Below are 57,671 nucleotides of genomic sequence, written 5' to 3'. Positions count from 1 at the left end.
AGGATATATTGATAAGTTTTTTGGAGGTGTAGGGCTAAGGAGAGGAAGAACACATCCTGATAAAATATTCTCTGGAGACGCACTTGATTTCTGGAGGGTTTTAGTAGCCGATAAAGAAAACAAAAGATTATTGCTATTTGCTGAAATGCGTGTTCCTGGAGAAGCATGGCTAGAGTTTGATATAGATGACAACAACATACTATATCAAACTGCAACATTTAGACCTAAAGGTATTTGGGGAAGAATCTATTGGTACTTGATGATTCCATTTCATTATTTCATTTTCGGAGGAATGATAAGACGAATAGGGTATTCAAATTAAAAAAATAAGATAAAAAGCATATTTCATCGACAAAAAACACTTTTTCCCGTTTTTTTTATATATTTTTACTAAAAACTGCATGAGAAAAATTATACTTTATATTTTCTTGGCTATTGTAGTTTTAGGATGTAATTCCAAAACCACAAATGATACCGAATTAGACAATTTGGTAAAGGCGTTGGTGGGTGAATTTTCAAATACCAAACAAGTAGAAGAAGACCCAACTTTTAAGCATATCAAAATGACCAATATTAGAATATGGGAAGACCGCCTGGGATATTGGGTATATAGTGAACAATTTGACGCAAATGACGTATCAAATATTTATGGACAAAGAATAGTAAACTATGAACGAGTAGACTCAACTAAGTTTAAAAGTACAAGTTATAGACTCTCTAATGCCAAAGCCTATAGATCTGGTTGGAAAGATAAAAAAATGTTCAATAGATTAACCATAGATAGTCTTGAAATTAGAGAAGGATGCCAAGTATACTTCAAGAAAAATACTTCTACAATTTATTCTGGAAAAACCAATAAAAGTACTTGCTCAAGTAGCTTTAATCGTATAGACTACATCACTTCAGATTTTGTTGTGAGCAAGGATAAAATTTCTATTTGGACCAGAGGTTATAACGAAGAAGGCAAACAAGTATGGGGCAAAATAACCGGCCCATTTAAATACCAAAGAATCTCCAAAAAATAACTTGACTAGCCTGTAAAATCTGCCAAAGTTTTATTTTCTAACACCTTAAGAGTATTGTCCCTTACTTCAATCATTAAACTATGTACAGCACATTTATCCTCATCTGGGCAATCATCGCACTTCTCATAGAAATTAAGACTAACACAAGGAAGCATAGCTATAGGACCTTCTAACACCCTAATAATTGAAGCCATTACTATATCCTTAGGTTCACGAATCAAATAGTACCCCCCACCTTTTCCTTTTTTAGATCCTAAAAAGCCGTTTTTTCGTAGTGTTAATAATATACTTTCCAGAAATTTCTGAGATATATTTTCACTTTGAGCTATTTCTGATATTTGAACGGGATGTTCGCACTTTTTTTTGGCGATGTAGGTAAGTGCTTTTAGCCCATATTTTGTTTTTTTTGAGAGCATACAATATCTATTTGGCAGGGAGAAAGACCTCTGCCATCATACACCTTGCACTTCCTCCTCCTAAAGTTTCAATAGTGGTAAGATCGCTATGAAGAATTGCACAATGCTTCTCAATTTTGTGTATTTGGTCTTTGGTCAAACTATTAAATGCTGCCGATGACATTACAAGATAGCGCTTATCTCCCGAACCTGCAACTTGCAGCATATTTCCAGCAAAATTATTAACTTGATCTTCTGTAATTGCAATAATTTCTTTACCATCTTCTTTAAGATGTTTCACAACATTTTTACGCTCTTTCTTATCATCGATACAATCTAAACAAATTACTGCAAAAGTCTCACCTATCCCCATCATTACATTGGTATGGTAAATAGCTAATCTTTTCTCTTCTACAGTTTGATAAGCCGTAAAAATAACTGGAGTATACTCAAAATCTTCACAAAACTCGATCAGTAATTCTTCATCTGCTCGTGGAGACAAAGCACAATATGCTTTCCTGTTTGCTCTATCTAACACCAAACTACCAGTACCTTCTAAAAACACTTCTTCTTCCTCTGCACCGGTATAATCTACAACATTCTTGATCTCGAAACCAGAATTCTCAATAGTTTCTAAAACCTCTGGTCTTCTTTCTCTCCTTCTATTAATAGCAAACATAGGGTATAAACCAATATCGCCATTCTCATGAAACGAAACCCAATTGTTAGGAAAAATAGAATCGGGAGTATCATTTTTTGGCTCATCATTGATAACTATTACCTTTACTCCAACTGCCTCCAAAGCCTTAACAAACTGATCAAACTCCTGTTGCGCTTTCTTATTCGCATCATTAGCACTAATATTACCATCTTCCTGATAATAATTATTTACAGCGGTTTGTTCATTCATCCTGAATTGTACCGGACGAATCATTACAATTGTATTTGTTATTTGTTTCATTCTGTTTTATTCTATGTTCCCAAAACGTTATTTAAACACCTATACTATATCTCTAAAAATAATCTTAACTCCTAATTTAATCCCTAATTAAAGGCATTGTTGAACAACGCAGTAGTCCTTCTTGCTTCGATATTTCAGCATAAGGAACCTCTTCTACTGCTATATTGCAACTTCTTAACCAAGTGTTTAATCGTGTAAAGTTTCTTTCAGAAATTACTACATCTTCTGCTATTGAGAAAATATTTGAGTTCATATGGTACATCTCTTTTTTATCTATATGGAATAAGTTATCCATTCCAAAAAAATCAACTAGATATTCATAATCAAGCGGATCTCTAAATCCTTCTTTATGAATTATTGCCTTGTTAATACCCACTGGTTGAAAACAACAATCCAGATGCAAAGCGTTATCTCTAGGATCCTTCATCGACTTATTTAAATCAAACTCTTTTACTGTTTTATTTGGAAAAAGAGATTTGATATAATCTACTCCTTTCATATTTGTTCGTGCCACAATACAATCTGAATAGTCTTCACCTTTATATGTTCCAATAAATATGTGATCGTTATGTATCATGATATCTCCTCCTTCGAAGTGAATATCTTCTGAAGGAGCTTTATACACTTTATTTTCCTCAATTTGATCGATCACATACTGTATTGCCTTTATCTCTTTTTCGCGGTCTGGTAAAATATTAGATTTAATAAACTTATCTTCTATTACCAAAGCTATGTCTCTTGCAAAAATCTGGTTGTAATCTTTAATGATTTCTGGCCTGAAAACTTTTACATCGTATTTTTTAAAAATCTTGGCCACAGCATCCATTTCAGAAACCATATCATGTTCTGTAGGATATGTCCCCGCCTTAATATGCTCGATAGATTTAGGATCATAAGCATCTTCAAGTTTAGGTACCGGTCCATTGCTCTCTGCTGTTCCAAGAACTACAGCTCTTAACCTAGATGTTTCGTTTTGTATATTTAAATTCAAAAAACAAGTTTTTAAGTGTAACAAAATGTTATTGAGTAGTTACGCAAATATATAAATAGACAATTTGATCATCCTCATTTTGTTAAGAAAAAAACATATACTTTTTATGAAATTCTCAGTAAACACTTCGTTTACTATTTTTTTAATAAAAAAAGGGTGCGATATAACTCGACACCCTCCCAGTTTTATATAACTTATTTTCCGTCATTATCTCTCAGAAACAGTTTTAAAAGCTCTGTGATTTTCTCCAACATAAATCTGCCTTGGTCTACCTATTGGTTCCTTTCGTAGACGCATCTCTCTCCATTGAGCAATCCATCCTGGTAATCGACCTAAAGCAAACATTACTGTAAACATTTCTGTAGGTATACCTAATGCTCTATAAATAATTCCAGAGTAAAAGTCTACATTTGGATATAACTTTCTCTGCACGAAATATTCATCTTTAAGAGCAACATCGGCCAATCCTTTAGCAATATCCAATACAGGATCTTCTATACCAAGATCTCCTAGTACTTCTTCTGCAGACTTTTTTATAATCTTTGCTCTTGGATCAAAATTCTTATATACTCTATGCCCGAATCCCATTAGACGGAAAGGATCATTTTTATCTTTTGCCTTAGCAATATATTTTGCAGTATCTCCTCCATCTGCTTTTATAGCTTCCAACATTTCTATTACTGCTTGATTGGCACCACCATGAAGAGGACCCCAAAGCGCAGAAATTCCTGCAGATAGAGAGGCGAACAAACCAGCATGAGAAGAACCAACAATTCTTACTGTAGAGGTAGAACAGTTTTGCTCATGATCAGCATGTAAAATTAATAGTTTATCTAATGCATCAATTACTAATTTGTTTGACTCATATGCCTGATTAGGTTTTGCAAACATCATTTTGTGTAGATTCTCAACATACCCAAGAGAATTGTCTCCATAATCTAACGGAAGGCTTTTTCTCTTTCTCATGGTCCAAGCTGCTAATACAGGAAATTTAGCCAGTATCTTTACAATCGCTCCATACATTTCTTCTTCAGAATCTACATCGACAGAACCAGGGTTAAATGCGATCAAAGCACTTGTTAAAGATGATAATACTCCCATTGGGTGTGCACTTTTTGGGAACCCATCAAGGATCTTTTTCATATCCTCATCTACCTGAGACTCTTCCTTGATATCTTTATCAAATTTCTCTAGTTGCTCAGCAGTTGGCAGCTCTCCAAAAATCAACAAATAAGCTACTTCAAGAAAATCTGCTTTTTCTGCCAATTCTTCGATAGAATACCCTCTATATCTTAAGATTCCTTTTTCTCCATCTAAGAATGTTATTGCACTCTCGCAGCTACCCGTATTTTTATATCCCGGATCTATAGTGGTTACACCACCTGTTGCTCCTCTAAGTGTCTTTATATCTATTCCTAACTCATTTTCTGTTCCTTCAACAATAGGGAACTCATATTTATTACCGTCGATTTCTAACGTAGCTATTTTTGACATATGATTATTTAGAATTTTGCTATTACATTAAGGGCAGCTAAATTACGAAATATAGTGTTAATATATTATTAATCGTTACATGATTTTTAGCTCATTTGAGGATTTCCAAAATTATTCGCAAAAAAAAGAGCTTTCTGTTTAGAAAGCCCTTTTTTATTACAAAAATTATAATGTTAGCGTTTAACTTTGAAAGCCTTTTCTTTTGGATAATAAGCAACACTTCCTAATTCTTCTTCGATACGTAGTAATTGGTTGTATTTTGCCATTCTATCACTTCTAGAAGCAGAACCTGTTTTAATTTGACCTGTATTTAAAGCAACGGCCAAATCTGCAATAGTGTTATCCTCAGTCTCTCCAGAACGATGAGACATTACAGAAGTATAACCCGCATTGTGAGCCATATTAACTGCAGCAATAGTTTCGGTAAGCGTTCCTATTTGATTTACTTTAATCAGAATAGAATTTGCGGTATCATTTTCGATTCCTCTTGACAGTCTTTCTACATTGGTTACAAACAAGTCATCTCCTACCAGTTGTACTTTATCTCCAACTTTTTCGGTTAAATATTTCCATCCTTCCCAATCATTCTCGTCCATTCCATCTTCAATAGAAATAATAGGGTATTTTGACACTAGTTCTGCCAAATAATCTGCTTGCTCTTCACTTGTTCTAATAACTCCTGTATCTCCTTCAAATTTGGTGTAGTCATATTTTCCATCTACATAAAATTCTGCCGAAGCACAATCTAGAGCCACCATGATTTCATCACCAAACTTATAACCTGCTTTCTCTACAGCAAGTGCAATAGAATCTAATGCATCTTCTGTTCCGTCTAATGTTGGTGCAAAACCTCCTTCATCACCAACAGCTGTACTTAAACCACGATCATGAAGCACTTTCTTTAAGTTGTGGAAAATCTCGGTTCCCATTTGCATTGCCTGAGTAAAGCTTTCGGCTTTTACCGGCATAACCATAAACTCTTGAAAAGCAATTGGAGCATCACTATGCGATCCTCCGTTAATGATATTCATCATAGGAACCGGAAGCGTATTTGCACTTACTCCTCCTACGTAACGATATAATGGCAAGTTCAATTCATTTGCTGCTGCCTTTGCTGCCGCCAAAGACACCCCAAGAATTGCATTTGCTCCTAACTTCGATTTATTAGGCGTTCCATCTAACTCAATCATTCTTTGATCTAATAAATTTTGATCAAAAACAGAATACCCTAATAATTCTTCAGCTATTATTGAATTAACATTTTCTACAGCTTTAAGCACCCCTTTGCCCATGTAATCTTTTCCTCCGTCTCTCAACTCAACAGCTTCGTGTTCTCCTGTTGATGCTCCCGAAGGAACCGCTGCTCTACCTAAAACTCCATTTTCAGTAATTACATCAACTTCTACCGTTGGATTACCTCTGGAATCTAAGATCTGTCTTGCGTGAATATTAATAATTACACTCATTGTTTTTTATTTTGTTGGATAATTTTAATTGTTCGCAATATACAAAACCGACAAGTTCTAACCCCTTCAAAAAAGTCTTAATTTAATAGGGAATTCGCAATATATAAGGTAAGTTATCAACTATAACGTTATAGATGAAGACCTTACCTAAATTGGTCTAAAACCTTTATTACTTATGAAATTTAAGCGGTTACTTTTGTCTTTTTGATATTTCCGATAAACTCATCAAACAAATAAATAGAATCATTTGGTCCGGGACTCGCTTCTGGATGATATTGTACAGAAAAACAGTTCTTGTTTTTCATTCTAATACCAGCAACTGTGTTATCATTAAGATGCACATGAGTAATTTCTACATTAGCATTCTTTTCTGCCTCTTCTCTATTAATCGCGAAACCATGATTTTGCGAAGTAATTTCTCCTTTTCCGGTTAGCAAATTCTTTACAGGGTGGTTAATTCCTCTGTGTCCGTTATGCATTTTATAGGTACTAATTCCATTAGCCAATGCAATAACCTGGTGCCCAAGACATATCCCAAATAGTGGTAAATCTCTATCTAATATTTCCTTTGCAGTATTAATAGCATCTTCTAAAGGTTCTGGATCCCCAGGACCATTAGACAAAAAGTAACCATCAGGCCCCCATTCGCTCATTTCAGCAAAACTCGCGTTGTACGGAAATATCTTAATATATGCATCCCTTTGTGATAAGTTTCTTAAGATGTTTCTCTTAATCCCCAAATCAAGTGCTGAGATTTTGTAGGTAGCATCAGGATTACCAAAGAAATACGGCTCTTTTGTAGAAACTTGAGATGCCAATTCTAATCCGTTCATATCTGGCACCTCTGCCAACTGCTGTTTTAATTCATCTATTTTATCAACTTCTGTAGAAATTACAGCATTCATGGCCCCATTATCTCTTATATAACTCACCAATGCTCTGGTATCTACATCTGAAATTGCTAGCAAGTTATTCTGCTCCAAAAAGTCCTGAAGAGATCTATCTGCTTTGACTCTGGAGTAATCGTAACTAAAATTTTTAACTATAAGCCCTGCTATTTTAATAGAATCAGATTCAACTTCTTCATCGTTTGTTCCATAATTACCAATGTGAGCATTGGTTGCAACCATTAACTGTCCATAATAAGAAGGATCCGTAAAAATTTCCTGATATCCGGTTGTACCTGTGTTAAAACACACCTCTCCGAATGCACTACCCTCTCTCCCTACAGCTTTGCCATAAAAGATTGTACCGTCTGCTAATAAAAGAATTGCTTTTTTTCGAGCTTGATATTTCATCTGTTACTACTATATTTTTTAATGGTTACCATCATTAGGTTTGTATTCACAACAACAAAATTCTGGCATTATTAATTTTCACTCTTCTTTAAGGTGAAGAAAACCTTGTCAAAATTATTCAAAAAAAAAGGATAAACGTTAAACGCCTATCCTTTTGTTATTATGTGTTATTCACATCTGTCATTTATTCCTCTTCAGAGTTAGTAGTTTCTGGAGCCGGTGCCGCAGGAGCACTTGCTGTTTTACCTCTTCTACTTCTTCTGGTTGATTTCTTCTTAGCAGGTTTACCAGCGTTGTAAAGCTCATTGTAATCTACTAGTTCAATCATTGCCATATCAGCATTATCCCCAAGACGATTACCTAACTTAATAATTCTGGTATATCCTCCTGGTCTATCTCCCACTTTTGGAGCTACATCTCTAAATAATTCAGTAACCGCATATTTGTTACGCAATTTACTAAATACAATACGACGATTATGTGTAGTATCTTCTTTAGATTTAGTAACTAATGGCTCTACAAATTGCTTAAGCGCTTTCGCTTTAGCCACCGTAGTGTTTATTCTTTTATGTTCAATTAAAGAACAAGCCATGTTTGCTAACATCGATTTACGATGAGCTGTCTTTCTTCCTAAGTGGTTTACTTTTTTTCCGTGTCTCATGACATTTTGTTTTAATCACCATCTTGCTTCGATACCCTATATGGGGAGCAAATTATGATGAAGTTAGTCTTTATCTAGTTTGTATTTTGAAAGATCCATTCCAAAGTTTAAACCTTTAACGTTTACTAGCTCTTCTAATTCTGTTAAAGACTTCTTACCAAAGTTACGGAACTTCATTAAATCATTTTTATTGTAAGATACAAGGTCTCCCAATGTATCTACTTCTGCTGCTTTTAAACAGTTTAATGCACGAACAGAAAGATCCATATCGATCAATTTTGTTTTCAACAACTGTCTCATATGAAGTGACTCTTCATCATAAGTTTCAGTTTGTGCAATTTCATCAGCCTCAAGAGTAATACGCTCATCAGAGAATAACATGAAGTGATGGATTAATATTTTGGCAGCTTCAGTTAGCGCATCTTTAGGATGAATAGATCCATCGGTAACAATTTCGAAAACTAATTTTTCGTAGTCTGTCTTTTGTTCTACACGATAGTTTTCTATGCTATACTTTACATTCTTAATTGGAGTATAGATCGAGTCTGTAAAAATGGTCCCGATAGGAGCATTTGCCTTTTTATTTTCCTCTGCAGGAACATAACCTCTACCTTTTTCGATAGTGATCTCAAGGTTTAATGCAACTTTCTTGTCCATGTTACAAATTACCAAATCAGGATTAAGCACTTGGAAACCTGAAATAAACTTCTGGAAATCTCCTGCTGTTAATTGTTCCTGACCTGAAATTGAAACTGTTACAGATTCGTTATCGATATCTTCGATTTGACGCTTAAAACGAATTTGCTTTAAGTTCAAGATAATCTCAGTAACATCTTCAACTACTCCAGAAATTGTAGAAAACTCATGATCTACACCTTCTATTCTAAGAGAAGTGATAGCGAATCCCTCTAAAGAAGATAGCAAAACTCTTCGCAAAGCGTTACCAACTGTTAATCCATACCCAGGTTCTAATGGTCTAAATTCGAATTTACCATCGAACTCGGTAGAGTCGATCATGATAACTTTATCGGGCTTCTGAAAATTTAATATTGCCATGTTAGTGTTTCTTCTTAGAGTTATTACTTAGAGTATAATTCGACGATGAATTGTTCATTAATGTTTTCCGGGATCTGAATTCTAGCCGGAACAGATACGAAAGTACCTTGTTTTGTATCATTATTAAACGTAATCCACTCGTATACTTTGCTATTATTTGCAAGTGAATTTTGAATTACCTCTAACGATTTTGATTTTTCTCTTACTCCTACAACATCTCCTGCTCTTAATTGATAAGAAGGGATATTTACTTGCTCACCGTTTACAGTAATGTGTCTGTGAGAAACCAATTGTCTTGCTCCTCTACGAGAGTTAGCCAATCCCATTCTAAATACTACGTTGTCTAAACGAGATTCACAAAGCTGAAGTAAAACCTCACCTGTAATCCCTTGAGCACGAGTAGCTTTTTCAAACATATTTCTGAACTGACGTTCTAATATTCCGTAGGTGTACTTCGCTTTTTGCTTTTCCATTAACTGAATTGCATACTCACTCTTTTTACCTCTTCGTCTATTGTTTCCATGTTGACCTGGAGGGTAATTTCTCCTTTCGAATGACTTGTCGTCTCCGAATATCGCTTCACCAAATTTACGAGCGATTTTAGTTTTTGGACCAGTATATCTTGCCATTATAAAAAATTTAGTTTTTGAGGTGGTTATGAATTAAGGTCTCTTTCCTTCGACAACCATTGCTCCTCTTTTCGATTTACTTACTATATTAAAAAGATCCTGAACCAAGTTCAGGATGCTTAATTATACTCTTCTTCGCTTAGGAGGACGACATCCGTTATGCGGCATTGGAGTTACATCAATAATTTCTGTAACTTCGATTCCTGCATTATGAATTGAACGTATCGCTGATTCCCTTCCGTTTCCAGGTCCTTTTACATAAACCTTTACTTTCTTCAGTCCAGCTTCGATTGCTACTCCTGCAGCATCCTCTGCTGCTAACTGAGCAGCATAAGGAGTGTTCTTTTTAGAACCTCTGAATCCCATTTTACCAGCTGAAGACCAAGAAATCACGTCTCCTTTTTTATTGGTTAACGAAATAATAATGTTGTTGAAAGAAGCTGTTACGTGAGCTTCTCCTACAGACTCAACTATTACTTTACGTTTTTTTGAAGTTGACTTTGCCATACTACTTATTATTTAGTTGCTTTTTTCTTGTTAGCAACTGTTTTTCTTCTTCCTTTACGTGTTCTAGAGTTATTCTTAGTGCGTTGTCCTCTTAACGGTAGACCTGCTCTATGACGAATACCTCTGTAGCATCCGATATCCATAAGACGCTTGATATTCAATTGAATCTCAGAACGTAATTCTCCTTCAATGGTATAGACTCCTACAGCTTCACGGATTCGACCAATCTGGTCATCATCCCAATCAGAAACTTTTATACTTTCATCTACTTTAGCAGTGGCCAAAATTTCTTTAGCTCTACTTCTACCGATTCCGAAGATATAGGTTAATGCTATAACTCCTCGCTTTTGTTTAGGTATATCTACCCCTGCAATTCTTGCCATAATTACCCTTGTCTTTGTTTAAATCTAGGATTCTTTTTATTAATTACGTAAAGTCGGCCTTTTCTACGCACAATCTTGCACTCGGCACTTCTCTTTTTTAATGATGCTCTTACTTTCATCTGTTCTTTACTTAAAGTTTTTCAACCATCAGATGTAATTCACCGACAACTGAAATAATTTGTTTTTTATTCGAAACCAACAAACAATTTCATTATGTCGGTTTTTTTATCTTTTAAATTCACTCTCAAAACCTTATTTGGTTTTCAGAAGGGTATTATTAAGTAGATTTTTTCAGCGTGCAAAAATACAGAAAAAATCCTAAATAACAATATTTCTTATCTTACTTAGTATCTATAAGTGATTCGAGCCTTCGTTAGATCATAAGGACTCATTTCTAACTTCACCTTATCACCAGGTAATAACTTTATATAGTGCATACGCATTTTACCTGAGATATGAGCTGTTACAACATGTCCATTTTCTAGCTCTACACGAAACATTGCATTAGACAATGCCTCTATAATACTTCCGTCTTGTTCTATTGCTGGTTGCTTTGCCATGATTATTACGCTACTGCTTTACGGTTTTTACCAGATTTCATTAATCCATCATAATGTCTATTCAACAAGTATGAATTAACCTGTTGCATTGTATCAATTGCTACACCTACCATAATTAAAAGAGATGTACCTCCAAAGAATAACGCCCATCCTTGCTGAACATTCAACAACTTAACCGCAATTGCAGGAAAAACTGCAATCAGTGCTAAGAAAATCGATCCAGGCAAAGTAATTTGCGACATTATCTTATCTAAGTACTCTGCAGTTTCACTACCAGGTCTTATTCCTGGAATAAAACCACCACTTCTCTTCAGATCGTCTGCCATTTTGTTTGTAGGCACCGTAATCGCTGTATAGAAATATGTAAATACTATAATCAACAATGCAAACACGATATTATACCATAAACCAAATATATCACTAAACGCAGCTGTTACACCTTGCGCAGCTTCAGAATCCGATATATTACCCGCTATCAAACCAGGTACAAACATAATTGCCTGAGCAAAAATAATTGGCATTACACCTGATGCATTCAATTTAAGAGGAATATATTGTCTAGAACCGAAAACATTTTTTTCATAACCTCCTCCAGCTGTTCTTCTAGCATATTGCACAGGAATTTGACGTACAGCCATTACCAACAATACGGATGCAAGAATTATCACAAACCAGATTACTAATTCAATAAGAACCATGATCATTCCTCCTCCATCTCCAGAGACTCTAGAAGAAAAGTTCTGAACAAAAGATTGAGGTAATGTTGCTATGATTCCTACCATAATTAATAAGGAAATACCGTTACCAATACCTTTATCTGTAATCTTTTCTCCTAACCACATTGCAAAAATACAACCTGTGGTAAGAATGATCACTGATGATACAACAAACATGGTGGTAATTCCTCCTTCTCCCATAACAAAAGCTTCTCTTGGAAGTGTAGAACCCAAGTTATAAATATAACCAGGCCCTTGAACCAGAGTAATGGCAATTGTCAACCAACGTGTTATCTGATTGATTTTTTTCCTTCCACTTTCTCCTTCCTTTTGAAGTTTCTGTAAATATGGTATAGCGATACCCATAAGCTGCACCACAATAGATGCAGATATGTAAGGCATAATACCAAGCGCAAATACTGAAGCGTTCGCAAATGCTCCTCCTGTGAATGCGTTTAACAACCCTAGTAAACCATCTTGAGTTTGGGTACTAAGATTTGCTAATTCTGCTGCATCTACTCCAGGTAGTACAACTTGCGCTCCAAAACGATATACTAAAAGCAATCCTAGAGTTACTAAGATTCTATTCTTTAGTTCTTCGATTTTCCAGATGTTTTTTATTGTATCAATAAATTTCATGAATTGTCAATTATAAGGTTACTGCTTCACCACCTGCTGCTTCTATAGCAGCTTTTGCTGTGGCTGTAAATTTGTGAGCTGAGACTTTCAATTTCGCCTTCAATTCACCTCTTCCCAGTATCTTAACCAAATCATTTTTCCCAGCAAGACGAGTTGCAATGATCACATCAAGATCTACAGTATCTGTAATCTTACCATCATCTACAAGTTTTTGTAGTGTGTCAAGATTAATCCCCTGATACTCTTTTCTATTGATGTTCTTGAAACCGAATTTCGGCACACGTCTTTGAAGTGGCATTTGCCCTCCTTCAAAACCAATCTTTCTAGAGTATCCAGAACGTGACTTTGCTCCTTTATGACCACGGGTAGAAGTTCCTCCTTTACCAGAACCTTGTCCGCGACCAACTCGCTTATTGTTATTTTTTACCGAACCTGCAGCAGGTTTTAAGTTACTTAAATCCATGTGCTAATATTATTTTGTTTCAACAGAAACTAAATGTTTAACTTTATTTACCATCCCAAGGATATTAGGAGTATCTTCATGCTCCACAACCTGGCCGATCTTCTTAAGACCTAAAGCCTCAAGAGTTCTTTTTTGTCTCTGAGTACGATTAATCGCGCTCTTTACTTTAGTAATTTTAATCTTTGCCATCGTTATGTTATTTATCCTTTAAACACCTTCTCTAACGAAATACCACGTTGAGCAGCTACTTGCTGAGCACTACGTAATTGTAATAATGCATCAAACGTTGCTTTCACCACATTGTGTGGGTTAGATGATCCTTGGTTCTTAGAAAGTACATCATGTACTCCTACTGATTCTAATACTGCACGGATAGCACCACCAGCAATAACTCCGGTACCAGTTGCAGCAGGCATCAATAATACTCGTGCTCCACCGTACTTACCTTTTTGCTCGTGTGGTAAAGTCCCTTTGTGTAATGGTATACGAACCAAATTCTTTTTTGCATCTTCTACTGCCTTAGCGATAGCTTCTGCTACCTCCTTAGACTTACCAAGACCGTGACCTACAACACCATTTTCATCACCAACAACTACGATTGCAGAGAATCCGAATGCTCTACCCCCTTTTGTTACTTTGGTAACACGTTGTACACCAACTAAACGATCTTTAAGTTCTAGTCCACTTGGTTTTACTAATTCTGCGTTTTTATATTTCTGATACATAATTTCTTAGAATTTAAGTCCTGCTTCTCTAGCTCCGTCAGCTAATGATTTTACTCTACCATGGTATAAATACCCTCCTCTATCGAAGGATACTGTTTCAACACCAGCTTTTTTAGCTTTTTCAGCAAGAGTTTTTCCTACCAAGTTTGCTATTTCAACTTTATTTCCAGATGCCGAAGCTATGTCTTTATCTCTTGAAGAAGCTGAACTGATCGTCTTACCAGTTACATCATCTATGATTTGAGCATAGATTTCTTTATTACTTCTAAAAACAGATAATCTAGGACGTTGCTCTGTTCCGCTTACTCTACCGCGGATTCGCTTTCTTATCTTTAATCTTCTTGAATCTTTTGAGAATGCCATAACGTTAGTTATTATGCAGATTTACCTGCTTTTCTTCTTAATTGTTCTCCTACGAATTTGATTCCTTTCCCTTTGTAAGGCTCTGGCTTACGGAAGCTTCTAATTTTAGCTGCTACCTGACCAACCAATTGCTTATCATGAGAAGTCAATTTTACGATAGGATTTTTACCTTTTTCTGAAATAGTTTCTACTTTAACTTCAGGAGCTAAATCTAGTACTATATTGTGCGAGAACCCAAGAGCCAAATCTAATTTCTGACCCTGGTTAGAAGCTCTGTAACCAACTCCTACTAATTCTAACTCTTTAGTAAAACCTTCAGAAACACCTACAACCATGTTTTGGATCAAAGCTCGATATAAACCGTGCTTTGCTTTATGATCTTTAGCATCGGTAGATCTTTCAACAACTACCTGACCTTCTTCAACTTTCACTTCAACAGCATCAAACTCTTGAGAAAGCTCTCCTAATTTTCCTTTAACAGTAACAACATTACCTGTCACTTCTACAGTGACACCAGACGGAATAGTTACTGGATTTTTTCCTATTCTTGACATTTCTTTTGTCTTTTATACTGTTAATATACGTAACAAAGTACCTCTCCACCTACATTCTCTTGCTTTGCCTGTTTTCCAGTCATTACACCGTGAGAAGTAGATACAATTGCAATACCTAAACCGTTAAGAATTCTTGGAATATCCTTAGACCCTGCATATTTACGAAGACCAGGCTTACTGATTCTTTGTAATTCTTTAATTACAGGCTCTTTTGTCATCTTATCGTACTTAAGTGCGATTTTGATAGTACCTTGAGTAGTATTATCTTCAAATTTATAACTTAAAATATATCCTTGATCGAATAATATTTTAGTGATCTCTTTTTTAACCTTAGAAGCTGGAATCTCGACTACTCTGTGTTGAGCACTATTCGCATTTCTAATTCTGGTTAAATAATCTGCTATAGGATCTGTATTCATTATTTATAGTTTATGGTATTGGTTTTCGACTTAAAGTTGAACCTTATACCAATTAATTCAATTTATTGTTACCAACTAGCCTTTGTCACACCAGGAATTAATCCCTTGTTTGCCATTTCTCTGAAGGTAACTCGAGAAATTCCAAACTGACGCATGTACCCTTTTGGTCTACCTGTTAGTTTGCAACGATTGTGCATACGAATAGGAGAAGCATTTTTTGGCAATTTCTGTAGCGCTTCGTAATCTCCAGCTTCTTTTAAAGCCTTACGTTTCTCAGCATATTTTGCAACAGTTTTAGCTCTCTTCACCTCACGGGCTTTCATTGATTCTTTTGCCATAATTAGTTCTTTTTAAAAGGTAATCCTAGTTCGGTTAACAATGATTTTGCTTCTTTATCGGTTTGAGCCGAAGTTTCGAAAGTAATATTCATCCCTGAGATCTTGTTTACTTTATCAATATCAATTTCAGGAAATATAATTTGTTCAGTAATACCCATTGAGTAGTTACCTCTTCCATCAAAACCTTTAGCGTTAATTCCGTTAAAATCTCTTACACGAGGTAAAGCTGAAGTAATAAGACGATCTAAAAATTCGTACATTCTTTCTCCTCTTAACGTAACTTTTGCTCCAATTGGCATTCCTTTACGCAATTTGAAAGAAGCAACATCTTTCTTAGAAATCGTAGGTACAGCTTTTTGTCCTGTGATTGTCGTTAATTCATCTACTGCGTAGTCGATTAACTTTTTATCAGCTACTGCCGCTCCAATACCTCTACTTAAAACAATCTTTTTAAGTTTAGGTACTTGCATTACGTTCTCATAACTGAACTCTTCTGTAAGAGTAGACACAACTCTGTCTTTATACTCTTGTTTTAGTCTTGGGATATAAGCCATAACTATATTACTTCATTAGATTTTTTAGAAAATCTTACTTTCTTATCTCCTTCCATTCTATACCCTACTCTTGTTGCTTCACCATTTGAAGTCATTAATGCAAGGTTAGAAATATGAATAGGCGCTTCTTTTTCAACAATACCACCTTGAGGATTCTGAGCACTTGGTTTTGCGTGTTTTTTCACAATATTTACTCCCTCAACGATAGCTTTGTTTTCTTCACGAAGTACTCTTAGTACTTTACCAGTAACAGCATTTTCTTTGGTACTTTTATGAGCACCAGCAATAACTTTTACTGTATCTCCTGTTTTAATCTTAAGCTTTGTCATTTTTTCGAATGTTTTAAAGCACCTCTGGTGCTAGTGAAACAATCTTCATGAATTGCTTATCACGAAGCTCTCTTGCTACAGGACCAAAAACACGTGTTCCTCTCATTTCACCTGCAGGGTTCAAAAGAACACATGCATTATCGTCGAAACGAATATAAGAACCATCTGGTCTGCGCACTTCTTTCTTAGTACGAACTACAACTGCAGTAGAAACCGCTCCTTTTTTAATGTTACCATTTGGAGTTGCTTCTTTAACACTGACAACTATTTTGTCTCCTACAGAGGCGTATCTTCTTCCTGTACCACCTAAAACACGAATTGCTAAAACTTCTTTAGCCCCTGTGTTATCGGCTACTTTTAATCTAGACTCTTGTTGTACCATAATTACTTCGCTCTTTCAATTACTTCTACTAATCTCCAACATTTGGTTTTACTCATAGGTCTTGTTTCCATGATCTTTACAGTATCACCAATATTGCAGTCATTTTTCTCATCGTGTGCAACGTATTTCTTCGTTTTTAACACGAACTTTCCGTACATCGGGTGTTTTACTTTTTTAACCTCAGAAACCACAATTGATTTCTGCATTTTGTTACTAGTAACAACTCCTATACGTTCTTTTCTTAAGTTTCTTTTTTCCATCTTTCAGCAGAATTAACCGTTTAATTCTCTTTTTGTTAACTCAGTAGCCATTCTTGCAATAGATCTTCTAACTTTACGTAATTGTAAAGGATTTTCTAATGGAGACATCGCGTGAGCCATTCTTAAATCTGAATATTCTTTTCTCGATTTACCAAGTTCCTCTTGTAATTCAGCTGTAGATAATTCTTTAACTTCTGATTGCTTCATAATTCTCGATTTTAAGCTTGATAATCTCTAGCTACAATAAACTTAGTTCTCACAGGAAGTTTCTGTGCTGCCAAACGTAAAGCTTCTTTAGCCACGTCATAAGGTACACCACTAATTTCAAATAATATTCTTCCTGGTTTTACCACTGCTGCCCAATATTCAACGGCACCTTTACCTTTACCCATACGTACTTCAAGAGGCTTTTTAGTAATTGGTTTGTCTGGGAAAATTTTAATCCACAGAGACCCCTCTCTTTTCATATAACGAGTAGCAGAAATACGAGCTGCTTCTATTTGTCTAGCAGTAACAAAACTTGAATCTAATGATTTGATTCCGAAAGTACCATTAGAAAGGGTATGTCCTCTTTGAGAAAGACCCTTCATACGTCCTTTTTGTTGTTTACGGAATTTTGTTCTTTTAGGCTGTAACATTGTTAATTTACTTTAAAAAATTACTTTCTACGACGTGATTTATTATTTCCACCACTTCGTCCACCTCTGTCACCTTTTCCTTGTTTTTTGGATAAACCAACTAAAGGAGAAAGTTCTCTTTTACCATATACTTCGCCTTTCATAATCCATACTTTCACACCCAATCTACCATAGGTAGTGTGAGCTTCTACTAAAGCATAATCTATGTCAGCTCTAAATGTTGATAAAGGGATACGACCTTCTTTATAAGACTCTGAACGCGCCATTTCAGCTCCGTTCAAACGCCCTGAAATCTGGATTTTAATACCTTCAGCATTCATTCTCATTGCAGCCGCAATAGCCATCTTAATTGCACGACGGTAAGAAATACGACTTTCTATTTGTCTTGCAACACTAGATCCTACTAAGAATGCGTCAAGTTCTGGTCTCTTGATTTCAAAGATATTGATCTGTACCTCTTTTTCAGTGATCTTCTTAAGCTCCTCTTTTAACTTGTCTACCTCTTGCCCACCTTTTCCGATAATGATACCAGGTCTAGCGGTAGTGATAGTAACGGTTACAAGTTTAAGCGTACGCTCAATAATTACTCTAGATACACTAGCTTTAGATAAACGTGCGTGTACATACTTTCTAATCTTATCGTCTTCGGCAAGTTTATCACCGTAGTCATTACCTCCATACCAGTTGGATTCCCAACCTCTAATGATACCAAGGCGATTTCCGATTGGATTTGTCTTCTGTCCCATAGTCTATATTAGCTTTGTGTATTATTTTTTGCTGCCACCACTATTGTTACGTGATTAGAGCGTTTTCTTATTCTATGTGCTCGACCTTGTGGAGCAGGACGAAGTCTTTTCAACATACTTCCTCCATCTACACGAATTTCTTTAATGAAAAGATCTGCATCTTCTATACTAGCGTCTTCATTTTTCGCTTGCCAGTTTGCTATCGCAGAAAGCAATAACTTCTCTAAACGACGTGCTGCCTCTTTTTGGCTAAATCTAAGAATATGAAGCGCTTTTTCTACTTTCTCACCACGGATAATATCTGCTACCAAACGCATTTTACGTGGTGACGTAGGACAGTTATTAAGCTTAGCAAAAGCAATCTGCTTTTTCTCTTCCTTAATTCTTTCTGCCATTTCTTTTTTACGAACTCCCATGACTTAAATTATTTTTTACCTTTATTTTTAGCACCAGCGTGTCCTCTAAAAGAACGGGTTGGCGAAAACTCTCCTAATTTATGACCCACCATATTCTCTGTAATGTATACAGGAACAAATTGGCGACCATTATGAACTGCAATTGTTTGCCCTACAAAGTCAGGAGTAATCATAGATGCTCTAGACCAAGTCTTAATTACAGACTTCTTGTTAGCCTCTACATTTGCAGCTACTTTTTTCTCTAACTTATAGTGAACGTAAGGTCCTTTTTTTAATGAACGTGCCATATCTTATTATTTCTTTCTACGTTCTACAATATATTTATTACTCGCTTTTGTTTTAGAACGGGTTCTATAACCTTTTGCAGGAAGACCTTTTCTAGAACGTGGGTGACCTCCAGACGAACGTCCTTCACCACCACCCATTGGGTGATCAACAGGGTTCATAGCTACTGGTCTAGTACGTGGACGACGACCAAGCCATCTGGTTCTACCAGCTTTACCTCCAACGATCAATTGATGATCACTGTTTGAAACTGCTCCAACAGTAGCCATACAATTAACTAGAATCATTCTAACTTCTCCAGAAGGTAATTTCACCGTAGCAAACTTACCGTCTCTAGCCATAAGCTGAGCAAATGATCCCGCACTACGTGCCATAACAGCACCTTGACCTGGACGTAATTCTATACAAGAAATAATTGTACCTAAAGGAATATCGCTTAATGGCATTGCATTACCAATCTCAGGAGCAACGTTGTTACCTGATACGATATTTTGACCTACTTGTAGACCGTTTTGAGCGATAACATAACGCTTTTCTCCATCTTGATAGTTTACAAGTGCAATGAATGCAGTTCTGTTTGGATCGTATTCGATCGTCGCAACGGTAGCAGGAACACCCTGCTTGTCACGTTTAAAGTCGATAATACGATACCTTCTCTTATGACCTCCACCTTTGTAGCGAATAGTCATTTTTCCTTGACTGTTTCTACCACCAGTTCTTTTTTTCGGAGCTAATAAACTTTTCTCCGGCTTATCAGTAGTAATTGCGTCAAATCCATTTACTACTCTAAAACGCTGACCTGGGGTAATTGGTTTTAATTTTCTTACTGACATCTTCTAGTCTTAAAGATTACTATATAAATCAATTACATCACCTTCCGCCACCTGTACAATTGCTTTCTTATAAGCGCTTGTTTTACCAGTGATCATACCAGTTTTGGTATAACGAACCTTACGATCCGGACGGACATTTATTGTGCGAACTTTAGTAACAGATACACCATAAGCAGCTTCAACTGCCTTTTTGATCTCTACCTTATTCGCTTTCTTATCTACTACAAAACCATAGCGATTCAACACTTCACTATCTGCAGTAGCCTTTTCTGTAATAATAGGTTTTATTAAGATACTCATGGCTTCTATTTACTTAAATTCGTTTCAATTCCTTTCAAAGAACCTTCCAAAAGCACAACATTATTAGCATTAAGTATTTTGTAAGTACTTAATTCTGAGGAAGTTATAACTTCTGAACCTTTCAAATTGCGTGACGACAAATATACATTATTATTTGACTCAGCCAACACAAACAAAGATTTTTTATTTTCAAGCCCTAAAGACTTCAAAACAGCTGTAAAATTCTTTGTCTTCGGTGCATCAAAAGTAAAATCCTCAACAACAGTTATTGCCTTGTCATTTGCCTTGATACTTAAAGCAGATTTACGCGCTAATCTTTTTAAGTTCTTATTCAATTTAAAAGAGTAGCTACGTGGTCTTGGACCAAAAATTCTACCTCCTCCTTTAAATACTGGAGACTTGATACTACCTGCTCTAGCTGTACCAGTTCCTTTTTGTTTCTTTATCTTTCTGGTACTACCAGCAATCTCTGCTCTTTCCTTAGCTTTGTGAGTACCTTGACGTTGATTTGCCAAGTATTGTTTCACATCTAAGTATACAGCATGATCATTTGGCTCTATACCGAAAACAGCATCAGAAAGGTCTGCCTTTCTTCCTGTTTCTTTTCCGTTAATATCAACTACTGCTACTTTCATTACTTCTGAATAGTTACATAAGCGTTTTTATGACCAGGAACACATCCTTTCACAACAAGTAAGTTCTTTTCAGGAACTACTTTTAACACTCTTAAGTTTTGAACTTTTACTTTTTCTCCACCCATTCTTCCTGCCATACGCATTCCTTTGAATACTCTTGCAGGGTAGGATGCAGCACCAATCGAACCTGGAGCTCTTAAACGGTTATGCTGACCGTGAGTTGCCTGACCAACACCGCCAAAACCGTGTCTTTTTACAACCCCTTGGAATCCTTTACCTTTTGAAGTTCCAGATACATCAACAAACTCTCCTTCTGAGAAGTGCTCTACTGTTATCGTATCTCCTAATTTGTACTCATCATCAAAACCTTGAAATTCGATAACCTTACGTTTAGCAACAGTTCCTGCTTTCTTAAAGTGACCTAAAGCCGCTTTAGAAGCATTTTTGTCTGCTTTGTCATCGAAACCTAATTGAATAGCTTCATAGCCATCAACGTCTTCAGTTCTGACTTGGGTAACCACGCATGGCCCAGCTTCGATTACGGTACATGGAATATTCTTTCCATTCTCGTCGAAGATGCTGGTCATACCGATCTTTTTTCCTATTAACCCAGACATATTTAAATTATTTATTAATTACTTATTTATTATTGAAAACCAATTTCAATACTTTACTCTAGTTCTTCGCAAAAAAACAGGGTCAAAATACTTTCAACCCTGAAATATATTTTTGCCGTTTTTCCCTCGCTCGCAGCTCGGGACATTTTTTCAGTAAGATCTTCTTACACTAAGCGCTATCACACTTTGATCTCTACTTCAACTCCACTTGGTAATTCCAGCTTCATTAACGCATCAATCGTTTTTGAAGAAGAACTATAGATATCTAAAAGTCTTTTATAAGAACTTAATTGAAACTGCTCTCTGGATTTTTTGTTTACGTGCGGAGATCGAAGCACAGTAAAAATCTTTTTATGTGTTGGTAATGGAATTGGGCCAGTTACTACAGCACCAGTACTCTTTACCGTCTTTACGATTTTCTCAGCAGATTTATCTACTAAGTTATGATCATAAGACTTTAGTTTTATTCTAATTTTTTGACTCATTTCTGTAATAATTAATCGTTAACTCCCTTTGCCTCTGCAATTACTGCTTCTGAAATATTAGAAGGAGTCTCCGCGTAGTGAGAAAATTCCATTGTAGACGTTGCTCTACCAGAAGATAACGTCCTTAATGTAGTTACATATCCAAACATTTCTGAAAGTGGCACAGTAGCTTTTACAGTTTTTGCACCTGCACGGTCTCCCATATCACTTACTTGTCCTCTACGACGGTTAAGATCACCTACGATATCCCCCATGTTTTCTTCTGGAGTAATAACCTCTAATTTCATAATAGGCTCCATGATTACAGCTTTAGCAGCCTTAGCAGCAGCTTTAAAACCTAATTTAGCAGCCAATTCGAAAGACAACTGATCAGAATCCACATCATGGTAAGAACCATCAGTAAGTGTAACTTTCATAGCATCTACTTCATATCCGGCTAAAGGTCCATTAACCATTGCCATTTTAAATCCTTTTTCAACAGAAGGAACAAATTCCTTTGGAACGTTACCTCCTTTGATTGTAGATTCAAACTGAAGTCCAACCTCACCTTCTTCAGCAGGCTCAAGAGTAAACACAATATCAGCAAATTTACCACGACCACCAGATTGTTTCTTATAAACCTCTCTATGCTCAGCTCTTTGCGTAATTGCCTCTTTATACTCTACTTGCGGCTGACCTTGATTAACTTCAACCTTAAATTCACGCTTTAAACGATCAACAATAATATCTAAATGAAGCTCACCCATTCCAGAAATAATAGTCTGTCCTGAAGCCTCATCTGTTCTAACAGTAAATGTTGGATCTTCTTCGGCAAGTTTTGCCAAAGACAAACCTAACTTATCAACATCTGCTTTAGTTTTCGGCTCAACAGCGATACCAATTACTGGATCAGGGAAATCCATAGATTCTAAAACAATTGGATTCTTTTCATCAGACATAGTATCACCAGTCTTAATGTCTTTAAATCCAACAGCCGCCCCAATATCACCAGCTTCAATATACTCAATCGCATTTTGCTTGTTTGAGTGCATTTGATAGATACGAGAAATACGTTCTTTTTTACCTGAACGGTTATTCAAAATATAAGAACCCGCGTCTAAACGTCCTGAATACGCACGGAAGAATGCCAAACGCCCTACAAAAGGATCTGTAGCAATCTTAAATGCTAAAGCAGAAAACGGCTCCTTAACATCAGGCTTTCTAATTTCTTCTTGATCCGTATTAGGATTAATCCCCGTAATACCCTCCTTATCTGTTGGAGAAGGCAAATAACGACAAACAGCATCTAAAAGAAATTGAACTCCTTTGTTTTTAAATGCAGATCCACAAATCATTGGAATAATACTCATATCCATCACAGCAGCACGAAGAGCAGCATGCACTTCATCTTCAGTAATAGAATCTTCATCTTCCATAAATTTCTCTAGAAGATTTTCATCATAAGCAGCAACCTCTTCGATAAGTTTACCTCTCAATTCAGCAGCTTCTTCCTTCAATTCCTCTGGAATATCAATTATATCAAAAGTAGACCCCTGTGTTTCATCATGCCATACAATTGCACGGTTTTTAACTAAATCTACAATCCCTTTAAAATCTGCTTCATCACCAATATTCATTACAATTGGCACAGCATTAGACCCCAACATATCCTTCACCTGTTGACAAACTGCCATAAAGTTAGATCCTTGACGGTCCATTTTATTTACAAATCCTATACGTGGTACTTTGTAGTTATCAGCAAGTCTCCAGTTCGTTTCTGACTGTGGTTCAACACCATCTACAGCACTAAATAAGAATACCAATCCATCCAGAACACGTAAAGAACGATTTACCTCTACAGTAAAATCAACGTGACCCGGAGTATCGATGATATTAAAATGATATCCTTTTGTATCTGCTACTGGTTGACCATTTTCTGTTGGAAACTTCCACTCACAAGTAGTTGCAGCAGAAGTAATCGTAATACCTCTTTCCTGCTCTTGCTCCATCCAGTCCATAGTAGCTGCACCATCGTGCACTTCTCCTATTTTGTGACTTACCCCAGTATAATAAAGTATACGCTCGGTAGTTGTTGTCTTCCCTGCGTCAATGTGCGCAGCAATTCCTATATTTCTAGTATATTTTAAATCTCTAGCCATTTCTGTTATTGATTAAAATCTAAAGTGAGAGAATGCTTTATTTGCTTCAGCCATTTTATGAGTATCTACTCTTTTCTTAACAGCAGCTCCTTCTTCTTTTTCTGCAGCAATAATCTCTGCAGCAAGTTTTTGAGCCATAGATTTCTCATTTCTTTTACGCGCAAACTGGATCAACCATTTCATAGCGGTTGATATCTTGCGGTCTGGTCTGATTGGATTAGGAATCTGAAAAGTAGCTCCACCAACTCTTCGGCTTCGTACTTCAACGTGAGGCATAACATTAGACAATGCATCTTTCCACATTTCTAATGCTGTTTTCTCTTCATTTTGTTTTTTCTCTTCTACGATATCTATTGCATCGTAAAAAATTCTAAAAGCAGTTGACTTTTTACCATCCCACATCATCATGTTTACAAAACGAGTCACTAATTGATCGTTAAAACGTGGATCTGGCAAAATTGGTCTTTTTTTAGCCTTTCTTTTTCTCATGTCTTCTTCTTAAAGTTTTTTTAATTACTTCTTAGGGCGTTTTGCACCATACTTAGATCTACGTTGCGTTCTACCTTCGACACCTGCTGTATCTAAAGCACCACGAACAATATGATATCTAACTCCTGGTAAATCTTTTACCCTTCCACCTCTAACTAATACTATCGAGTGCTCCTGGAGATTGTGACCTTCACCTCCGATGTATGCATTCACTTCTTTTCCATTTGTTAACCTAACACGAGCAACTTTACGCATTGCTGAATTTGGTTTTTTAGGAGTAGTAGTGTATACACGAGTACATACACCGCGACGTTGCGGGCACGAATCCAAAGCAGCCGATTTACTCTTCTTAGTTATTTTGGCTCTACCTTTTCGTACTAATTGTGAAATTGTTGGCATAATTTGCTTTACACTATTATTAAATAATTTTAAAATACCCTTTTTAAAGGGCTGCAAAGGTAGAAATATTTTCCAGCAAATCAAATCCTAGTTCATTAATTTTTAAATATTTAAAATCACTCCGCTTTTAACTCTTTCATAAACGGTGTCAAAACATTTAAAAACCTCCTGTATAACCACAAAGCTTTATAATAGTTTTTAAAAGAAAAAAAACATCAATTTCTTGAAATCTTAAAAATCAAAAAAACACGATTTAACCAGTAAATTAAGCCTGTAAGCAAATTCTAAACAAACAGAAGAAAGAATATTAAATTATCATAATTTAACAGATAAACCGTAATTAAAAATGTTAAAAAAATGTAAAAATACCCATTTACTAAGAATTTATTATCATTTTTGAAATTGGCTAATTCTAATAATTAAAATAAATGAAATCACCAACAAATCGTATACTGGTGCTAATTCTAGCATTGGTAGTGCACTTCTCGTATGCACAAGAAAAAACCGTAACCGGTAAAATAACAGACGACAAAGGACTTCCATTACCCGGAGTTAACATCGTCGTAAAAAACACGAACACCGGAACCCAATCTGATTTTGACGGCGTGTATTCTATCCAGACCTCTGCAGGAGATGTTTTGGTTTTCAGTTACCTCGGCTTTACAAACAAAGAGGTAACCGTAGGGGCAAGCAACACAATCGACGTTCAACTAGCCGCTTCAGCTTCAGAACTAGAAGAGGTAATTGTAACTGCCCAAGGTATTAAAAGAGAGAAAAAAGCTCTTGGATACGCGGTAAGTGAAATTAAAAGTCAAGAAATCGAACAGAGATCAGAAGGAGATTTAGGAAGGGTATTACTAGGAAAATCTGCAGGTCTACAAATTACACAACAAAGTGGACTTTCTGGATCAGGTACTAATATCGTTATTCGAGGGCAAAACTCTTTTAGCTCCAGTAACCAAGCTTTGTTTATTGTAGATGGCGTTCCTTTCAGTATAGACACCAATAGTTCTGGACGACAAGGAGATCGTAATGACTTCGTTAATGGTAATAACGGGTCAAGTAGATTCTTAGACTTAGACCCTAACAGTATTGAGAGCGTTCAAGTACTAAAAGGTTTAGCCGCTTCAACCCTTTATGGTAGTGACGGTAGAAATGGTGTTGTATTAATTACCACCAAAGCAGGAGCAGCTGGAAAGGCTCAAAAGAAAATGGAAGTTACTGTAGCTTCTTCTTACTTCTTTACTGAGATAGCTTCGTTACCGGATTATCAAGATGAATATGGTAATGGTTTTGACCAAGCTTTTGGTTGGTTCTTTAGTAACTGGGGACCTAGTTTTAGAGAAGAAGGAGTTTCTGGTTGGGGTAACAGCTCTGCTATTGACGGTAACGGTACGCTTCCTCACCCTTACTCTACTTCTACTCCAGCTATTCAAGCTGCTTTCCCAGAATTTCAAGGTGCTCGCTACGAGTGGAGACCATATGATAGTGTAGAAGACTTTTTTAGAATTGGAGGAGCCGCATCGGTTTCCTTGAACCTAAGAGGGGTTTCTGACAATGGAAAAATCTCATATAACGTAAACTACGGACATTTAGATGATGAAGGTTTTACACCTGGAAATAATTTAACGCGTAACACTCTAGGAATTGGAGGAGTCGCGAAATTAAGTAATAAATTTACTGTTAATGGAACATTAAACTTTGCTCGTACAAATTTTGTTTCTCCACCAGTTGCATTGAGTCAAGGTAATGGAGCAACAGGTACAGGTTCTTCTATTTTTGGAGATTTATGGTTTACTCCAAGAAGTATAGATATACAAGGATTACCTTTTCAGGATCCTGTAACCGGAGGTAGTGTTTATTACAGACAAAACAATAGTATACAGCACCCTTTATGGACGTTGAACAATGCGCAAACTGCACAGCTAACAAATCGTGTTTTTGGTAACGCAACTATTCAATATGATTTTAACGACAATTTAAATATTTTCTATCGTGCCGGTATTGATGTATACAACGAAAGCAATACAAACTACCAAAACAGAGGTGGGGTAAATAGTAACAGTGGAGATGTTAGATTAGCAAGTGGAATTTATGAGACTTGGAATAACATAAACTCTATCTATGATCATAACATTGCATTGACCGGGAACACTCAAATTAATGATAACATTGGCGCTAGTTTCAGTGTTGGAGCAACATCAAGAAATATCAGATTTGATCAAAACGGTACAGCGAGTGATGGACAACAATCATTCGGAGTATTAAGACATTTTAATTTCTTAAGACAAAACGAAATTCAATCATTTTTTGAAAGAAACATTGTTGGTGTATATGGACAAGCAGAATTTGATTACAAAAATTTCTTATTCGTAACCGTGGCAGGAAGAAACGACTGGGTATCTAATTTTGATAGTGACAATAGATCTATCTTTTACCCTAGTGCCAGTCTTTCGTTCTTACCAACTTCTGCATTTAGCGGGTTAAAGTCTGACATTGTAAATTACCTAAAAGTAAGAGCAGGATACGGTACTTCTGCAAACTTTGGAGACCCTGGATACCCAGTTGCAAATACATTATTCTTAGACGCTCAAGATTTTCAAGATGGAGGAAGCAATGTAGTATCTAATACTACAAGTAATGTTTTAGGAAACCCAGATTTAAAACCAGAATTACTTACCGAGTATGAATTCGGTATAGAAGGTAAATTCTGGAAAAACCGAGTTTCTTTAGACTTATCTCTTTACTCAAGAATCACTGAAGACCTAATCATCAACAGGCCTTTAGGACCTAGTACAGGTAATACTTCTACTAGAACTAACATTGGTGAGATCGAAAACAATGGACTTGAGTTGGATTTAGGTGTAAATATTATACAAAGTGCGGTAGAAGATGGATTCAACTGGAACGCCAACTTAAACTTCACTACTTATAAATCTGAAGTAACCGATTTAGGACAAGACACAGACTTAGTGGTGTATTCTGGTTTCTCAAACCTTGGTAACGCAGCTATAGAAGGCGAACCTCTTGGTGTTCTTTTTGGTTCTAGAATCTTAAGAGACGATAATGGAAACTTAGTAGTAGGATCTGATGGATTCTATGTACAAGATCCTGAAGATGGAGTTATTGGTGACCCTAACCCAGACTATGTAATGAACCTTCAAAGTACATTCTCATACAAGAATTTCTCATTAGGATTCCAAATTAACTACACCCACGGGGGAGACATCTACTCAAGTACAATTTCTACATTATTAGGTAGGGGATTAATTACAGAGACGGTTGATAGAGAAAATACGTTCGTATTACCAGGAGTTGATGCAAGTGGCAATCCAAATACAGTTCAAATCAACAACTCTGACTTCTATTTTAGTAATGTATTGTTTGGTCCAAATGAAAATCAGGTCTATGATGCTACGTTAATAAGACTACAAGAAGTTTCTCTTGCTTATAGTTTTCCAAAAAAGTTCTTAGATCAAACACCATTTGGCTCACTAACAATTACTGCTTCTGGAAACAACCTTTGGTATGATGCAGTAAATACACCTGACGGTGCTAATTTCGACCCTAACACTTCCGGAACTGGAGTTGGTAATGGATTTGGTTTTGACTTCATAAATGGTCCAAGTGCTAGAAGATATGGATTTAGTGTAAAGGCTACTTTTTAATTTTATAAATGAAAGAAATGAAAAATATCAATAAATATATATTAATAGCAGCAAGCTTCTTTCTGGTTTTTTCTTGTGAGACAACTGAGTTAGATCTTACACAAGATCCTAACTTCTTAACACCAGAACAAGCGAGTGTAGATTTATTCTTGGTTTCAATACAAGAAGATTTTGTTAGACAATTAGAAGGTGACGCAGATTTTGACGCTAATGACAACTGGGTATCTGGAGGAAATACCAACGGAGATGGTTTATCCCTATTTGGAGCTGAATTAACCAGAACAAAAGGTTTAACCTCAAGTAGACAATATAACAACATGTACTTAGGAAGTGATTCTGATGACGAATGGGTTAACGCCTACCAAGGTATTTTGGCAGACATTAGATCAATGGTTCCTATTGCAGAAGCCAACGGACAAACCAGACATATCGCAATAGCTCAGTTTATCGAAGCATATACTATGACAGCAATGGTAGATTTTTATGGCGACGTTCCATACACAGAAGCAATTCAAGGAGCAGCAAACTCTAACCCAGCGCCAGAAAGCGGAGCCGCTATATACGATGCAGCGTTAGACCTTCTTGATCAAGCAATTGTTAACTTTGATAATGATGTAACTGTTGAGCCTGCAACCATTTTCTTCTATGGAGATGATTACGAACAATGGATAAAAGCTGCAAATACTCTTAAAATGCGTTTATACAACCAAAGACGTTTGGTAGATCCTAACGCCTTAGCAAGTATTCAGTCTATTATTGATGATGGAGATTACATTGATGCTACAGCTGATGATTTTCAGTTCAATTGGCCTGCAACTAGTGCTTCTCAGCCAGATACAAGACACCCAAGATATGGTCTAAATTATACCGACTCTGGAGCTGGTGACTATATGCCTAATTGGCTTATGAATTTAATGAACTCTACTTCAGACCCAAGAATACGTTACTATTTCTACAGACAGACTGGAGCTGTTCCTGGTAATGGAGGAACTGCACCAAATGAAGAAACACTGCAGTGTTCTTTACAAAACGCTCCACAACATTACATTGATGGTGGGTTTACATTCTGTTCTCTGGATAATGGTTATTGGGGTAGAGATCATGGAGATAACGCCGGTATTCCACCTGATGGGTTTTTACGTACGACCTATGGAGTTTACCCTGCAGGAGGTAATTTTGACGATGACAGATTTGACAACGACCCAGACAATAAAAACGTAGCACCAGGTGCTGGTGGAGCTGGTGCAGGAATCACTCCTATGTTAACAGCATCATGGATAGACTTCTTACGTGCAGAAATAGCAATGGTCAACGGGGACCCTGCAACTGCAAGAACGTTCATGTCGGCTGGTATCACAAAATCAATTGCAAAAGTTCAGACTTTTATTAGTTTAGATAGTGCTGCAGATACTTCTTTTGAGCCTACCGCAACAAATGTAAGTGACTTTATTGCTAGCATTGAAACGGCTTTTGATGCTGCTGATATGGATGGGAAATGGAACATACTTGGAGAGCAATTTTTCGTTGCTGCTTTTGGTAATGGTGTAGAAACCTATAATTTTTACAGAAGAACGGGATATCCAACTTCTTTACAACCAAGTTTAGATCCATCACCAGGAACTTTTATTAGATCTTTATTTTACCCTGCAAATGAGGTAAATACTAATGCTAATATTTCTCAAAAACCTGATCAGGCACAACCTGTATTTTGGGATAATAATCCAACTGCTCCAGCAGCAAACTAATAACTAAAAAAAATCGTGATGAAAAAATATATAAATAAAATCTTTGCACTTCTTTTTGCAGTTGTTTTAATGCAATCATGTAGTACAGATGATAAAACCGTTGATGGCGTTTTTGAAGGGGTTACAAATGGAGCTGTTTTAAGAACCATAAGTGCTACCAATACCTTTAACTTTTTTGACGTCAATGACACCAGATTTGTATTTGATGTTTCTCTTGAAGAACAAGATGCAGAACAAGGTGATTTAATTTCTGAAATTAGATTATATCAAAGTTTCGTTGACAACAACGAAGACGACGGGGTTGATAACAGTAAAGACGAAGTTCTTATTTTAACCGAAAACGGAAGCGGTTTAACAACTTCAGACTTCGGGCTTCCTCAATTAGATTTCTCTGCCACTCTTGCAGAAGCTTTAGCAAATAACGGTTTAGCCGATGGCGAGTATTTTGGTGGTGATGCATTTAATTTTCGTTTTGAACTAGAACTAACCGATGGTAGAGTTTTCACCAACGATAATCTTGGAGGAACAGTTTCTGGTGGTTCTTTTTTCTCTTCTCCTTTTATATACCAAGTTGGATTAAAATGTATCCCAATCACACCATTTGCAGGGGAATACACTTTTTCTTTGGTAGACAGTTTTGGCGATGGATGGGATGGAGCATTCTTAACTGTAACCATTGATGGTGGAACACCGCAAACGCTAACCATAGATGACGGAGAAGAAGCCGAATTTACTATTACAGTACCAGACACTACCAGTGAATTATTAATCACATACACTCCTGGTAGTTTTGAGAGCGAGCACACCTTTACAATAGATTACGACCCTCTTGATGGATCTGACCCCTTGGAAGCTGCTTCCGATGGACCTGGACCTGCATCTGGAGAAGTATTTTTAAATATTTGTTTATAGCCAATTTTATAACATTAAAAAAGGTTTCTTTAATTAGAAACCTTTTTTGTTTCTATCAAATCTCATCAATTAAAGGGCTATTTTTATAAAGAATCACCCTTAAAAATAATAAGCTTTTTTTTAGAACCCTAATACCTAAAACCTAGAATTTACTAATTCTAATGAACCATTTCGACGATATGAATAAGTCATATTTTATATTCTTATATATTATCCTTCTGGCTTTTTTTTCTTGTAATGAAAATTCGGAAACAAAAATCCAACAAAAAGTAGCCATTGAAAAAGAAACAGCAACATCATCTTTACCGTCTTATTTTGAGAAAGTCCCCTCCTCTTCTAGTAACATTACTTTTCGAAATACTATTCTTGACACTATTGCTACTAAATCAAACTTATTTGATTTTGATTTCTTTTACAACGGTGCTGGAGTAGGTATAGAAGACATCAATAACGACGGATTGAAAGACATATTTTTCTGTGGAAATCAAGTGCCAAATAGACTATATATCAATAAAGGAAATCTGGTTTTTGAAGACATTTCCTTAACTGCAAATATCAATACCAATAAAAACTGGTCTAATGGAGTAACTTTTGTTGATATCAATAATGATGGGTGGATGGATATCTATGTATCTCAAGGTGGTCCTAAAAATGAAGAATCTAGAAAAAACCTGCTATTCATCAACCAAAAAGATTTAACCTTTAAAGAAAAAGCCTCTGAATATGGATTGGATGATAAAGGGCTTAGCACGCAATCTGCTTTTTTTGATTTTGATAAAGATGGAGACTTAGATTGCGTAGTAATGAATGAAAATGAATTTTATGGTTTTGATCCTACAACCTTTTACGACACTTTCAAAGACGAATCAAAACTTAGAAAAAGCTCAAGTCATTTATACGTAAATAACGGAGGGAAATTTACAGACATTACAAAAAAAGCAGGGATTCTTAAACCAAGTTTTGGTTTAGGTTTATGTGTAAGCGATATTAACGATGATGGCTGGTTAGACATATACATTGCAAATGATTATTATGTGCCTGATGCTATGTACATCAACAATGGCAACAATACATTTACAGATCGAATTAAAGAGTATACCAAACATGTATCATTCTACGGAATGGGAGTAGATATTGCAGATATAAACAACGATAACCTAAAAGACATTTTTGTACTAGATATGGCCTCGAGTGATCATGTTAGATCTAAAACTTTGATGGCTTCGATGAACGTAAAGAAGTTTGATTTACTAATCAACAACCTTAATTTACACAACCAATACATGTTCAATTCCCTACAATTAAATACAGGGAATAATATCTTTCATAACATCTCCCAACACACAGGTCTTTCTAAAACAGACTGGAGCTGGGCAGGACTTATTTTTGATTTTGACAATGATCAAAATGATGATATTTATGTAACCAATGGATATAGAAAATATGCCTTGGACAATGACATTCGCTCATTGATTTATAAGGCAAAAAGATATTACAAGGGTAATGTCCCTCTAGATGTTAAACAAGAAATATATAATCGCCTACCTTCAGAGAGACTATCCAACATTCTATTTAAAAACAATGGAGACTTAAATTTTGACAATATCACCACCTCTACACAGTTAAACGAACCTTCGTTTTCCAATGGAGCTTCATATTCTGATTTAGATAACGATGGAGACCTAGAAATTGTAGTCAGTAATATTGATGGAGAATCTTTTTTATACAAAAACCTAAGTATAGAAAACGGTTATGGAAATTTTTTAAAGATCATTCCTAGAGGAATACATTCTGAAGATTTTGCTAAAGCTACTATTTACTATAACAACATAGCCAAAACCAAGGAATCTAAAAGAGTAAGAGGCTACCTCTCCTCTATTGATAAAACTATACATTTTGGCCTGGGAGAACACTCTACAGTAGATAGTATAAAAATTAGATGGTTATCAGGAAAACAAGAAACATTGTACAATGTACAAGCCAACAAAACCATTGAAGTACTCGAAAACAATGCAACATTACCGCAGTTATCTGGACCAAAGCCAATAATGCTATTTAACAAAGTAGACAATTTGGTTAACTTCAAACATAAAGAAAACTCCTTTAACGACTTTGAAACCGAGATACTACTACCTTATAAACAATCTACCCTAGGGCCTAATATTTCAAAAGGAGATGTAGATGGAGATAATAAGCCAGACATATATATAGGCGGCGCATCTGGACAACCCGGGCAATTGTTTATTCAAACGCCAGAAGGTTTACAAAAAAGAACAATCGAAGCTTTTATCAAAGATGCCCAATTTGAAGATATGGAAGCTCTGTTTTTTGATTTTGACTCTGACGGAGATAAAGATTTATACGTAGTTAGCGGTGGAAACGAATTTGAAGAAAATTCTAAATACCTTAAGGATCGCTTATATATAAATGATGGAGGCGGAAATTTCACAAAACATGCTCTGTCTGAAAACAACCCTAGCTTCTCAGGAAAAACGGTAACAAAAATAGATTTTGACAAAGATGGTGACTCAGATCTAATTGTTGGAAACCGAATTATATCACAAAAGTACCCCATGCCAGAGTATTCCGTAATTTATGAAAACATAAATGGAACTTTAAAAAACGTAACTAAACAAATAGCTCCCTCTCTTGAAGATTTTGGAATCGTTAATAAAGTTATTGCTACAGATTTTAATAATGACGGATGGCAGGATTTTATTGCTGTAGGCGAATGGACACATATAGGAATGTTTAAGAATGAAAACGGCACCTTTAAAGATGTTTCGAACTCTAGTAATTTAAATACAGAAAAAGGATGGTGGTTTTCTATAACCGAAACAGATATTAATAAAGACGGGAACAAAGATTATATTATTGGTAATATTGGTTTAAACTTTAAATTCAAAGCCAACAAACAAAAGCCGTTGAGAATCTATGCTGATGATTTTGATTCCAATGGAACACATGACGTAGTCCTAAGCTATAAATATAAAGGCAACTTTGTTCCGGCCAGAGGAAGAGAATGCTCCTCTCAGCAAATGCCATTTATAGCAAAAAAAATACCAACGTATCATGAATTTGCTAATTCAGATTTAGAAAAAATATATGGTGATAAGATTAACACAGCCTATCAACGTGAAGCTAACGAATTCAATTCTGTTATTCTTTTGAATAAAGGAAATGATCATTTCGAAAAAATAACACTCCCAAAAATGGCGCAAACGATGCCCATCTTAGACGGAGTATCTTTTGATTTCAATGAAGATGGATATCAAGATATTGTTGTAGTTGGCACTATATATAACACCGAAGTCGAAACCCCACGCTTAGATAATTCATTTGGACTTGTCTTATTATCTAACAAAAAAAATCAATACTCTGTATTGGGACCAGACAAAACCGGGTTATACTTGAAAGGAAATGCAAAATCTATTGAGATTCTATCTCAAAACAATAAAGAACTCTTGCTCATTGGAAATAACAATGATGCAATTGAAACCTTTAGTTTCAAGAAACAAGATAAACCAGAAAAAAGTAAATCTTAAACCGATGTACACCGTATTGCTCCAATTCTTAATATTCAATCAACCTTGATTATCACACAAATTAAAATATAGCAACATGAAAAAATTATCCACTCTCATCACAGTATTTTTATTGACTCTAGGTTCAAATGCTCAAAACTTAACTAGCTTTCAAAGAGGAGAAATGCAACTCGGTCAGCAAGTACGATTTAACAACTTTAAACAACAAGCTGTAATCATGAGTGGTAATTTCGCCTCTCTAAAAGCTACCCCAATATCTACAGATGGATCGGAATATCTGTTTGACACTTGGGATAACAAAACAATAATAACACTCAATAACAAAAAATACTCCTTTTCCAATATGAATTTCAATATTGAGAAAGAACAGTTTATGTCAAAAATTGAGGGTGATTCATTGTTTATTTTTGATTTTAAAAAATTAGATAAAGTTATTGTTAATGGGAAAGAATTCAAATCAATCTACAGTCCAGAAGACAATGCCGAAAAAGTATTTCAGGTGATATACGAAAATTCAGATTTTTCAATTTTAAAAAAATACAGTATAAAATTTATTGAAAGTTCTCCAGACCCTATGCTAAACAGGAGTCGAAACAAGTTAGTAAAACTAGAAAATTACTTTTTAATGAAAAACGGAGTTTTCACCCCATTCAAACTTAAGAAAAAGTCAGTGACCAACTTAATCCAAAAAGACATTGACCAATCTTCTTTAGATAATTACGTAAAGTCAAACAATCTTTCATACAAGAACGAACAAGATCTAAAAAAAATATTCGATTTCTCCTATCAAGCAAAATAAACAGGTAATAGCTTATAGGTATGTAAGGTTAGACTGTAGACTTAAGCTTACCCACTCATATTGCAATGAAAGCATTGGTTATTGGATACACATTTAAGATAACCAATACACTAAGTAAATATTAGTGGCAATATTTTAAGCTAAAACAACCTTACGAACCTACTATTTTAAAACAATAAAGATATTTTTCTGTTGCTGGGCTTTTATTTAATAAATCATAAAAGCTTCCTACGCACAAAGATTATTGCTATACCTTAATTAAAAAGACCTACTACCAACATATAACAATCTGAAATTCAGAAATAAAAAAGATTCAATATGTTGTAACCGTAATTTTGCCACTAAAAAAAACACAACAAATTAATACATCAAAACGGCTACCAAACACTTAAAAAAAATCTACAAAACCTATTACTAAAACGTTATAGTAGGGCGTAGCAACAGTATGTGCCGGCTTATACAATATTTCAAATTTTAATAGTAAAAAGTTGTTTTATAAAGATATTATTATCATTTTTGGAGCTGGCTAATTCAAATAAATTGTAAAATGAGAACAAAGTTTAGTGGAATTTTAACGCTACTTTTGGCGTTTGTTGTGCAAATAACTTTTGCACAAGAAAAAACAATATCAGGTACCGTGACCGATGATAAAGGGTTACCTCTTCCTGGAGTAAATATTGTTGTAAAAAACACAGCTAATGGTACACAATCCGATTTTGATGGTAATTATACCATTAGTGCTAGTAGAGGAGCTGTGCTTACTTTTAGTTATGTTGGTTTCCAACAGGTAGACAAAGTAGTTGGAGACAGTGATACTGTAGATGTGCAATTAGCACCTTCAGCATCAGAATTAGAGGAAGTAGTAATTACTGGACAGGGTTCTGGTATTGCTAAAAGAAAGTTATCTACTACTGTAGACTTTCTTACAGCAGATGAAGTTGATAAACTTCCTTCTAATCAAATCGATCAATTATTACAATCTACAACCCCTAGTGCGCAAATTAGATTAAGTTCTGGACAACCAGGTACTGCAGCGATCATTAGAACAAGGGGTGCGATTTCAGCTTCTACTTCTGCTACTCCGGTAGTAATCGTAGATGGTGTTCGTGTAGATAATCTTAACTCTAACCCACAGTTAGCTACCGGTACAGGGGGTGCAGATATCTCTGCTCTTGCTGATATTCCAGTAGAATCTATCGAAAAGATAGAATATATTAAAGGGGGTGCTGCAACTACTCTATATGGAGCAGATGCTGCAAATGGTGTAATCCAGATTATTACCAAAAAAGGTACTCAAGGTAAAGCTAGATTTACTTTTGAATCTAGAGTTGGTGTTATCAAGGCTACTGAAGATTTCTTAGCTTATGAAAGAACTGCTGAAGCTTTATTTAAGCCTGGTTATTCAATCGAATACAAATTAGGAGTAAATGGAGGTAATGAAAAAGTTACTTATAACTTCTCAGGAAGTTTATACTCTGATGACTCTTTCAATTTATTGAACGAGCAGGTAAGAAGAAACTTATCTTTTGGTTTAGGAGCTCAGGTAACTGACAAACTTAAATACCAAGGATCTTTCTCTTACGTAGGTTTTCAAGCAAATCTTGACTACAACGCAAATACAAGTTTCTCTAGATTCTCAGCTTTTGAAGGTGCAGGTCGTGGAAACTTAAATGAATTAACAGAAGCTGAATGGCAAGCTGAACTTGCTCGATCAAATGACATTGGTCAGTTTGTAGACATTACTAACACGGTTAATCGTTTTACAAACTCTAACAAGTTTATCTACGATATTAACGATAACATTCAAGCTAACGCTACTATTGGTATTGATTCTAGAGGGTTTGTACAAGAAGAAGTTGTATCAAACGCATTACAAATTGCATTAGGATCTATTGCTCCTGGTACAACAGATCAGGCTACTGTAAACAGACTTGTAAGAAATGCATTTACTGTAACTGGAGATTTGAACTTTACTCACAGAGGAAGTTTAGAGAACTTTGAATTTGTTACCGTACTTGGTGGACAGTTCTTTAGAAGTACAGATAGACAATATCAAGCAACTGGAGACGGTGGTGTTGATGGAACTACTGATTTAGGATTTTTCCCAACACAATCAGCTAATGATTTCATCTTGGAAAATGCCAACTACGGTATTTATTTCTTAGAAAACATTGGTATTTATGATGTAGCATTTATCGAATTAGGAGGTCGTTTAGACCAGAATACACAGGCTGGTAACAATACAGATGCATTATTCTTACCTAAAGTTGGTATTACTTATAACATCTCTGATCATGACTTCTACTATGACAGCGGAATAAGCAAAGTATTATCAAGCGTTAAATTAAGAGCTAACTATGGTGAGGCTACAAACTTCGCTCAGGCATTCTCTGCAGATAGAACTTTCGCTCTTAACCCATTCTTAGGTTCACCTTCTTTCACATTTAATAACCCTGGTAACCCAGATTTAATTTCTGAAACTGTGGTAACTACTGAATATGGTGTTGAATTAGGTTTCTTTGATAATCGTCTTAACTTTAGTGGTACACGTTATACTGCAACTACTGAAGATGCATTATTTACTCCTCCTGCATTACCATCATCTGGTCAGTTAGATCAAATCCAGAATATTGGTGAAATTAAGAATGAAGGATGGGAATTTGCTATGACAGCAGATATCATCAGATCTGAAAAGCATAACTTAAGCGTAAACTTCTCTTATAACATTAACGACAACGAGGTTGTTAGTACTGGAGGAGCTCCAGAATTTAACGTAGGTGGATTTACAGTAATCGGTTCTTGGGTTGAAGAGGGTCAGTCTCTTGGATACTTAAGAGGTACTAGTGCTACTGCTAACGGTGACGGAACTTACACTTTTACTCCAAATGATGCATTAGGTGACACATTTGCTCCTAACTTTGGATCTTTTGGATTAAACTATACTTGGGATAAATTAAATATCTTCATGACTGGTGACTACCAATTTGGAGGTCAAATCGTTGACTTAAGTTTCTTATTAAGACACTTAAGAGGTGCTGATAATACTGGAATTCCAGATGACTTAGTTGGAACAACAAGTCCATTTAACTATGTGAACTTCTTCGTATTTGATAACTACTTCGTGAAAATCAGAAATATTGGAGCTAATTATTCTTTCGGGGATAAACTAGGAATATTTGATGATGTTACTCTTGGATTTACGGTAACGAATCCATTTAACTGGACAGACGGAAACTTCGACCCTGAAACTACTGGTTCTGGAGTTGGTAACCAAAACGGTTTTGCAAGTGGTGGATTTGCTTATGGAACAGAATCTGCTCCAAGAATATATATGACTTCACTTAGATTCCAGTTTTAAGACAACATAAATAGTATTTAAAATGAAAAAAATATCATTATATATCATAGCAATTGGTCTTCTGATCGGTTGTACAGATAACTTAAAAGACGCAACAGATTTTACGTCGGTAGAAAATCCAAACTTATCTGAAGGTACTGTTGTAGGACAACCTAACTCTTCAAACATTTGGAGAGCAGGTATCGAAAGACAAATGGCTAATGCGTTAAACGAAATTCTTATCCTTGCAGAATTAGGATCAGATAACTACGTAAACACGCAAACATTTTATAGTCAGTTCTTAGATCAACTTGAGATCAGAAATGATGATCCTGATATGGAAGATACTTACTTCGATATTGCAAGATTGAGAGAAATGGCAAAATTTGGTTTAGAAACAGTTGGACCTGGAGATGTAGAATATAATGCTACTACAGAGGCAGATTACCACTTCTTTGAAGGAATGAGTTATTTGTTATCTGGAATGTATTTCTCTTTCGTTCCACAAGAAGAAGGAGGACCAACATTTTCTTCTTCAGAAAACTATAATACTGCTATTGCATCTTTTGATGTTGCATTGGGATTAAATCCTAAAGCTGAGTACCACTTAGCTAAAGCAAGAGCTTACTATTACTTAGGTAATCAAGCAGAAGCAGTAAGTTCTGCAAATGCAGCTATAGGTTTAGATTCTGATTTCACAAGATTCACTGAATTTGATGAGCAGAACTTGCCAGCAAACACTCTTGAAAGTGCACTATTCGAAAGAGCAACTTTTGACGATTTTCAGCCTCTTCCAACTTTAGATTTCTTAGATCCTAAGTACTCTTTTGTTGATGCTGAGAATGATGCTCCGGTACATTTCTTAAAAGCTGAAGAAGCTTACTTAATCCTAGCTGAGGCTAACCTAGCAAGCGGAAACGTAGCGGGTGCTCAGACTAACCTTGAAGATCTTTTAGCTGTTGTAGCTACAAGAGAAGTAAGAGAAATTGATGATTCTATTGAAGGAAGACCTGATGCTTCTGCGAATTCTGACAACTTCCCAGCAAGACCTAGTGTTGCTGCCGATATGGTTAACGGAAGAGCTGGATTAGTATTAGATCGTCAAGCTGGTGATGTAATGGTTCCTTCTGTTTCTGGAACTTCTTTAACTCAAGCTGAAATCGACGCAATGGTAAACGATGATGCTGCTCTTGAATTATTACACAGAACAAGACAAGAGATCTTTATCGCTGAAGGTATTCGTTTCGTTGATATGGGAGTTAAATTAGTAATTCACCAAAATGAATTCTTACAGAACCCTAACATCAATGAGGGAGACCCAGGAACTTCTGCGGTAATTCCATCATTTATCGATGCTGTAAAAGCTAACTTAGATGCAATCACTTACGATGCTGGAACTAATACTGCTACTACTGCAATTGATTTGAATGAAATTTTAGTAGCAAACAAATCTGCTGCTGAAGTATTGCCATTCCACTAATATTTGATATCATATATATCTATATATTGCATCCCTCTGAAAATTTTCAGAGGGATGTTTTTTTATACCTATATTTGTGCCCCAAAAGTTATTACCAATAACATATCATTCAATAACAATTATCACCTTGCGATAGAACTATAGAAAACTTATAATGAAAAACGAATCTCTAATTTTTGGTATCAGAGCAGTAATTGAAGCTATATCTTCAGAAAAAAGCATTGATAAGTTATTTGTTCAAAAAGGACTTCAAGGTGATCTCTCTCGCGAACTTATGTTTTTAGTAAGAAACAGAGGCATATCATTTTCTTATGTTCCGGTAGAGAAGTTAAATAAGCTTACCAGAAAAAATCATCAAGGAGTTGTAGCTTATATCTCCCCTATTGAATTTCACGATTTAGAAAATCTGGTAATTCAGATTACTGAATCTGGAGAAACTCCTCTGTTTCTCATTCTAGATCAATTATCAGATGTTAGAAACTTTGGCGCCATTATTAGAACCGCAGAGTGCACTGGTGTTCATGGTATCATTATTCAAAAAAAAGGAGGAGCCCCTGTTAATGCCGACACTATTAAAACCTCAGCTGGGGCGGTTTTCAAAATCCCTATTTGTAAAGTTGACCACATAAAAGATGCGATGTTCTATTTACAAGGATCAGGCATTCAAGTCATTGCAGCCACAGAAAAGGCCTCAGACACCATATACAACAAAGATCTTACAATACCTACTGCAATTATTATGGGAAGTGAGGGAAAAGGGATTTCTAACTCTGTACTAAAACTTGCAGATCATCAGGCAAAATTACCTATGCACGGAGATATTGGTTCTTTAAACGTATCTGTCGCTTGTGGAGTCTTTTTATATGAAGCAATAAGACAAAGACTATAGAAGTTGTTACCAATTACTCTTCTTTAGAATCCTCAGGAAGCGTATTATCTTCTTTGTATTCGTAAATTACTTTAATATCATTTTCCAATTCCTCTGGTAACTTCTCTATAAAATTACCATTCTCATCAAAATGTTTCAAAAACTCATCTTCCTCAGGATCATATTCTGGAGATTGCCAGGAATATACTTTAGGAGCGATTACTCCTTTCCTAATCACAAAAGCAAGTATCGTACCGCTCAATAGGCCTGATAAATGTCCCTCCCACGAAATCTTAGGGTCTACGGGTAAAATATACCAAACCATACTCCCGTAAACAAAAACTACTACAAATGATAACGCTATAAGCCTAAAGTGTTTTGCGACTATTCCTTTAAAAAAAAGAAAGCCAAACAGTAAATATATTACACCACTTGCTCCTATATGATTTGCAGGCCTTCCAAACAACCAAGTTAAAAAACCAGTTAACAAAACACCGAAAATTAAAATTCTCCATGCATTTTTCTGATAGAAATAAAACAATGCCATAGACAATACTAAAAGAGGTATTGTATTATGCCATAAATGCGTCATATCGGAATGAATAAAAGGAGAGAAAACAATTCCTCTCAATCCGGTAAAAGTTCTCGGAAATACGCCAAAATGGTTAAAATCAAATCCAAACCGAATCTCAAACCAAAAAACAATCCAAATGGCCAGTACAAATACAATTGGATATCCTACTACTCCTGTATTAAACTTAAAAATATCTTTATCATCTATCATTATCAACAAGGTATCAAAAAAAATTCCAAATTAAGATATCGGTTAAAATGTCAGCTAACTATATGTTATAAACCTATTTTTATCATCTACATTCTTATATCCTTTGTAACTTTGTATCTATGAGTACAGACACAAATCAACCTTTGGCCGAAAGGATTCGCCCGCAATCCTTATCTTCATATTTAAGTCAGGAACATCTAGTTGGGGACAAAGGATCTCTTACAACTCAAATAAAAAAAGGAATTATCCCCTCTTTAATCTTATGGGGGCCTCCAGGTGTAGGTAAAACCACCCTTGCCAACATTATCGCCCAAGAGTCTCAAAGGCCTTTTTATACCCTTAGTGCTATTAATAGTGGTGTAAAAGATGTAAGGGAGGTTATTGAAAAAGCAAAGCAAAGTGGTGGATTATTTACCTCTAAAAATCCAATCTTGTTTATAGATGAAATTCACAGATTTAGCAAGTCTCAACAAGATTCTTTACTAGGTGCGGTTGAAAAAGGATGGGTAACGTTAATTGGAGCTACCACAGAAAACCCCAGTTTTGAAGTCATTCCTGCACTTTTGTCTAGATGCCAGGTTTATGTTTTAAATGCTTTCGGAAAAGATGAATTAGAAGCACTTTTGCATCGGGCTATGCAAGAAGACGAATTCATGAGTTCAAAGAGTATTTCCCTCGAAGAAACTGATGCACTTCTAAGACTTAGCGGAGGGGATGCCCGTAAATTACTTAACATTTTTGAACTTGTAGTTTCTAGTCAGGAAGATTCATCAATTACCATTACCAATGATCTTGTTTTAAAACTAGTACAACAGAATACAGTACGATACGACAAGACAGGTGAACAGCATTATGACATTATTTCTGCATTCATAAAGTCGGTAAGAGGAAGTGACCCTAATGCAGCAGTATATTGGTTAGCTAGAATGATTGAAGGAGGAGAAGATCTTAAATTTATAGCACGCAGAATGATTATACTAGCTTCTGAAGATATCGGAAATGCAAATCCAACGGCTTTAATTATGGCTAATAATACATTTCAAGCTGTTACTACTATTGGTTATCCCGAAGCAAGGATTATACTTAGTCAATGCGCAGTGTATCTTGCCACTTCAGCAAAGAGTAATGCATCTTATATGGCTATAAATACCGCACAGCAACTTGTTAAACAAACAGGAGATTTATCTGTACCCTTGCCTATTCGTAATGCCCCAACTAAGCTAATGAAAGATTTAGGATATGGTGAAGATTATAAATATGCTCATAATCATAAAGATAATTTTGTACTGCAAGAGTTCTTACCTGAAGAAATTGCGAACACCAAATTATATGACCCCGGAGATAATCAAAGAGAGAATGCCTTTAGAAACTTCCTAAAGTCTAGATGGGGTAAAAAATATGATTACTAAAACACCTTTATTGACGCGCTAGAACATCTTTTATTATCAATTCGGTTGCAGGATTAATCCTTTCTAGAATAAAATTTCCGTAGCTATCAAAATACCCAAAACCACTCAAATCTGCAGCCTTCACAAGGTAGCTATTATCTTTACCGAGTTTATAAATCTTCCCTACTAGCTTTTTACCATCTGATTGTTTTTTTGATAACTCAAATCCATATGCTGTATTATCAAAAACATAAGCTATATTATTCAAAGAATACGAAACATCCTTACCTGTCATCACAGTCTTGGAAGGTTTCTTTTCCTCATTTTCAGTACTTTCTTTAACAGGTTTCGATCCATTAGCTAAAGCCTCTTTTTTCACCTCTGGCTTTACAGCTTTATCCTGTTTTGGCACTTTAGCTAGAGAAACAGAATTCGCTTCACCTTCGACATATTGATGATTAAGTTTCTCAACACTCTTAAACGCATTTCGTAACGCTTCATGATATGCAGTTTTAAAATCTTTCTCCTTGCTCTGTCCTTCATCAGAAGTAAACAACACTGCTCCATTACAATCTGTCAAGGAAACCGTAAGTTTGGTCAAAAACAAGCTTGAACTCTTCTTAACATCTGCTCGTAATCCTTTACAACCATTTTCAGCTAAATCACTAGGAACATTCTCTCCTTGCAGGAAAGCTACAAACCCATATTTATTAAACAAAAATTTGGTTAAAGAATTTAATTGATATGCATCTTCTTTTTTCAAAAACTCGTACCCTTTAGGCACAACAACATATTTGTAGTTATTTGTGTTTGTCTGAGCAGAACTCATAAATACACACAATAAAAAGCCCCCTAAAATTAAAATTCGTTTCATTATACTACTTGGTTACATTATTACATTAAAGCCAAATTGTACCGCAGCTCCCCTAGCCTTGGCAAGATTGGTGTAATCTAATAAATTATTGGCAGAAATATAAAAATTTATTTTATCTATATGTGTAGAGACCAGAAATCCAAAGTTATAAAAGGAATAATCATCTACGGTGTACGTAATTTTAGTTCTTAAAAACTCAAACCATCTCTTGTAGTAAAACAAGGAAGCCCCATATATAGGTCTTTTAGGCCTAAATTGAGTAAACAACTGCACTCCTACTGCATCTAAATACGGAGCATCTTCCCCTTCGATACAGTAATAACAAGTTCCATCTTCATATTGATTGAAAGAGTATTTAAGAGATCCGTTTAACTTAAGAGGCCTCATAGTTACATAACTTGTACTTAAGGTATCTAGCGGAATCGCTTCTTCTAATTCATCTACAAAATCTTGCGAAGGCTGTCCTGTAAACTGAATTGGAGTCTCAAAACCATCAAAAACATAATTTCCTCTGGCTCTATAGGTTTCTACATCTTTAGTATAAAACACTACACCCAAATCATTGGCACTACCTGTCACACTAAGTTGGTCATTAATCCTATGGGTAAATCCAACATCAACCCCTATCCCTAAATTACCGCCAAATAAGGCTCTCCCAATAATTTTATTAATGGCTTTTTTCACCTCAGCCGAACTGGTTTCTTCATCTATATCTCTAAGAGATGCATATCCCGAAGTTCTCAATGTTACATCTGCATTATTAATGATATGTTGGTATATATTGTTACCCTGAGGAGTTTCTACTGTTGTAAAAGTACCACTATTACGAGCACTTCTAGCATGAAGCATACTGGAATATAATTTTGCTCTGGCACCAAAGGTAAGTTTATCATTAACCCTTTTATTGTATCCAAAGTGATACACCATTAATAATTCTGCTGAGGCATTTACCTGAGAAAAACGAAAAGGTTGGTTAATGAAATCTTGATTTCCTTGATATGCCAATACAGCAAAATCTTTGGGAAAATACCCGATAACATCAAGCTCCTGATATACCCCGCCAGAGAAATACACATCTCTATTACTTTTACTCTCCCATCCAAAATTCACAATTTCGAGCTGTTGCGTAAAACTTAAATGATCATTACTGGAAAGTTTGTTAAGTGTAGTTTCAATTTTTTCATTGATATCCCTACCGTCATCTGCAAAAACATCGTACAGTGATGCTCCTCGTAACCCTGCATTTACATGAAATTGTGACAGAAATGGAACTCCGAAATGACGTTTAAACCTAACCTCTGTTCCTGGGTTAAGCATTAATGACTGGGGTAAGTCCCCAAAGTCATAAAGTGTTTCTTTATTTTGCGCGAAGATACATGAGCCCCATAACACTAGTAAACATAAAACTATTCTGAATCTCATAAATCGTAATTAATAAAGTATGTTCCTTTTGATCTTAATTCTAACACCCCTTCTAATGCACTATTTACATTAAGTACTCTAATAGAAGAAGCCAGTTGCGTAGCTGCGCCTAAAGTATTAATGGTTGCATTATCTAGCACTATTATTTCAGTAGTAACTACAGGCTCGGTTCCCGGCCCATTGCCCGCACTCGCTGTCATACCAAATGTAGGTCCAATAGGCTGATTGGCATCATTTAAAAAACTAAATACAAAATCGAAGTTTCTGGGAATTGTATTTCTAAACTCGAAGGTTAGTTCTACTTGCTCTAAATTATCAACAATCAAATCTGACCCTAAAAGATCATAGTTTAATACATCATCTACAACTACTTCAGGAATAACGATAGAAGGATCCAGATCAGGATCAACAAACTCTGCTGTATCAAACCTAGAAAAGATAAAGTCGATTTCGAATATTGGAGTCAACACTACATCTTCTACCTGGTCAAAATCAACATCTTTAACACAAGAAAAAGGAAGTATTAAAATACACGCACTCCATAGCAAAAGAGATACTTTTTTTATTTTCTTCATTACTAAAAAAACTATTTTTTTTACAAAAGAACATTATAACATTTTTGAAGTAATGAACTTTTGCTAACATTCACATTTAAGATTTGAGTCGATTTAAGTTATTTTACAAAACAACCTTATCTATATTATATAACGTGTAGTTTGTAAAATACCCTAATTTTAAATTTAATTTTTAGTAAGCCGAATTCTTGATTAGTTATGTATTTGTGCAATAAAAGAGAGATTTATAAAACATCTTTAACTCTCTTATGGGTTTGCGATATTATGCTTTTTTCATAACATTCGAAAGCCCTAACGTTGTTTTGTACTACCAAAATACAAATATTTATCACTACAGATACATTTTGATCTCCCTTAATTGAGAAACTTGTATATCTTCTACTGGTAATTTTTCTCTATGATAGTTAAAACATATCGTTTTAAAACCTAAATTCTGTGCTCCTAAAATATCTGCCTCATAGTTATCTCCAATCATAACACTATTATCAACATTTGCGCCAGAACTCTTCAAAGCTTGTTTAAAAATATGAGGATTTGGTTTTTTAACACCTGCTTCTTCACTATTGGTCACCGTAAGAAAGTAATTTTTAATTCCCGAATTTTCCAATTTGTTCTCCTGCACTTCTCTAAATCCGTTGGTAATGATATGCATATTATATTTTGGTTCGAGATAATCTAAAAGATCTTTGGCTCCATCAATAAGGTAATTATTAAGTGGCAAAAAGGATATATAATCTTCAGACATTTCATCAATAACCTGAATAGGATATTCGATTTCAAAAAGACCAAAGGCTTCTATTAAACGTCCTCTCCTTAATTCTAACTTGGTCACTCTCTCTTCTCTATAGAGTTTCCAATACTTCATATTCACCGGCTTGTAAGATTCTAAAAACTGATTGACACCAATTGCTACTTTAAACTTTTCAAAAACCATCTGAAAAGCAAAAAAGGAGTTTTTATCAAAGTCCCATAGCGTATGATCAAGATCAAAAAATATATGTTTAATTTCTTTATTCATCTTTTGTATTCCAAATAAATTTAAAAATAGATTTCCAAAATATCTGGTCGTATATCTCACTAAACAAAATATTACTAAAAACCGGAATAAAAACCCCATCTACAGCTTGAATTCGTTCTAGGTAAGTTATAATTTCGTTTTGGGCCATTCCCTCATTCAATAAATCTTTTCGTTGCCCGAGGTTCGCAAAACAAAATGAATGCACTTTTAGAGGTGTTTGTACTTCATAATCTAAGTCATAAAACATGAATGGTGTACAGGTGCCAGCCCTAAATCCCGAAAACTGAGAATATCCCATAGAGTAATCTTCTTCAACCTCTAGTTCTATAAAACTGCGATAGGCCTCTGGGAGTTTAAGCTTAAAGAAGGAACAAAGCGCATATTTCAATTTTCTATTGAGAATACTCTCGATTCTATGTTTTTCTTTTTTTAAAACAGACAAATCACTCACGGCTTCATAGGAAACTTTAAGTCCAGCTATCAAATAGTCTGCGATATGTTTGATCATTGTAATGTGTTCAGGCTTATTATACCCTATATTCTTTTCAAAATTCGAATAGTCTCCTAAACCAAAAAGTGTTATCGCTTTTCTTTTTTTATTTTTTTGCATATCTATTATAAAATCAAAAATATCAAATGGGTCCTTTTTAAAACCCAGGTTTACCTTGACTCTATCGGTCACCTCGTCTAATTTAAGTCGCCATAAATCTCTTAATCCTCCTCCAATCGATCTAAGTATTCCTTTATTTTTATAAGCAAACGTTTCAGCTACAGATATTACCGGAAGCACACTAAACTTTCTATTTCCAAATTCTAAATCTGGATATTTTTCCTTGAGAATCTTTTTGAATTTATAGGTCCATATATCAACTACAGGGTATTGTAAAAAGTTGTTTAAATACCCTATACTTTCGGTAGCAGGAAACCGTCCAAGCTCGTCCTTTACATGAGGCATATATTCTTCATATCTGGTGAGCAAGTAAAAAGTTGCTGCAAATATATCATAGGGCAAGGCTGATGTTTCGTTTTTTACTTCGAAAAAGCACTTGGTATCTTCCCAATCGGACACATTAATCTCTATATCATTTAATCCATGTTCAAAAAGTAAATCTACACTTTGAAAATACAATTCTTTACCTAACGGCTGTTTCCCGTAAGAAAACTTTGGGCCATCATGGGCAATAAACGCCTCTATCTTTGAGGTAATCTCAACATCTAAACCTAAAATTCTTTTGCAAATATGTTTAAAAGTATAAGAAACCCTAGAAGTTACTTTTTGTGTATGTATTAATAACATATGCCCGTTACAAAATTGTTTTTTAAAACCGTATTTATTAGTACCAGATTCACATCAACGATTCATCAGCAAAGCTAAAATAACTTTTTTCCCCTATAATAAGATGATCAAGTACCTTAATATCTAAACTTTCTCCTGCCAGCTTTAATTTTTGAGTTAACTTCTTATCTGATTCACTTGGTTTTATTACACCACTAGGATGATTATGACCAATAATTAAATGGCTTGCTCCATATTCCAGTGCAAACCTAAATACAATTTTAGGGTCTACCAATGTTCCTGTTTTACCACCAATACTAATTTGCTTTTGCTGTAGTACTTTGTTAGAATTATTTAAATATAATACCCAGAATTCTTCGTGATCTAAATCACCTATATATTTATTAAAAATTTGATAAGCATCCTTACTAGAGGTAATCTTCGACTCAATCGCTACATCTCTATTTCTTCTTCGTCCTAGTTCAAGACCAGCTACAATCGCGATAGCTTTCGCTTCTCCTATTCCCTTAAAACTCATTAACTGCTTGACAGAAAGCTTGCACAATTTATTGATTTTATGATCCACACTAGCCAATATTCTTTTACTTAAATCTACAGCACTTTCTTCCCTATTTCCAGAACCAATTAGAATAGCCATTAATTCGGCATCTGACAAAGCATTTTTCCCTTTAACGATTAATTTCTCTCTTGGACGATCATTTTCACTCCATTCCTTGATGGAAAAAGACGGATTCACCTCATTCATTTGTTAAATTTTTAATATTTATTCTCTTCATCTACCTACTTATAAGTATAAACTATTTATCTCAAAAACAAGTCATTATTACTTTATAAATATCAAAATATCAAGTGGGTCTTTTTGAAGAAACCTCAATATTTACTGCAATATATTTGTTTGAAAATGAAAGTTTTACTATATTTGGGCACCCTTAATCGAAAAATGAATAATTAAACACCTTCAAATTAACCTATTTATGAAGAATATTTTTACTATCGTTTTACTTCTTTCTGCATTAAATTTCTATGGACAAGATAAGAAGGTTTCTTTTTTAAATTTAGTAGGAAATAACATACAAGTTCCAAGAGGTTGTGAAGCACAATCTGAATATGAATTACAAGCATGTAATGGTACTTCTATAAAATGGGATTACTATACAGATGATATGTTATCTGCCGTTTTCGACGCTACAATCTCTGCGTTTGCTGAAGGAAATACATCTAAAACAGAAGTGACTTTTACTTCTTTTGGATCACAACTTAAAGGATTTAAGTTTAAAATGGGAACAACATACCAATATTTTCTTAAAGGTACTATTAAGGATCAACCCTTAATGATAAATTTAGGAACACCAACAGATATTGCAAATAGCGAAGATCTTGATGGTTTCTTAAGTTTATTCTTCGATGAAGTAGGTTAAATACAACATTTTAATATATCAAAAGGCAGATCAATGATCTGCCTTTTTTATTTTTAAGAAAATAATACCTTATTTTTGAGGACACTCATCCACAAAAATGGAGCATTATGAAATCTTTATTCGATGAATCTACCTCACAGGAAATACAAAATAGGATTAATAATATTTCTGAATCTACAAATCCGGCATGGGGAAAGATGAATGCCTCACAAATGTTATATCATTGTCAGTTTCCATTAAAGATTGTTCTTCAGAAAGAACATCCGAAATTAAAACCGAATTTCTTGGCAAAACTATTCTTCAAGAAAGCGATGTATAACGATAAACCATGGAAAAGAAACCTACCTACTCATTCTAAATTAAAAGTAGTTGATCAAAAAGAGTTTGAAAAAGAAAAACAAGAATTACTTAACTTAATTAAAGAATTTTCTGAACAACGAAACAAACAAGAATGGGCACCTCATCCTATGTTTGGAAAATTCACCAGGGAACAATGGGGTAAAATGCAATACAAACATCTAGACCATCACCTACAACAATTTAACTCTTAATTATAGTGTATCCACCAAAACATCACCAAGAATACCATATCGAGAATATTAAAGAAGTTGCTAAAGCATATCCTTTTGCGACTCTTATTTCAGCAAAAGAAAATACGCCTTTTATCACTCACGCCCCATTAATTTTTCATGGAGAAAAGCTAGTTGGTCATATCGACCGAAACAATCCTCACACTGAACTTTTAAAGAACAATAATGGCATAACTACAATTTTTAGTGGTCCTCAAACCTATATCTCCCCTTCGATATACACAACAAAACAATTACCTACTTGGAATTATGTTATCGCTCATGCCCGAGGAAAAGTTAAAGAAATCAAAGATCCAGAACGCATTAAACAATCTATGGTGGCTATGACAGATTATCTCGAAGGTGAAACTCAAAAATTCATCTTAGAAATTAATGATCCTCGCATGGATCGCTTGGTGCCTTATATTCACTGTTTTGAAATAGAAGTTGAAGAATGGGAAGGTAAATTTAAATTAAGCCAAGACAAAAATCCTGCTGATATCAAAAACGCTAAGGAGGAATTAATACATTCTAACCAAAAAAACATTACCAACTTCGTTGATAAATTATTTGAACGCCATTTCAAATAACAACGTTCTTTAATTACAACAAGTCTTTTACATCCTCAAAATTTAAACCTCCATAGTTTCCACTACTCATAAGCAAAAGAACAGAATTAGAAAAATCTTCCTCCTTGAGATATGACTGAAAATCTAAGGGGTTAGTATAGATAATAAGGTCTTCCCTATTAAATGATGTGGCTATTTGTTCTTTAGAAATTTCTTCTAACCTCTTTATTTTTACTGCATCCGGAGAGTAAAAAACCACTGCTTTATCAGCCTCATTTAAAGCACCTTCATACTCCTTCAAAAACTCTACATTAAGACTACTGTACGTATGAAGTTCTAAACAAGCAATTACATTTCTATCTCTATACTGTTCTTTTACCGCCTTTGTAGTAGCACTTACTTTTGAAGGGCTATGCGCAAAATCTTTATAAGCTACAGCTTTTGGGGTTTCTGCAATTTTTTCCAATCTCTTAGAAGCTCCTTTGAATGATGCGATCGCTTCGTAAAAATCATCCTCATCAATTCCCATATGCTGGCAAATCCATTTTGCTCCAGCCAAATTACTTAGATTATGAGCTCCAAAAACCTCAATTGGCATTTCTCCTTCAGGTGTGGCCAGAAGAGTTTTCCCATCTTCAATTTGATAATCAGGAGTAGCGTAAGGAAATTTACGAATGGGTATTTCTGTTGCTTCTGCCAATTGCTTTACCTCTGCATCTTCTTCATTATAAACCAAAGCACCTCCATTTACTATAGAATTCATGAAAATTCTAAACTGATCTACATAATTATCAAAAGTTGGAAACACATTAATATGATCCCAGGCAATACCACTAACCAATGCAATATTGGGTTGATATAAATGAAATTTTGGCCTTCTATCTATTGGAGAAGATAAGTATTCATCGCCTTCAAGCACCATAAAGTCATTCGCATCGGTAAGATGAACCATAGTATCAAAGCCTTCTAGTTGGGCTCCAACCATGTAATCAACTTCTTTGTCATGATAATGCAATACATGCAAAATCATAGAAGTTATGGTTGTTTTACCATGAGAACCTCCAATTACTACACGTGTTTTATCTTTAGATTGTTCATACAAAAACTCGGGATACGAATAAATTTTCAAACCGAGTTGTTGCGCTTTTATAAGCTCTTCATTATCCTCTTTGGCATGCATACCAAGTATAATTGCATCAAGATTTACGGTAATTTTGTCCGAAAACCATCCAAACTCCTTCGGTAATAATCCGTGTTTTTCTAATCTTGATTTTGAAGGTTCAAAAATAGTATCATCACTTCCTGTTATCTGATATCCTTTTTGGTGCAATGCAATAGCAAGATTATGCATTGCGCTTCCTCCAATTGCAATAAAATGTACGCGCATAGTAAAATTTTGAATCTATTGGTAAAGATACAATCTACATTGAAAAATGTAAGATTTCTTAGCAAAACCTTTGACCTTTTACTAACTCATACCAAGATTACACTAACTTCAAATCACTTTTTACTCATTTCTAATTGATTATAAATCCTACATATCTTTTCTTCGATACCGAATACAATTTATAATATGAAAACTGTTATGACTCATTTCAAATACGTAGTTTTATAAAGTTATGTATGAACCCAAGATTCTTAGCGTTATAAAATTGGTATAAGTCTTGTTTGAGTCTATTAGCAACCTAAAATCAATTATGATGAAAAAGTATATCATCCTTGTCATATTTACTTTATCAAACCTTACCTATATGAGTGGTCAAAATGATTTCAAGGCCGAATGGAAGGAAGTAGAAACCTTTGATCAAAAAGGCCTTCCTAAGTCGGCACTAGAAGTGGTTGAAAAGATTTTCACAGCTGCAAAAAAAGAGAATAACGATAATCAACTTATTAAGTCGATGCTGTATAAAGCAAAGTATATGCTTACTCTAGAAGAAAATGCTCAACTTAATATCATCAAAGACTTTAAAGCTGAAATCGAAGAAAGCAAATTTCCTAAAAGTAATATTTTAGAAAGTATTTTGGCCAATTTATACTGGCAGTACTTCCAGAATAATAGGTGGAAGTTTTATAATCGTACTCAGACCTCAGAAAAAGTAGATGAACAGGATTTTAGGACATGGGACTTAGAAACTTTATTTGCAGAAATTCATACATACTATCAAAAATCCATCGAGAACGGTGTATTAGCACAACAAACAGACTTAAGTAAGTTCGATGCTATTTTAAACGCCTATGAAGAGTCAAAAATCTACCGTCCTACACTATATGATTTTTTAACTCATAACGCGTTAGAATTCTATAAAACTTCAGAAATCAATATCACAAAACCAGCATATGCCTTTACCATTGATAATCCCAAATACTTAGCCGATCATGATTCCTTTTTAGTATTAAAAATTGAGAATCAAGATTCTTTATCCCTTCAAGGAAATGCATTAAAACTATACAAAAACCTAATTCAGTTTCATAATCGTGATAACACTCTAGATGCACTGGTAGAGATCAATCTAGAACGTATAAGATTTGTATATGAAAATGCAGTTTTCATTAACAAAGAAGAGGTATTATTAAACACATTAACTACCGAAAAAGAAAAAGTTAACAATAATAAGGTAGCTGCACTTTATGATTTTGAAATTGCCAATCTATACAAAGAACAGGCGGCAAGTTATTCTCCCAAGAACAATACGAATCATAGATGGAAACTCAAGGAAGCATTAGAGATTTGTGATACTACTATTAAAAAATTTCCAGATTCTAGAGGGGCAGGAAAATGCGAAACCCTAAAATCAGAGATTCTTCATAAAGAACTCAATATTAAGACCGAAAAATATGTTCCGATTCAAACTCCGGGAAGACTTTTAATTACATATAAAAACCTAAATCAACTTTATTTCAAGGCATTAAAAATAAGTCCAAAACAATTAGAATCATTAAACAGATTATATAGAGACGAAGAAAAAGTTCGGTTTTTAAACAATCTTAAAGTCGTAACATCTTGGGACTCTTCGATAAAAAACGAAAACGATTACCAAACTCATTCTACCGAAGTGCAGGTGCCAAAACTTGATCAGGGATCTTATTTGATTCTAGCTACTCTGGATAAAAATCTTTCAGAAAATACGGTATTTTCATATGGAGACTTACAAATAAGCAACCTAACTCTCGTAGAAAGTAAAACTTCAGAAAAATCAGTCTTTCAGGTATTGAATAGAAATAATGGAAAACCCATCGCAAATGCCAAACTACATCTAAAGACAAAAAACAATAGAGGCTACGGACAAAAACTGGATAAGACTGTAACTACCGATAAAAACGGACAAGTATCTCTATCTTTTAATACCTACTATTATGACGTAACCATAACAGCTACTTATGAAAATGACAAAGCCTATTTTGACAACGTCTACCTCAATCAATCTTATAAAGAAAATTACGACAATGATGGTCTGAGACAAAATACATTCTTATTTACAGATAGAAGTATATACAGACCGGGGCAAACTGTATATTTTAAAGGTATTGTAATGTCTGCTCAAGGCAAGGAAGACTTCAAAGTTATGCCAGATTATTTAACATATCTAACTCTTAGAGATGTTAATGGACAAGAAGTAAAAAAACTAACTGTAAAAACAAATGATTATGGATCGTTTTCTGGTGAATTTATACTTCCATCTTCTGGTTTGACCGGAATGTATATGATACAAACCATGAATTACAAAAGTGTTTCCTTTTCTGTGGAAGAATATAAACGCCCAAAATTTGAAACCAACTTTAACCCGATTACCGAAACATATAAGGTAAATGACGATATACAATTAACGGGAACGGCAAAAGCATATGCCGGAAGTAATATTACAGATGCCAAAGTTACTTACAGAGTACACCGAAAAGTGCAATACCCAAGATGGTGTTATTGGTACCCCCGCTACACTTCGGAGTCTCAAGAGATAACACATGGAGAGACCAAGACTAACGAAAAAGGAGAATACATAATTAATTTTAAAGCGCTGCCTGATCTTAATGTAGATAAAGAGAATTTACCAATTTTTAATTATGAAGTAACTGCAGATGTTGTTGATATAAATGGAGAAACCCGAAGCACTACAACTACTGTACATGTTGGGTATCACGCAATGACCGCTACAATTTCGGTACCAAACAAAATTGACAAGACAGTAAAAAACCAAACCTTATCGGTTAGTACTATTAACCTGAACAACGAACCTATAGCCTCTAGTGGAACCCTTAAAATTTTCAAACTTAAGGCTCCAGAACAACCTATGCGATTAAGACCATGGGGTGCTCCCGATTATCCTGGTTTTGAAAAAGCGGAATTCAAAAAATTGTTCCCTCATGACGCTTTTAAGGATGAGCACGATTATCGCAATTGGGAAAAAGGAGAGCTGCTTCTCAATCGTACTTTTAATACTGCAGCCTCCAAAGAAAATAAAATTGGCTCTCAGGAAATTGCACTTAGCAACCTAAAAAAATGGGCGTCTGGTAAATATGTTATTGAATTAAACACCAAAGATAAATTTGGACAAGATGTTAAAGATATTCAATATATAACGTTATACAACCAAGAAGACAAACAGATTAGTGACAATCAATTATTTGAAATCACAACCGATCAAAAAACCTATAAAACGGGAGAGATCGCTACAATCAAACTCAGTTCATCTTCTAAGGATATCACTATAACCGTAGATATTGAGAAAAACTATCAAATAGTTGATACAAAGTATATTCAATTATCCGGAAACAGTAAAACGATAAAAATCCCAATCGAAAGTAATGACTTAGGTGGTTTTTCTGTAAGCTATAGCTTTGTAAATTACAACGGTTTCCAAAGTGGAGCAATTCCCATCGCTGTTCCCTATGCCCCTACCGATTTACAAATCGAAACCAAAACTTTTAGAGATAAATTAAAACCCGGACAAGAAGAGACCTGGAGTTTTACCATTAAAGGAACAAAAGGAGATAAAACCAGTGCCGAACTTTTAGCAAGTATGTATGATGCTTCTTTAGATCAATTTAAACCTCATCAATGGTATTTTGATCCTACCGCCAGACCTACATACTACACAAGAAATAAAAGAAATGGAGGGTACAGTTTTGGAGTGAATGCCTTTATTCTAAACAATAACCCAGGATATAGCTCTTACTATCGGAGCCCAAATTTTGATCGATTAAATTGGTTTGGCTTATATTTTAACCAAAGTTATTATGGAGGAAGAGCATTGCGTAAAAAAGCCATGGCTGCACCAATGGCTTCTGGAATGGTTATGGAAGCCGAAAACGATGCTGTTTTAGAAGAAGTAGTTGCAGATGAAGCGGTAAGAAAAGAGGCTGCACTCACAGGAAATGCTACCGATTCTATAGCTACCGAGGAAAAAGTAGCTACTAAAGAAACATCTCTCGAAGGAGTGAAAATTAGAAAAAACCTTCAGGAAACCGCCTTTTTCTTTCCTCATTTAACCACAGATGTTGAAGGTAATGTGAGTTTTAACTTTACTGCTCCAGAGGCATTAACACAATGGAAACTACAACTGCTTGCGCATACCAAAGAAATGCATTCTGCTACACAAACCTTAGAAACGGTTACCCAAAAGGAGTTAATGATTTTACCTAACCCTCCACGGTTTTTGAGAGAAGGAGATCAAATTGTTTTAAGCACCAAAATATCTAACCTTTCTGAAAACAACCTGAACGGAATTGTAGAGTTACAGCTATTTGATGCCATGACCAATACAAGTATCGATACGAAACTTCAAAATACAGAAGCACGACAGAACTTCTCTGTAGACACCAAAGGAAACACAAATGTTTCCTGGAGTCTTCACATACCAGATGACGTTCAAACCGTTCAATATAAAATTATTGCTAAAGCTGGAGACTTTTCTGATGGTGAGCAAAATGCGTTACCTGTATTAAGTAATAGAATGTTGGTTACCGAAACACTCCCTATGTGGATTCGTTCGAACCAAACTAAAACGTTTACACTTGAAAAATTAAAAAACAATACTTCAACCACATTAAAGCACCACAAGCTCAGCCTGGAGATGACCTCGAACCCGGCCTGGTATGCTGTACAGGCACTTCCCTATTTGATGGAGTACCCTTACGAGTGTTCTGAGCAAACATTTTCAAGGTTTTATGCAAATGCATTGGCAAGTCATATTGCAAATTCGAATCCAAGAATACAAGAAGTGTTCAATCAATGGAAATCTACAGATGCTTTACTGAGT

The 57,671-nt window shown here is 35.2% G+C and carries 61 protein-coding genes (2 of these 61 cut by a window edge); 15 read left to right on the top strand and 46 right to left on the bottom strand.

Annotated elements, in window-relative coordinates:
- Positions 1-322 carry the end of an SDR family oxidoreductase gene (locus M0D21_RS08970; protein WP_248328582.1) on the top strand. Its footprint begins 1,106 nt before the window's first position, so the window shows 322 of its 1,428 coding nt (coding positions 1,107-1,428); its start codon lies off the left edge, out of view; its stop codon occupies positions 320-322.
- Between the two features lie 79 nt (positions 323-401).
- Positions 402-1,025 (top strand): chromophore lyase CpcT/CpeT, encoded by a 624-nt coding sequence (locus M0D21_RS08965; protein WP_248328580.1) that lies wholly within the window; start codon positions 402-404, stop codon positions 1,023-1,025.
- Positions 1,026-1,030: 5 nt separating this feature from the next.
- Here M0D21_RS08965 and M0D21_RS08960 read toward each other — a convergent pair whose 3' ends face one another.
- The 38 genes from M0D21_RS08960 to rpsL all read right to left on the bottom strand — a co-directional run bounded on the left by M0D21_RS08960 (position 1,031) and on the right by rpsL (position 25,149).
- A complete protein-coding gene (locus M0D21_RS08960) occupies positions 1,031-1,441 on the bottom strand; it encodes an RrF2 family transcriptional regulator (protein WP_248328578.1) in 411 nt (136 codons plus the stop codon).
- Positions 1,442-1,448: 7 nt separating this feature from the next.
- Positions 1,449-2,381 carry a citrulline utilization hydrolase CtlX gene (gene ctlX, locus M0D21_RS08955; protein WP_248328576.1) on the bottom strand — a complete coding sequence of 311 codons (933 nt, stop codon included), beginning with the start codon at positions 2,379-2,381 and terminating at the stop codon, positions 1,449-1,451.
- A gap of 76 nt (positions 2,382-2,457) precedes the next feature.
- Entirely contained in the window at positions 2,458-3,372 is a 915-nt protein-coding gene (locus tag M0D21_RS08950; protein WP_248328574.1) for a dimethylarginine dimethylaminohydrolase family protein, read from the bottom strand.
- 207 nt (positions 3,373-3,579) lie between these two features.
- On the bottom strand, positions 3,580-4,866 hold the full coding sequence (locus M0D21_RS08945; RefSeq protein WP_248328572.1) for a citrate synthase: 1,287 nt from the start codon (positions 4,864-4,866) through the stop codon (positions 3,580-3,582).
- Between the two features lie 173 nt (positions 4,867-5,039).
- Complete coding sequence (gene eno / locus M0D21_RS08940) at positions 5,040-6,332, bottom strand: phosphopyruvate hydratase (RefSeq protein WP_248328570.1); 1,293 nt, start codon at positions 6,330-6,332, stop codon at positions 5,040-5,042.
- Between the two features lie 182 nt (positions 6,333-6,514).
- Positions 6,515-7,630 (bottom strand): glutamine-hydrolyzing carbamoyl-phosphate synthase small subunit, encoded by a 1,116-nt coding sequence (gene carA / locus M0D21_RS08935; protein ID WP_248328568.1) that lies wholly within the window; start codon positions 7,628-7,630, stop codon positions 6,515-6,517.
- 184 nt (positions 7,631-7,814) lie between these two features.
- Entirely contained in the window at positions 7,815-8,291 is a 477-nt protein-coding gene (gene rplQ, locus M0D21_RS08930; RefSeq protein ID WP_248328566.1) for a 50S ribosomal protein L17, read from the bottom strand.
- 63 nt (positions 8,292-8,354) lie between these two features.
- On the bottom strand, positions 8,355-9,347 hold the full coding sequence (locus M0D21_RS08925) for a DNA-directed RNA polymerase subunit alpha (RefSeq protein ID WP_248328564.1): 993 nt from the start codon (positions 9,345-9,347) through the stop codon (positions 8,355-8,357).
- 23 nt (positions 9,348-9,370) lie between these two features.
- The gene (gene rpsD, locus M0D21_RS08920; RefSeq protein ID WP_248328562.1) at positions 9,371-9,976 is read right to left on the bottom strand and encodes a 30S ribosomal protein S4; all 606 of its coding nucleotides are present in this window, start codon (positions 9,974-9,976) and stop codon (positions 9,371-9,373) included.
- Between the two features lie 123 nt (positions 9,977-10,099).
- Entirely contained in the window at positions 10,100-10,483 is a 384-nt protein-coding gene (gene rpsK, locus M0D21_RS08915; protein ID WP_248328560.1) for a 30S ribosomal protein S11, read from the bottom strand.
- Positions 10,484-10,491: 8 nt separating this feature from the next.
- A complete protein-coding gene (gene rpsM, locus M0D21_RS08910; RefSeq protein ID WP_248328558.1) occupies positions 10,492-10,866 on the bottom strand; it encodes a 30S ribosomal protein S13 in 375 nt (124 codons plus the stop codon).
- Positions 10,867-10,868: 2 nt separating this feature from the next.
- Positions 10,869-10,985 (bottom strand): type B 50S ribosomal protein L36, encoded by a 117-nt coding sequence (ykgO, locus tag M0D21_RS08905; RefSeq protein ID WP_073316873.1) that lies wholly within the window; start codon positions 10,983-10,985, stop codon positions 10,869-10,871.
- A 225-nt stretch (positions 10,986-11,210) separates the two neighbouring features.
- Positions 11,211-11,426, bottom strand: coding sequence for a translation initiation factor IF-1 (gene infA / locus M0D21_RS08900; RefSeq protein ID WP_008613577.1), 216 nt, complete (start codon positions 11,424-11,426; stop codon positions 11,211-11,213).
- A 5-nt stretch (positions 11,427-11,431) separates the two neighbouring features.
- Complete coding sequence (gene secY, locus M0D21_RS08895; protein ID WP_248328556.1) at positions 11,432-12,781, bottom strand: preprotein translocase subunit SecY; 1,350 nt, start codon at positions 12,779-12,781, stop codon at positions 11,432-11,434.
- Between the two features lie 10 nt (positions 12,782-12,791).
- On the bottom strand, positions 12,792-13,244 hold the full coding sequence (gene rplO / locus M0D21_RS08890; protein ID WP_248328554.1) for a 50S ribosomal protein L15: 453 nt from the start codon (positions 13,242-13,244) through the stop codon (positions 12,792-12,794).
- Between the two features lie 9 nt (positions 13,245-13,253).
- On the bottom strand, positions 13,254-13,433 hold the full coding sequence (rpmD, locus tag M0D21_RS08885; RefSeq protein WP_103070990.1) for a 50S ribosomal protein L30: 180 nt from the start codon (positions 13,431-13,433) through the stop codon (positions 13,254-13,256).
- A gap of 11 nt (positions 13,434-13,444) precedes the next feature.
- A complete protein-coding gene (gene rpsE, locus M0D21_RS08880) occupies positions 13,445-13,969 on the bottom strand; it encodes a 30S ribosomal protein S5 (protein ID WP_073316869.1) in 525 nt (174 codons plus the stop codon).
- Between the two features lie 6 nt (positions 13,970-13,975).
- On the bottom strand, positions 13,976-14,332 hold the full coding sequence (gene rplR, locus M0D21_RS08875; RefSeq protein ID WP_248328552.1) for a 50S ribosomal protein L18: 357 nt from the start codon (positions 14,330-14,332) through the stop codon (positions 13,976-13,978).
- Between the two features lie 11 nt (positions 14,333-14,343).
- Positions 14,344-14,886 (bottom strand): 50S ribosomal protein L6, encoded by a 543-nt coding sequence (gene rplF / locus M0D21_RS08870; protein ID WP_248328550.1) that lies wholly within the window; start codon positions 14,884-14,886, stop codon positions 14,344-14,346.
- Positions 14,887-14,906: 20 nt separating this feature from the next.
- A complete protein-coding gene (gene rpsH / locus M0D21_RS08865) occupies positions 14,907-15,305 on the bottom strand; it encodes a 30S ribosomal protein S8 (protein ID WP_248328548.1) in 399 nt (132 codons plus the stop codon).
- A 68-nt stretch (positions 15,306-15,373) separates the two neighbouring features.
- Positions 15,374-15,643 carry a 30S ribosomal protein S14 gene (gene rpsN / locus M0D21_RS08860; protein WP_140597674.1) on the bottom strand — a complete coding sequence of 90 codons (270 nt, stop codon included), beginning with the start codon at positions 15,641-15,643 and terminating at the stop codon, positions 15,374-15,376.
- Positions 15,644-15,645: 2 nt separating this feature from the next.
- A complete protein-coding gene (gene rplE, locus M0D21_RS08855; protein WP_248328546.1) occupies positions 15,646-16,197 on the bottom strand; it encodes a 50S ribosomal protein L5 in 552 nt (183 codons plus the stop codon).
- A gap of 2 nt (positions 16,198-16,199) precedes the next feature.
- Positions 16,200-16,526, bottom strand: a complete 327-nt coding sequence (gene rplX, locus M0D21_RS08850) for a 50S ribosomal protein L24 (protein WP_248328544.1) — start codon at positions 16,524-16,526, stop codon at positions 16,200-16,202.
- 13 nt (positions 16,527-16,539) lie between these two features.
- On the bottom strand, positions 16,540-16,908 hold the full coding sequence (gene rplN, locus M0D21_RS08845) for a 50S ribosomal protein L14 (protein ID WP_073316857.1): 369 nt from the start codon (positions 16,906-16,908) through the stop codon (positions 16,540-16,542).
- A gap of 2 nt (positions 16,909-16,910) precedes the next feature.
- Positions 16,911-17,168, bottom strand: coding sequence for a 30S ribosomal protein S17 (gene rpsQ, locus M0D21_RS08840; RefSeq protein WP_034243856.1), 258 nt, complete (start codon positions 17,166-17,168; stop codon positions 16,911-16,913).
- Positions 17,169-17,180: 12 nt separating this feature from the next.
- Entirely contained in the window at positions 17,181-17,375 is a 195-nt protein-coding gene (gene rpmC, locus M0D21_RS08835; RefSeq protein ID WP_248328542.1) for a 50S ribosomal protein L29, read from the bottom strand.
- 11 nt (positions 17,376-17,386) lie between these two features.
- Positions 17,387-17,806 (bottom strand): 50S ribosomal protein L16, encoded by a 420-nt coding sequence (gene rplP, locus M0D21_RS08830; protein WP_248328540.1) that lies wholly within the window; start codon positions 17,804-17,806, stop codon positions 17,387-17,389.
- A gap of 20 nt (positions 17,807-17,826) precedes the next feature.
- The gene (rpsC, locus tag M0D21_RS08825) at positions 17,827-18,552 is read right to left on the bottom strand and encodes a 30S ribosomal protein S3 (RefSeq protein WP_201922868.1); all 726 of its coding nucleotides are present in this window, start codon (positions 18,550-18,552) and stop codon (positions 17,827-17,829) included.
- Between the two features lie 8 nt (positions 18,553-18,560).
- The gene (rplV, locus tag M0D21_RS08820) at positions 18,561-18,968 is read right to left on the bottom strand and encodes a 50S ribosomal protein L22 (protein ID WP_248328538.1); all 408 of its coding nucleotides are present in this window, start codon (positions 18,966-18,968) and stop codon (positions 18,561-18,563) included.
- 8 nt (positions 18,969-18,976) lie between these two features.
- Complete coding sequence (rpsS, locus tag M0D21_RS08815; protein ID WP_024770876.1) at positions 18,977-19,255, bottom strand: 30S ribosomal protein S19; 279 nt, start codon at positions 19,253-19,255, stop codon at positions 18,977-18,979.
- Between the two features lie 6 nt (positions 19,256-19,261).
- Positions 19,262-20,086 (bottom strand): 50S ribosomal protein L2, encoded by an 825-nt coding sequence (rplB, locus tag M0D21_RS08810; RefSeq protein WP_248328536.1) that lies wholly within the window; start codon positions 20,084-20,086, stop codon positions 19,262-19,264.
- Positions 20,087-20,095: 9 nt separating this feature from the next.
- Entirely contained in the window at positions 20,096-20,386 is a 291-nt protein-coding gene (gene rplW, locus M0D21_RS08805) for a 50S ribosomal protein L23 (protein WP_248328534.1), read from the bottom strand.
- A gap of 5 nt (positions 20,387-20,391) precedes the next feature.
- The gene (rplD, locus tag M0D21_RS08800; protein WP_248328532.1) at positions 20,392-21,021 is read right to left on the bottom strand and encodes a 50S ribosomal protein L4; all 630 of its coding nucleotides are present in this window, start codon (positions 21,019-21,021) and stop codon (positions 20,392-20,394) included.
- Entirely contained in the window at positions 21,021-21,638 is a 618-nt protein-coding gene (gene rplC, locus M0D21_RS08795; RefSeq protein WP_248328529.1) for a 50S ribosomal protein L3, read from the bottom strand. The genes rplD and rplC overlap by 1 nt, the downstream gene beginning before the upstream one ends.
- 179 nt (positions 21,639-21,817) lie before the next feature.
- Positions 21,818-22,123, bottom strand: coding sequence for a 30S ribosomal protein S10 (gene rpsJ, locus M0D21_RS08790; protein ID WP_010181931.1), 306 nt, complete (start codon positions 22,121-22,123; stop codon positions 21,818-21,820).
- A gap of 11 nt (positions 22,124-22,134) precedes the next feature.
- Positions 22,135-24,261, bottom strand: a complete 2,127-nt coding sequence (gene fusA / locus M0D21_RS08785) for an elongation factor G (RefSeq protein ID WP_248328527.1) — start codon at positions 24,259-24,261, stop codon at positions 22,135-22,137.
- A gap of 12 nt (positions 24,262-24,273) precedes the next feature.
- Positions 24,274-24,750, bottom strand: a complete 477-nt coding sequence (gene rpsG, locus M0D21_RS08780) for a 30S ribosomal protein S7 (RefSeq protein WP_248328525.1) — start codon at positions 24,748-24,750, stop codon at positions 24,274-24,276.
- 24 nt (positions 24,751-24,774) lie between these two features.
- On the bottom strand, positions 24,775-25,149 hold the full coding sequence (rpsL, locus tag M0D21_RS08775; RefSeq protein ID WP_024770883.1) for a 30S ribosomal protein S12: 375 nt from the start codon (positions 25,147-25,149) through the stop codon (positions 24,775-24,777).
- 428 nt (positions 25,150-25,577) lie between these two features.
- Here rpsL and M0D21_RS08770 point away from each other — a divergent pair, with 428 nt between their 5' ends.
- The 8 genes from M0D21_RS08770 to rlmB all read left to right on the top strand — a co-directional run bounded on the left by M0D21_RS08770 (position 25,578) and on the right by rlmB (position 41,524).
- Positions 25,578-28,817 carry a SusC/RagA family TonB-linked outer membrane protein gene (locus M0D21_RS08770; protein WP_248328523.1) on the top strand — a complete coding sequence of 1,080 codons (3,240 nt, stop codon included), beginning with the start codon at positions 25,578-25,580 and terminating at the stop codon, positions 28,815-28,817.
- A gap of 17 nt (positions 28,818-28,834) precedes the next feature.
- Positions 28,835-30,562 (top strand): SusD/RagB family nutrient-binding outer membrane lipoprotein, encoded by a 1,728-nt coding sequence (locus M0D21_RS08765; RefSeq protein ID WP_248328521.1) that lies wholly within the window; start codon positions 28,835-28,837, stop codon positions 30,560-30,562.
- Positions 30,563-30,580: 18 nt separating this feature from the next.
- Positions 30,581-31,474 (top strand): hypothetical protein, encoded by an 894-nt coding sequence (locus M0D21_RS08760; RefSeq protein WP_248328519.1) that lies wholly within the window; start codon positions 30,581-30,583, stop codon positions 31,472-31,474.
- Between the two features lie 179 nt (positions 31,475-31,653).
- Positions 31,654-35,019 carry a VCBS repeat-containing protein gene (locus M0D21_RS08755; protein WP_248328517.1) on the top strand — a complete coding sequence of 1,122 codons (3,366 nt, stop codon included), beginning with the start codon at positions 31,654-31,656 and terminating at the stop codon, positions 35,017-35,019.
- A gap of 76 nt (positions 35,020-35,095) precedes the next feature.
- Positions 35,096-35,818 (top strand): hypothetical protein, encoded by a 723-nt coding sequence (locus M0D21_RS08750; protein ID WP_248328515.1) that lies wholly within the window; start codon positions 35,096-35,098, stop codon positions 35,816-35,818.
- Positions 35,819-36,365: 547 nt separating this feature from the next.
- Positions 36,366-39,176 (top strand): carboxypeptidase-like regulatory domain-containing protein, encoded by a 2,811-nt coding sequence (locus tag M0D21_RS08745; protein WP_248328513.1) that lies wholly within the window; start codon positions 36,366-36,368, stop codon positions 39,174-39,176.
- 22 nt (positions 39,177-39,198) lie between these two features.
- Positions 39,199-40,635: a tetratricopeptide repeat protein gene (locus M0D21_RS08740; protein ID WP_248328511.1), complete on the top strand. Its 1,437-nt coding sequence runs from the start codon at positions 39,199-39,201 to the stop codon at positions 40,633-40,635.
- 154 nt (positions 40,636-40,789) lie between these two features.
- Positions 40,790-41,524 carry a 23S rRNA (guanosine(2251)-2'-O)-methyltransferase RlmB gene (rlmB, locus tag M0D21_RS08735; protein WP_248328509.1) on the top strand — a complete coding sequence of 245 codons (735 nt, stop codon included), beginning with the start codon at positions 40,790-40,792 and terminating at the stop codon, positions 41,522-41,524.
- Between the two features lie 13 nt (positions 41,525-41,537).
- On the opposite strand, the gene M0D21_RS08730 is transcribed toward rlmB, so the two are convergent.
- Complete coding sequence (locus tag M0D21_RS08730) at positions 41,538-42,287, bottom strand: rhomboid family intramembrane serine protease (RefSeq protein WP_248328507.1); 750 nt, start codon at positions 42,285-42,287, stop codon at positions 41,538-41,540.
- A 119-nt stretch (positions 42,288-42,406) separates the two neighbouring features.
- Between M0D21_RS08730 and M0D21_RS08725 the strand changes: the two genes are divergently transcribed.
- Positions 42,407-43,696, top strand: a complete 1,290-nt coding sequence (locus M0D21_RS08725) for a replication-associated recombination protein A (protein WP_248328493.1) — start codon at positions 42,407-42,409, stop codon at positions 43,694-43,696.
- 7 nt (positions 43,697-43,703) lie between these two features.
- Here the strand turns inward: M0D21_RS08725 and M0D21_RS08720 are convergent, their stop codons facing one another.
- The 6 genes from M0D21_RS08720 to radC all read right to left on the bottom strand — a co-directional run bounded on the left by M0D21_RS08720 (position 43,704) and on the right by radC (position 49,606).
- Complete coding sequence (locus tag M0D21_RS08720; protein WP_248328491.1) at positions 43,704-44,549, bottom strand: hypothetical protein; 846 nt, start codon at positions 44,547-44,549, stop codon at positions 43,704-43,706.
- A gap of 12 nt (positions 44,550-44,561) precedes the next feature.
- Positions 44,562-45,971, bottom strand: a complete 1,410-nt coding sequence (locus M0D21_RS08715) for a DUF5723 family protein (RefSeq protein ID WP_248328489.1) — start codon at positions 45,969-45,971, stop codon at positions 44,562-44,564.
- Positions 45,968-46,546, bottom strand: coding sequence for a hypothetical protein (locus M0D21_RS08710; protein WP_248328487.1), 579 nt, complete (start codon positions 46,544-46,546; stop codon positions 45,968-45,970). Before M0D21_RS08710 ends, M0D21_RS08715 begins: the two co-directional genes overlap by 4 nt.
- Before the next feature lie 331 nt (positions 46,547-46,877).
- Entirely contained in the window at positions 46,878-47,564 is a 687-nt protein-coding gene (locus M0D21_RS08705; protein WP_248328485.1) for a YjjG family noncanonical pyrimidine nucleotidase, read from the bottom strand.
- Complete coding sequence (locus M0D21_RS08700) at positions 47,557-48,861, bottom strand: DUF7033 domain-containing protein (RefSeq protein WP_248328483.1); 1,305 nt, start codon at positions 48,859-48,861, stop codon at positions 47,557-47,559. Before M0D21_RS08700 ends, M0D21_RS08705 begins: the two co-directional genes overlap by 8 nt.
- A 49-nt stretch (positions 48,862-48,910) precedes the next feature.
- Positions 48,911-49,606 (bottom strand): RadC family protein, encoded by a 696-nt coding sequence (gene radC, locus M0D21_RS08695; protein WP_248328481.1) that lies wholly within the window; start codon positions 49,604-49,606, stop codon positions 48,911-48,913.
- Positions 49,607-49,835: 229 nt separating this feature from the next.
- On the opposite strand from radC, the gene M0D21_RS08690 reads away from it, so the two are divergent.
- The 3 genes from M0D21_RS08690 (at position 49,836) to M0D21_RS08680 (ending at position 51,438) form a co-directional block, all read left to right on the top strand.
- Positions 49,836-50,279, top strand: coding sequence for a hypothetical protein (locus tag M0D21_RS08690; RefSeq protein WP_248328479.1), 444 nt, complete (start codon positions 49,836-49,838; stop codon positions 50,277-50,279).
- Between the two features lie 107 nt (positions 50,280-50,386).
- Entirely contained in the window at positions 50,387-50,830 is a 444-nt protein-coding gene (locus M0D21_RS08685) for a DUF1569 domain-containing protein (protein ID WP_248328477.1), read from the top strand.
- Positions 50,831-50,835: 5 nt separating this feature from the next.
- Entirely contained in the window at positions 50,836-51,438 is a 603-nt protein-coding gene (locus M0D21_RS08680; protein WP_248328475.1) for an FMN-binding negative transcriptional regulator, read from the top strand.
- A 13-nt stretch (positions 51,439-51,451) separates the two neighbouring features.
- Here the strand turns inward: M0D21_RS08680 and M0D21_RS08675 are convergent, their stop codons facing one another.
- Complete coding sequence (locus M0D21_RS08675) at positions 51,452-52,804, bottom strand: UDP-N-acetylmuramate--L-alanine ligase (RefSeq protein WP_248328473.1); 1,353 nt, start codon at positions 52,802-52,804, stop codon at positions 51,452-51,454.
- Positions 52,805-53,168: 364 nt separating this feature from the next.
- On the opposite strand from M0D21_RS08675, the gene M0D21_RS08670 reads away from it, so the two are divergent.
- Positions 53,169-57,671, top strand: partial view of an alpha-2-macroglobulin family protein gene (locus tag M0D21_RS08670; RefSeq protein WP_248328471.1) — the 5' portion only. 1,530 nt of this gene lie beyond the right edge of the window; 4,503 of the gene's 6,033 nt are visible here — the first part of the coding sequence; the start codon lies at positions 53,169-53,171; the stop codon falls past the right edge of the window.

Origin of the sequence: Aquimarina acroporae (assembly GCF_023195925.1) — a bacterium.
In the GTDB taxonomy this organism is placed as follows: domain Bacteria; phylum Bacteroidota; class Bacteroidia; order Flavobacteriales; family Flavobacteriaceae; genus Aquimarina; species Aquimarina acroporae.
Note: the sequence above shows the minus strand (reverse complement) of the source record. Positions and strands in the feature narration are given on the sequence as shown.

Coding starts and splice junctions, on each gene's coding strand:
- M0D21_RS08965 (WP_248328580.1), top strand. CDS start 402: ATGAGAAAAATTATACTTTATATTTTCTTGGCTATTGTAGTTTTAGGA.
- M0D21_RS08960 (WP_248328578.1), bottom strand. CDS start 1,441: ATGCTCTCAAAAAAAACAAAATATGGGCTAAAAGCACTTACCTACATC.
- ctlX (WP_248328576.1), bottom strand. CDS start 2,381: ATGAAACAAATAACAAATACAATTGTAATGATTCGTCCGGTACAATTC.
- M0D21_RS08945 (WP_248328572.1), bottom strand. CDS start 4,866: ATGTCAAAAATAGCTACGTTAGAAATCGACGGTAATAAATATGAGTTC.
- eno (WP_248328570.1), bottom strand. CDS start 6,332: ATGAGTGTAATTATTAATATTCACGCAAGACAGATCTTAGATTCCAGA.
- carA (WP_248328568.1), bottom strand. CDS start 7,630: ATGAAATATCAAGCTCGAAAAAAAGCAATTCTTTTATTAGCAGACGGT.
- rplQ (WP_248328566.1), bottom strand. CDS start 8,291: ATGAGACACGGAAAAAAAGTAAACCACTTAGGAAGAAAGACAGCTCAT.
- M0D21_RS08925 (WP_248328564.1), bottom strand. CDS start 9,347: ATGGCAATATTAAATTTTCAGAAGCCCGATAAAGTTATCATGATCGAC.
- rpsD (WP_248328562.1), bottom strand. CDS start 9,976: ATGGCAAGATATACTGGTCCAAAAACTAAAATCGCTCGTAAATTTGGT.
- rpsK (WP_248328560.1), bottom strand. CDS start 10,483: ATGGCAAAGTCAACTTCAAAAAAACGTAAAGTAATAGTTGAGTCTGTA.
- rpsM (WP_248328558.1), bottom strand. CDS start 10,866: ATGGCAAGAATTGCAGGGGTAGATATACCTAAACAAAAGCGAGGAGTT.
- ykgO (WP_073316873.1), bottom strand. CDS start 10,985: ATGAAAGTAAGAGCATCATTAAAAAAGAGAAGTGCCGAGTGCAAGATT.
- infA (WP_008613577.1), bottom strand. CDS start 11,426: ATGGCAAAGCAACCAGCAATAGAACAAGACGGAAGTATTATAGAGGCA.
- secY (WP_248328556.1), bottom strand. CDS start 12,781: ATGAAATTTATTGATACAATAAAAAACATCTGGAAAATCGAAGAACTA.
- rplO (WP_248328554.1), bottom strand. CDS start 13,244: ATGGATTTAAGTAACTTAAAACCTGCTGCAGGTTCGGTAAAAAATAAC.
- rpmD (WP_103070990.1), bottom strand. CDS start 13,433: ATGGCAAAGATTAAAATTACTAAAGTAAAGAGCGCGATTAATCGTACT.
- rpsE (WP_073316869.1), bottom strand. CDS start 13,969: ATGTATCAGAAATATAAAAACGCAGAATTAGTAAAACCAAGTGGACTA.
- rplR (WP_248328552.1), bottom strand. CDS start 14,332: ATGGCATTCTCAAAAGATTCAAGAAGATTAAAGATAAGAAAGCGAATC.
- rplF (WP_248328550.1), bottom strand. CDS start 14,886: ATGTCAAGAATAGGAAAAAATCCAGTAACTATTCCGTCTGGTGTCACT.
- rpsH (WP_248328548.1), bottom strand. CDS start 15,305: ATGAATACAGATCCTATAGCAGATTATTTAACCAGAATTAGAAATGCG.
- rpsN (WP_140597674.1), bottom strand. CDS start 15,643: ATGGCAAAAGAATCAATGAAAGCCCGTGAGGTGAAGAGAGCTAAAACT.
- rplE (WP_248328546.1), bottom strand. CDS start 16,197: ATGGCTTATATCCCAAGACTAAAACAAGAGTATAAAGACAGAGTTGTG.
- rplX (WP_248328544.1), bottom strand. CDS start 16,526: ATGACAAAGCTTAAGATTAAAACAGGAGATACAGTAAAAGTTATTGCT.
- rplN (WP_073316857.1), bottom strand. CDS start 16,908: ATGGTACAACAAGAGTCTAGATTAAAAGTAGCCGATAACACAGGGGCT.
- rpsQ (WP_034243856.1), bottom strand. CDS start 17,168: ATGGAAAAAAGAAACTTAAGAAAAGAACGTATAGGAGTTGTTACTAGT.
- rpmC (WP_248328542.1), bottom strand. CDS start 17,375: ATGAAGCAATCAGAAGTTAAAGAATTATCTACAGCTGAATTACAAGAG.
- rplP (WP_248328540.1), bottom strand. CDS start 17,806: ATGTTACAGCCTAAAAGAACAAAATTCCGTAAACAACAAAAAGGACGT.
- rpsC (WP_201922868.1), bottom strand. CDS start 18,552: ATGGGACAGAAGACAAATCCAATCGGAAATCGCCTTGGTATCATTAGA.
- rplV (WP_248328538.1), bottom strand. CDS start 18,968: ATGGGAGTTCGTAAAAAAGAAATGGCAGAAAGAATTAAGGAAGAGAAA.
- rpsS (WP_024770876.1), bottom strand. CDS start 19,255: ATGGCACGTTCATTAAAAAAAGGACCTTACGTTCACTATAAGTTAGAG.
- rplB (WP_248328536.1), bottom strand. CDS start 20,086: ATGTCAGTAAGAAAATTAAAACCAATTACCCCAGGTCAGCGTTTTAGA.
- rplW (WP_248328534.1), bottom strand. CDS start 20,386: ATGAGTATCTTAATAAAACCTATTATTACAGAAAAGGCTACTGCAGAT.
- rplD (WP_248328532.1), bottom strand. CDS start 21,021: ATGAAAGTAGCAGTAGTTGATATTAACGGAAAAGAAACAGGAAGAAAG.
- rplC (WP_248328529.1), bottom strand. CDS start 21,638: ATGTCTGGGTTAATAGGAAAAAAGATCGGTATGACCAGCATCTTCGAC.
- rpsJ (WP_010181931.1), bottom strand. CDS start 22,123: ATGAGTCAAAAAATTAGAATAAAACTAAAGTCTTATGATCATAACTTA.
- fusA (WP_248328527.1), bottom strand. CDS start 24,261: ATGGCTAGAGATTTAAAATATACTAGAAATATAGGAATTGCTGCGCAC.
- rpsG (WP_248328525.1), bottom strand. CDS start 24,750: ATGAGAAAAAGAAAGGCTAAAAAAAGACCAATTTTGCCAGATCCACGT.
- rpsL (WP_024770883.1), bottom strand. CDS start 25,149: ATGCCAACAATTTCACAATTAGTACGAAAAGGTAGAGCCAAAATAACT.
- M0D21_RS08770 (WP_248328523.1), top strand. CDS start 25,578: ATGAAATCACCAACAAATCGTATACTGGTGCTAATTCTAGCATTGGTA.
- M0D21_RS08765 (WP_248328521.1), top strand. CDS start 28,835: ATGAAAAATATCAATAAATATATATTAATAGCAGCAAGCTTCTTTCTG.
- M0D21_RS08760 (WP_248328519.1), top strand. CDS start 30,581: ATGAAAAAATATATAAATAAAATCTTTGCACTTCTTTTTGCAGTTGTT.
- M0D21_RS08755 (WP_248328517.1), top strand. CDS start 31,654: ATGAATAAGTCATATTTTATATTCTTATATATTATCCTTCTGGCTTTT.
- M0D21_RS08750 (WP_248328515.1), top strand. CDS start 35,096: ATGAAAAAATTATCCACTCTCATCACAGTATTTTTATTGACTCTAGGT.
- M0D21_RS08745 (WP_248328513.1), top strand. CDS start 36,366: ATGAGAACAAAGTTTAGTGGAATTTTAACGCTACTTTTGGCGTTTGTT.
- M0D21_RS08740 (WP_248328511.1), top strand. CDS start 39,199: ATGAAAAAAATATCATTATATATCATAGCAATTGGTCTTCTGATCGGT.
- rlmB (WP_248328509.1), top strand. CDS start 40,790: ATGAAAAACGAATCTCTAATTTTTGGTATCAGAGCAGTAATTGAAGCT.
- M0D21_RS08730 (WP_248328507.1), bottom strand. CDS start 42,287: ATGATAGATGATAAAGATATTTTTAAGTTTAATACAGGAGTAGTAGGA.
- M0D21_RS08725 (WP_248328493.1), top strand. CDS start 42,407: ATGAGTACAGACACAAATCAACCTTTGGCCGAAAGGATTCGCCCGCAA.
- M0D21_RS08720 (WP_248328491.1), bottom strand. CDS start 44,549: ATGAAACGAATTTTAATTTTAGGGGGCTTTTTATTGTGTGTATTTATG.
- M0D21_RS08715 (WP_248328489.1), bottom strand. CDS start 45,971: ATGAGATTCAGAATAGTTTTATGTTTACTAGTGTTATGGGGCTCATGT.
- M0D21_RS08710 (WP_248328487.1), bottom strand. CDS start 46,546: ATGAAGAAAATAAAAAAAGTATCTCTTTTGCTATGGAGTGCGTGTATT.
- M0D21_RS08705 (WP_248328485.1), bottom strand. CDS start 47,564: ATGAATAAAGAAATTAAACATATATTTTTTGATCTTGATCATACGCTA.
- M0D21_RS08700 (WP_248328483.1), bottom strand. CDS start 48,861: ATGTTATTAATACATACACAAAAAGTAACTTCTAGGGTTTCTTATACT.
- radC (WP_248328481.1), bottom strand. CDS start 49,606: ATGAATGAGGTGAATCCGTCTTTTTCCATCAAGGAATGGAGTGAAAAT.
- M0D21_RS08690 (WP_248328479.1), top strand. CDS start 49,836: ATGAAGAATATTTTTACTATCGTTTTACTTCTTTCTGCATTAAATTTC.
- M0D21_RS08685 (WP_248328477.1), top strand. CDS start 50,387: ATGAAATCTTTATTCGATGAATCTACCTCACAGGAAATACAAAATAGG.
- M0D21_RS08675 (WP_248328473.1), bottom strand. CDS start 52,804: ATGCGCGTACATTTTATTGCAATTGGAGGAAGCGCAATGCATAATCTT.